The 49,627-nt window shown below is 73.5% G+C and carries 40 protein-coding genes and 1 riboswitch; of the genes, 19 read left to right on the top strand and 21 right to left on the bottom strand.

Annotation, left to right across the window (positions count from 1 at the left end):
* Positions 1 to 285: 285 nt before the first annotated feature.
* Both AXW62_RS20865 and AXW62_RS46705 read left to right on the top strand, forming a co-directional pair.
* Complete coding sequence (locus AXW62_RS20865; protein ID WP_060945875.1) at positions 286 to 1,737, top strand: lipase maturation factor family protein; 1,452 nt, start codon at positions 286 to 288, stop codon at positions 1,735 to 1,737.
* Positions 1,738 to 2,059: 322 nt separating this feature from the next.
* Positions 2,060 to 2,185: a hypothetical protein gene (locus tag AXW62_RS46705; RefSeq protein WP_289306013.1), complete on the top strand. Its 126-nt coding sequence runs from the start codon at positions 2,060 to 2,062 to the stop codon at positions 2,183 to 2,185.
* A 109-nt stretch (positions 2,186 to 2,294) separates the two neighbouring features.
* Here the strand turns inward: AXW62_RS46705 and AXW62_RS20860 are convergent, their stop codons facing one another.
* Positions 2,295 to 3,341: a cation diffusion facilitator family transporter gene (locus tag AXW62_RS20860; RefSeq protein WP_060945874.1), complete on the bottom strand. Its 1,047-nt coding sequence runs from the start codon at positions 3,339 to 3,341 to the stop codon at positions 2,295 to 2,297.
* 251 nt (positions 3,342 to 3,592) lie between these two features.
* Between AXW62_RS20860 and AXW62_RS20855 the strand changes: the two genes are divergently transcribed.
* Positions 3,593 to 3,847 carry a hypothetical protein gene (locus AXW62_RS20855; protein WP_037645049.1) on the top strand — a complete coding sequence of 85 codons (255 nt, stop codon included), beginning with the start codon at positions 3,593 to 3,595 and terminating at the stop codon, positions 3,845 to 3,847.
* A 277-nt stretch (positions 3,848 to 4,124) separates the two neighbouring features.
* Here the strand turns inward: AXW62_RS20855 and cobN are convergent, their stop codons facing one another.
* Positions 4,125 to 7,766, bottom strand: coding sequence for a cobaltochelatase subunit CobN (gene cobN / locus AXW62_RS20850; RefSeq protein ID WP_060945873.1), 3,642 nt, complete (start codon positions 7,764 to 7,766; stop codon positions 4,125 to 4,127).
* Positions 7,767 to 7,819: 53 nt separating this feature from the next.
* A riboswitch (cobalamin riboswitch) is annotated at positions 7,820 to 7,905 on the bottom strand.
* 143 nt (positions 7,906 to 8,048) lie between these two features.
* Between cobN and AXW62_RS20845 the strand changes: the two genes are divergently transcribed.
* Genes AXW62_RS20845 through AXW62_RS20835 form a run of 3 tightly spaced genes read left to right on the top strand, consistent with a single transcriptional unit; the run spans position 8,049 to position 11,868 of the window.
* Complete coding sequence (locus tag AXW62_RS20845) at positions 8,049 to 9,725, top strand: ferredoxin-like domain-containing protein (RefSeq protein ID WP_252368670.1); 1,677 nt, start codon at positions 8,049 to 8,051, stop codon at positions 9,723 to 9,725.
* On the top strand, positions 9,722 to 10,372 hold the full coding sequence (locus tag AXW62_RS20840) for a precorrin-8X methylmutase (protein WP_060945871.1): 651 nt from the start codon (positions 9,722 to 9,724) through the stop codon (positions 10,370 to 10,372). Before AXW62_RS20845 ends, AXW62_RS20840 begins: the two co-directional genes overlap by 4 nt.
* Positions 10,369 to 11,868 (top strand): precorrin-2 C(20)-methyltransferase, encoded by a 1,500-nt coding sequence (locus tag AXW62_RS20835; protein ID WP_060945870.1) that lies wholly within the window; start codon positions 10,369 to 10,371, stop codon positions 11,866 to 11,868. Before AXW62_RS20840 ends, AXW62_RS20835 begins: the two co-directional genes overlap by 4 nt.
* Before the next feature lie 9 nt (positions 11,869 to 11,877).
* Here AXW62_RS20835 and AXW62_RS20830 read toward each other — a convergent pair whose 3' ends face one another.
* Entirely contained in the window at positions 11,878 to 12,636 is a 759-nt protein-coding gene (locus tag AXW62_RS20830; RefSeq protein WP_060945869.1) for a cobalt-precorrin-6A reductase, read from the bottom strand.
* Positions 12,637 to 12,689: 53 nt separating this feature from the next.
* On the opposite strand from AXW62_RS20830, the gene AXW62_RS20825 reads away from it, so the two are divergent.
* The gene (locus AXW62_RS20825) at positions 12,690 to 13,838 is read left to right on the top strand and encodes a cobalt-precorrin-5B (C(1))-methyltransferase (RefSeq protein ID WP_060945879.1); all 1,149 of its coding nucleotides are present in this window, start codon (positions 12,690 to 12,692) and stop codon (positions 13,836 to 13,838) included.
* A 447-nt stretch (positions 13,839 to 14,285) separates the two neighbouring features.
* Here AXW62_RS20825 and cobM read toward each other — a convergent pair whose 3' ends face one another.
* The 12 genes from cobM to AXW62_RS44535 form a co-directional block, all read right to left on the bottom strand.
* The gene (gene cobM, locus AXW62_RS20820; protein WP_060945868.1) at positions 14,286 to 15,056 is read right to left on the bottom strand and encodes a precorrin-4 C(11)-methyltransferase; all 771 of its coding nucleotides are present in this window, start codon (positions 15,054 to 15,056) and stop codon (positions 14,286 to 14,288) included.
* Positions 15,053 to 16,357: a precorrin-6y C5,15-methyltransferase (decarboxylating) subunit CbiE gene (cbiE, locus tag AXW62_RS20815; RefSeq protein WP_370682925.1), complete on the bottom strand. Its 1,305-nt coding sequence runs from the start codon at positions 16,355 to 16,357 to the stop codon at positions 15,053 to 15,055. The genes cobM and cbiE overlap by 4 nt, the downstream gene beginning before the upstream one ends.
* 40 nt (positions 16,358 to 16,397) lie before the next feature.
* Positions 16,398 to 17,297 (bottom strand): acyltransferase, encoded by a 900-nt coding sequence (locus AXW62_RS20810; RefSeq protein ID WP_252368669.1) that lies wholly within the window; start codon positions 17,295 to 17,297, stop codon positions 16,398 to 16,400.
* Positions 17,298 to 17,509: 212 nt separating this feature from the next.
* Entirely contained in the window at positions 17,510 to 18,247 is a 738-nt protein-coding gene (locus AXW62_RS20805; protein WP_060945867.1) for a (2Fe-2S)-binding protein, read from the bottom strand.
* On the bottom strand, positions 18,240 to 19,238 hold the full coding sequence (meaB, locus tag AXW62_RS20800) for a methylmalonyl Co-A mutase-associated GTPase MeaB (RefSeq protein WP_030825358.1): 999 nt from the start codon (positions 19,236 to 19,238) through the stop codon (positions 18,240 to 18,242). The genes AXW62_RS20805 and meaB overlap by 8 nt, the downstream gene beginning before the upstream one ends.
* Positions 19,238 to 21,466, bottom strand: a complete 2,229-nt coding sequence (gene scpA / locus AXW62_RS20795; protein ID WP_060945877.1) for a methylmalonyl-CoA mutase — start codon at positions 21,464 to 21,466, stop codon at positions 19,238 to 19,240. The genes meaB and scpA overlap by 1 nt, the downstream gene beginning before the upstream one ends.
* Positions 21,466 to 23,349 carry a methylmalonyl-CoA mutase small subunit gene (mutA, locus tag AXW62_RS20790; RefSeq protein ID WP_060945866.1) on the bottom strand — a complete coding sequence of 628 codons (1,884 nt, stop codon included), beginning with the start codon at positions 23,347 to 23,349 and terminating at the stop codon, positions 21,466 to 21,468. Before mutA ends, scpA begins: the two co-directional genes overlap by 1 nt.
* A 348-nt stretch (positions 23,350 to 23,697) precedes the next feature.
* Positions 23,698 to 24,927 carry a cytochrome P450 family protein gene (locus AXW62_RS20785; protein ID WP_060945865.1) on the bottom strand — a complete coding sequence of 410 codons (1,230 nt, stop codon included), beginning with the start codon at positions 24,925 to 24,927 and terminating at the stop codon, positions 23,698 to 23,700.
* A gap of 190 nt (positions 24,928 to 25,117) precedes the next feature.
* Positions 25,118 to 26,302 carry an MAB_1171c family putative transporter gene (locus AXW62_RS20780; protein ID WP_060945864.1) on the bottom strand — a complete coding sequence of 395 codons (1,185 nt, stop codon included), beginning with the start codon at positions 26,300 to 26,302 and terminating at the stop codon, positions 25,118 to 25,120.
* On the bottom strand, positions 26,295 to 27,002 hold the full coding sequence (locus tag AXW62_RS20775) for an ImmA/IrrE family metallo-endopeptidase (protein ID WP_079115714.1): 708 nt from the start codon (positions 27,000 to 27,002) through the stop codon (positions 26,295 to 26,297). Before AXW62_RS20775 ends, AXW62_RS20780 begins: the two co-directional genes overlap by 8 nt.
* On the bottom strand, positions 26,989 to 27,549 hold the full coding sequence (locus AXW62_RS20770; protein WP_060945863.1) for a helix-turn-helix domain-containing protein: 561 nt from the start codon (positions 27,547 to 27,549) through the stop codon (positions 26,989 to 26,991). Before AXW62_RS20770 ends, AXW62_RS20775 begins: the two co-directional genes overlap by 14 nt.
* Positions 27,550 to 27,870: 321 nt before the next feature.
* Entirely contained in the window at positions 27,871 to 28,041 is a 171-nt protein-coding gene (locus tag AXW62_RS44535) for a hypothetical protein (protein WP_164502436.1), read from the bottom strand.
* A gap of 793 nt (positions 28,042 to 28,834) precedes the next feature.
* On the opposite strand from AXW62_RS44535, the gene AXW62_RS20765 reads away from it, so the two are divergent.
* Both AXW62_RS20765 and AXW62_RS20760 read left to right on the top strand, forming a co-directional pair.
* On the top strand, positions 28,835 to 30,394 hold the full coding sequence (locus AXW62_RS20765) for a bifunctional phosphatase PAP2/diacylglycerol kinase family protein (RefSeq protein ID WP_060945862.1): 1,560 nt from the start codon (positions 28,835 to 28,837) through the stop codon (positions 30,392 to 30,394).
* Positions 30,395 to 30,491: 97 nt separating this feature from the next.
* Positions 30,492 to 31,745, top strand: a complete 1,254-nt coding sequence (locus AXW62_RS20760) for a DMT family transporter (RefSeq protein WP_060945861.1) — start codon at positions 30,492 to 30,494, stop codon at positions 31,743 to 31,745.
* A 42-nt stretch (positions 31,746 to 31,787) separates the two neighbouring features.
* On the opposite strand, the gene AXW62_RS20755 is transcribed toward AXW62_RS20760, so the two are convergent.
* Complete coding sequence (locus AXW62_RS20755; protein WP_107406322.1) at positions 31,788 to 32,792, bottom strand: imine reductase family protein; 1,005 nt, start codon at positions 32,790 to 32,792, stop codon at positions 31,788 to 31,790.
* Between AXW62_RS20755 and AXW62_RS20750 the strand changes: the two genes are divergently transcribed.
* Positions 32,791 to 33,129, top strand: a complete 339-nt coding sequence (locus tag AXW62_RS20750; RefSeq protein WP_060945859.1) for a winged helix-turn-helix transcriptional regulator — start codon at positions 32,791 to 32,793, stop codon at positions 33,127 to 33,129. The two genes, AXW62_RS20755 and AXW62_RS20750, sit on opposite strands and share 2 nt — an antisense overlap.
* 68 nt (positions 33,130 to 33,197) lie before the next feature.
* Here the strand turns inward: AXW62_RS20750 and AXW62_RS20745 are convergent, their stop codons facing one another.
* Positions 33,198 to 34,037: a LamG domain-containing protein gene (locus AXW62_RS20745; protein ID WP_060945876.1), complete on the bottom strand. Its 840-nt coding sequence runs from the start codon at positions 34,035 to 34,037 to the stop codon at positions 33,198 to 33,200.
* Positions 34,038 to 34,211: 174 nt separating this feature from the next.
* Here AXW62_RS20745 and AXW62_RS20740 point away from each other — a divergent pair, with 174 nt between their 5' ends.
* Positions 34,212 to 35,552, top strand: coding sequence for an MFS transporter (locus AXW62_RS20740; protein WP_060945858.1), 1,341 nt, complete (start codon positions 34,212 to 34,214; stop codon positions 35,550 to 35,552).
* 16 nt (positions 35,553 to 35,568) lie between these two features.
* On the opposite strand, the gene AXW62_RS20735 is transcribed toward AXW62_RS20740, so the two are convergent.
* Positions 35,569 to 36,036 (bottom strand): ATP-binding protein, encoded by a 468-nt coding sequence (locus tag AXW62_RS20735; RefSeq protein ID WP_030825326.1) that lies wholly within the window; start codon positions 36,034 to 36,036, stop codon positions 35,569 to 35,571.
* A gap of 222 nt (positions 36,037 to 36,258) precedes the next feature.
* Here AXW62_RS20735 and AXW62_RS20730 point away from each other — a divergent pair, with 222 nt between their 5' ends.
* From AXW62_RS20730 to AXW62_RS20720, 3 genes are read left to right on the top strand one after another with little or no spacing between them, the layout of a single operon-like run.
* Entirely contained in the window at positions 36,259 to 37,116 is an 858-nt protein-coding gene (locus AXW62_RS20730) for a Sco1979 family transcriptional regulator (RefSeq protein WP_030825323.1), read from the top strand.
* A gap of 29 nt (positions 37,117 to 37,145) precedes the next feature.
* Positions 37,146 to 37,418, top strand: coding sequence for a DUF397 domain-containing protein (locus AXW62_RS20725; RefSeq protein WP_258407306.1), 273 nt, complete (start codon positions 37,146 to 37,148; stop codon positions 37,416 to 37,418).
* Positions 37,415 to 38,233 carry an SAM-dependent methyltransferase gene (locus AXW62_RS20720; protein WP_060945857.1) on the top strand — a complete coding sequence of 273 codons (819 nt, stop codon included), beginning with the start codon at positions 37,415 to 37,417 and terminating at the stop codon, positions 38,231 to 38,233. The genes AXW62_RS20725 and AXW62_RS20720 overlap by 4 nt, the downstream gene beginning before the upstream one ends.
* A 158-nt stretch (positions 38,234 to 38,391) precedes the next feature.
* On the opposite strand, the gene AXW62_RS20715 is transcribed toward AXW62_RS20720, so the two are convergent.
* Positions 38,392 to 39,804 carry a sensor histidine kinase gene (locus tag AXW62_RS20715; protein WP_060945856.1) on the bottom strand — a complete coding sequence of 471 codons (1,413 nt, stop codon included), beginning with the start codon at positions 39,802 to 39,804 and terminating at the stop codon, positions 38,392 to 38,394.
* Positions 39,804 to 40,508: a response regulator transcription factor gene (locus AXW62_RS20710; RefSeq protein WP_060945855.1), complete on the bottom strand. Its 705-nt coding sequence runs from the start codon at positions 40,506 to 40,508 to the stop codon at positions 39,804 to 39,806. Before AXW62_RS20710 ends, AXW62_RS20715 begins: the two co-directional genes overlap by 1 nt.
* A gap of 175 nt (positions 40,509 to 40,683) precedes the next feature.
* Here AXW62_RS20710 and AXW62_RS20705 point away from each other — a divergent pair, with 175 nt between their 5' ends.
* On the top strand, positions 40,684 to 41,946 hold the full coding sequence (locus tag AXW62_RS20705) for a glycosyltransferase family 4 protein (protein WP_060945854.1): 1,263 nt from the start codon (positions 40,684 to 40,686) through the stop codon (positions 41,944 to 41,946).
* Between the two features lie 24 nt (positions 41,947 to 41,970).
* Here AXW62_RS20705 and AXW62_RS20700 read toward each other — a convergent pair whose 3' ends face one another.
* On the bottom strand, positions 41,971 to 43,449 hold the full coding sequence (locus AXW62_RS20700; RefSeq protein WP_060945853.1) for an SDR family NAD(P)-dependent oxidoreductase: 1,479 nt from the start codon (positions 43,447 to 43,449) through the stop codon (positions 41,971 to 41,973).
* An 827-nt stretch (positions 43,450 to 44,276) separates the two neighbouring features.
* Here AXW62_RS20700 and AXW62_RS20695 point away from each other — a divergent pair.
* From AXW62_RS20695 to AXW62_RS20680, 4 genes are all read left to right on the top strand, one after another.
* A complete protein-coding gene (locus AXW62_RS20695; protein ID WP_060945852.1) occupies positions 44,277 to 45,635 on the top strand; it encodes a type I glutamate--ammonia ligase in 1,359 nt (452 codons plus the stop codon).
* Between the two features lie 2 nt (positions 45,636 to 45,637).
* Positions 45,638 to 46,807, top strand: coding sequence for an amidohydrolase family protein (locus tag AXW62_RS20690; protein WP_060945851.1), 1,170 nt, complete (start codon positions 45,638 to 45,640; stop codon positions 46,805 to 46,807).
* 290 nt (positions 46,808 to 47,097) lie between these two features.
* The gene (locus AXW62_RS20685; protein WP_060945850.1) at positions 47,098 to 47,889 is read left to right on the top strand and encodes an SDR family NAD(P)-dependent oxidoreductase; all 792 of its coding nucleotides are present in this window, start codon (positions 47,098 to 47,100) and stop codon (positions 47,887 to 47,889) included.
* 299 nt (positions 47,890 to 48,188) lie between these two features.
* Positions 48,189 to 49,253, top strand: coding sequence for a zinc-dependent alcohol dehydrogenase family protein (locus AXW62_RS20680; protein WP_060945849.1), 1,065 nt, complete (start codon positions 48,189 to 48,191; stop codon positions 49,251 to 49,253).
* Positions 49,254 to 49,627: the final 374 nt, after the last annotated feature.

Genomic DNA, 49,627 nt, shown 5'->3' with positions numbered 1-49,627 from the left:
CGGCCGAGGAGCGGTCCGGTACGGCGGCCGCCCGCTGACCCGTGCGCCGCGGGCGGCTCACCCACCGAGTGGCCGAGGGGGCGGCCGCGGTCACGCCCCAGGACTCCAGCAGCCGCCGCAGCGCCGCCTCGACGGCGGACCGCCGGGCCGGGATCGTGGACCGAGTGGTGAACCCCCTACCGAATGAACTCCGTCCGCCGTGCGACCCGGCGCATGGTGGGCACCCGTGGTAGGTGGTACGGATACACGCAGGCCCACGGCAGACAGGCCCAGGGAGCGGCCCCCATGGAGTGGTTCACCTCATCCGACTACTGGCTGAGCCGACTGGTCTTCCAACGGGGCCTGGCCGCCGTCTACCTGATCGCCTTTCTGGTGGCCGCCCGGCAGGGCCGGGCCCTGCTCGGCGAGCGGGGGCTGACCCCGGTGCCGCGTTTCCTCGCCCGGGTGCCGTTCCGGCGGTCGCCCAGCCTGTTCCATCTGCACTACTCGGACCGGTTCTTCGTCTGCTGCGCCTGGCTGGGGGCCGCGCTGTCGGCCGCGCTGCTGGTGGGGGCCGCGGACCGGGTGCCGACGGCGGCCGCGATGGCGGCGTGGCTGGTGCTGTGGCTGCTGTACCTGTCGATCGTCAACGTGGGGCAGGTGTGGTACGGCTTCGGCTGGGAGTCACTGCTGCTGGAGTCGGGGTTCCTCGCCGTCTTCCTGGGCAACGAGCGCACCGGGCCGCCCGTTCTCATCCTGTGGCTGCTGCGCTGGCTGCTGTTCCGGGTGGAGTTCGGCGCCGGGCTGATCAAAATCCGTGGGGACCGCTGCTGGCGGGATCTGACCTGCCTCTACTACCACCATGAAACCCAGCCGATGCCGGGGCCGCTGAGCTGGTTCTTCCACCATCTGCCGAAACCGCTGCACCGGGCGGAGGTGGCGGCCAACCATGTGGCGCAGCTGATCGTGCCGGTCCTGCTGTTCACCCCGCAGCCGGTCGCGAGCGTGGCCGCGGGGATCGTCGTGGTCACCCAGCTGTGGCTGGTGGCCTCCGGGAACTTCTCCTGGCTCAACTGGCTGACGATCCTGCTGGCGCTCCCGGCGGTCGACGGGCTCCGCGCCGCCGAGGTGCTGGGGCTGCCCCGGCCGCCGGACCTCCCCGCTGCGCCGGTCTGGTACGAGGTGGTGGTGTCGGCCGCCACCGCGCTGGTGCTGGTGCTCAGCTACTGGCCGGCCCGTAACCTGCTGTCCGGCCGCCAGCTGATGAACTACTCGTTCAATCCGCTGCACCTGGTCAACACCTACGGGGCCTTCGGCAGCGTCAACCGCAGCCGGCAGGAGGTGGTGATCCAGGGCACGGACGATCCGGTCCTCACGCCGGACACGGTCTGGAAGGACTACGAGTTCCGGGGCAAACCGGGCGATGTGCGCCGGATGCCGCGCCAGTACGCCCCGTACCACCTGCGACTGGACTGGATGATGTGGTTCGCGGGAATCTCACCGGCCTACGCCGGATCCTGGTTCACCCCGTTGATCGGCAAGCTGCTGGTCAACGACCGGGCGACGGTGAAGCTGCTGCGGGCCACCCCCTTCCCGAAGGCCCCGCCGACCCATCTGCGCGCCCGGCTGTACCTCTACCGCTTCACCACTCCCCAGGAGCGGCGGGCCACCGGGGCCTGGTGGCACCGGACCCTGCTGAGCGAGTACCTGCCACCGGTCAGGCTCGAGGAGACGGATCAGCCGGGGCGCCGGGTCTGACGCACGGGACACGCCGACGCGCGGGAGACCGCTTGACGCGCGGGGAAGCCCGAGGCTCGAGGCACGCCGCCGCGCGGAGCACACCCGACACGTAGGGCATCCCGCCACGCGGGGCACCCCGCCGCACCGGGCACACCCAACACGCGAGACACACCCGACACACAGGGCACCGCGCCACGCGGGACACACCCCAAGAGCTCGCCATCCGTTCATCTGCGTCACACCTGGAGTCCCCCGGGTCCTCACCGGGACCGTCCACCCTCTTCGATGGAAGCGGATGCCTGGCTTCCGTATCGAGTTCCCCCAGTGAGGTACCACCCCCATGGCCGAGATCCTGACGACCGTACTGGCCAAGCTGGCCCGTATCGCCCTCGAAGCGCTGGTCGCCCACGTCACCAAGAAGGTCCTGACCGCCGCCTTCACCCCGGGCGCCCCGGCCGCCGCCTGAGACCGCCGCCGCCCGAGACCGCCACCGGCCGAGACCGCCGTCGGCCGGGACGGCCGCTGCCCGAGACGCCTCCCGGCGGGCCCACGCACCGCGCCGCCGGCCGCGCCCCTCAGTGGTCCCGCGGCGCGGCCCGGTGCACCGGGCCGTGGGCGGTCAGGCAGTGCTCCCCATCCGTCCGCCCCCTGGGGGCGAGGTCGCCCAGATGGTCGACCTGGAGCGTGGTGTGGGTGATCCCGTACTCGGCGCGCAGCACGGCCTCCAGGCCCTCCCGGACCGCATGGCAGTCGCCTTCCGCCGCGACCAGGACGTGGGCGGAGAGCGAGACCTCGCCCGAGGTGATCTGCCAGACGTGCAGATCGTGCACCTCGGCCACCTGCCCGTGGGCGACCAGCCGACCGCCCACCTCGTCGGGCTCGACGCCAGCGGGGGCGGCCTCCAGCAGCACCCGGCCGGAGGCCCGCAGCAGGTCCACACCCGCCTTGATCATGAGGACGACCACCACCAGACCGGCGATCGCGTCGGCCCGGGCGAAGCCCGTCGTCAGCACCACCAGTCCGGCGACGGCGGTGGCGATGAAGGCGTAGAGGTCGTTGAGCACGTGCTGGAAGGCGCCCTCGACATTGAGCGAGGAGCGGTTCGCCTTCGACATGCACCACGCGGCGGCGAGGTTCACCACCACCCCGGCCAGCGCCGTGGTCAGCACCAGACCACCGGTCACCTCGGGCGGATCGATCAGCCGCGCCACTCCCTCATAGCCGAGATAGGCGCCGAGCAGCAGCAGGGAAAGGCCATTGGCCTGGGCGGAAAGAATTTCCGACCGCTTGAGCCCATAGGTGTATCCACCACGTGCGGGCCGCGCCGAGAGCCGGATGGCTATGAGGGCGAGAACGATCGAGGCGGCGTCGGTGAGCATATGGGCCGCGTCGGACAGCAGCGCCACCGACCGGGCGATGATCCCGACGACGACCTCGACCACCATGAAGCCGCTGATCAGCGCGAGGGCGATGGACAGCCACCGGCGGTCGGCGTTCTCCGCCACCCCGTGCGCGTGGCCGCCGCGCCCAGGTCCGCCGTGCCCCTCGCCGGGTCCGTGCGCATGAGCTCCCACCCGCTCCTCCTCGAATCGTCTTCGGGACAGCGCAATTGAAGCAGCCATGGGGGGAATCACCAAAGGCTGCAATGGAGACGGTTATCAAGAGACTTTTGGTGAATGACTTTTATGAATGCGGCAACGCTTTTCATTTTCGGACTACGAAAAAGCTGATCGCCCCCGGCGACCGGCCCGGCCGTCCGGACGGGCCGCCCGGGAGTCGCTGACATGTGCGACACCACGCCGATGCGGGTGAGACCGGTGGGCGGGAGGTGACCCGGCGGAGCGGGGCGCGTTGTCCGAATATGACGACGACGATGCGACGCCGTTCTCTCTCGCAGCCGAGCAGAGCGCTGGACCGGAGCACCGAAGGCGACGGAACGGTTCATCAGACCGTTCACACATCCACATCCGTCCCCATCTACGCGGCGCTGGTCGAGCGCTGGACGTCCGCGGGGCGCGCGGTGCCCGGCCGCTACGACCGCGAGTGGGCCGAACTGGTCAGCTGTCCCCCCTGGCCGGACCGGGTCCACGCGGCCGCCCGGCCCGCCACGAGGTCCTCCGCCGGCTGAGCCGGAGCCCGAAGGTGGCCCGGTCCGCCCGGGCCGGGCCACACCGACCCCGGGCGAGGGCCGGAACGGGCCGGGCGTGACCGCACCGGTCCGGCCTGGTCACGGCCCGGTCCGGACCATGACCAGGCCGGACCGGACAGGCGGCCGGGGCGCTGCCCGGCCCGCGTCAGTCCCGCGCCCCGGCCCGCGTCAGGACCGCGTCAATGCCGCGCCCGGCCCACGTCAGTTCCGCGCCCCGGCCCGTGTCAGGCCCGCGTCCGGCCCGTACGACGGCGGCTCAGTCGTCCCCGCCTTCCAGGCCGCCCTCCGTCTCCAGGTACAGCTCCCGCACCCGCTCCAGCACCTCCGGGTCGGGCTCGGCCCACAGTCCGCGGCTCTCGGCCTCCAGCAGCCGCTCGGCCATGCCGTGCAGCGCCCAGGGGTTGGCCTCCTCCAGGAAGGAGCGGTTCTCCGGGTCGAGCAGATAGGTCTGGGCGAGCTTGTCGTACATCCAGTCGGCGACCACGCCCGTGGTGGCGTCGTAGCCGAAGAGGTAGTCGACCGTCGCGGCCAGCTCGAAGGCGCCCTTGTAGCCGTGGCGGCGCATCGCCTCGATCCAGCGCGGATTGACCACCCGGGCGCGGAAGACCCGTGAGGTCTCCTCGTGGAGGGTGCGGGTGCGGACCGTCTCGGGGCGGGTGGAGTCGCCGATGTACGCGGCGGGCGCGGTGCCCTTCAGGGCGCGCACGGTGGCCACCATGCCGCCGTGGTACTGGAAGTAGTCGTCGGAGTCGGCGATGTCGTGTTCGCGGGTGTCGGTGTTCTTGGCCGCGACCGCGATCCGGCGGTAGGCGCTCTCCATCTCGGCCCGCGCCGGCCGCCCCTCCAGCCCACGGCCGTAGGCGTAGCCGCCCCAGACCGTGTAGACCTCGGCGAGGTCGGCGTCGGTGCGCCAGTCCCGGCTGTCGATGAGCTGGAGCAGTCCGGCGCCGTACGTACCGGGCCGGGAGCCGAAGATCCGGGTGGTGGCGCGGCGCTCGTCACCGTGTTCGGCCAGATCAGCGCGGGTGTGCGCCCGTACGTAGTTGTCCTCGTCGGACTCGTCGAGGGAGGCGGCGAGCCGTACGGCGTCGTCGAGCAGCCCGACGACGTGGGGGAAGGCGTCCCGGAAGAACCCGCTGATGCGCAGGGTCACGTCCACGCGCGGACGGCCCAGCTGGTCGAGCGGTACGGGTTCGAGTCCCGTTACTCGTCGCGAGGCGTCGTCCCACACCGGGCGGACGCCCAGCAGCGCGAGCGCCTCGGCCACGTCGTCCCCGGAGGTGCGCATCGCGCTGGTCCCCCACAGCGACAGGCCGACGGACTTCGGCCACTGGCCGTCGTTGTCGGCACGGTAGCGCTCCAGGAGCGAGTCGGCGAGCGCCTGGCCGGTCTCCCAGGCCAGCCGGCTGGGCACCGCCTTGGGGTCGACGGAGTAGAAGTTACGGCCGGTCGGCAGGACGTTGACCAGTCCGCGCAGCGGCGAGCCGGACGGCCCCGCGGGGACGAACCCGCCGGCCAGGGCGTGGACGGCGTGCTCGATCTCGTCCGTCGTGGCGGCCAGCCGGGGGACCACCTCGCGGGCGGCGAAGTCGAGGATCGCGGCGACGGCGGGGCGCTGCTCCTCGGCCAGCGTGAGCACGGCCTTCTCGACCGCCTCCGGGGCCCATTCGGCGTCCTCCATCGCCTGGACCAGCGCGCGGGCCCGCTCCTCGGCCTCGTCCGCGCCGGTGCGGGTGGCGGCCGACTCGTCCAGGCCGAGCGCCTCGCGCAGCCCGGGGAGCGCGGACGTGCCGCCCCAGATCTGGCGGGCGCGGAGGATGGCCAGCACCAGGTTGACCCGTTCGGGACCGGTCGGGGCGGTGCCCAGGACGTGCAGGCCGTCGCGGATCTGGGCGTCCTTGACCTCGCACAGCCAGCCGTCGACGTGCAGCAGGAAGTCGTCGAAGCCGTCGTCGTCCGGCCGCTCCTCCAGGCCCAGGTCGTGGTCGAGCCGGGCGGCCTGGATGAGGGTCCAGATCTGGGCCCGGATGGCGGGGAGCTTGGCCGGGTCCATCGAGGAGATGGCGGCGTACTCGTCCAGCAGCTGCTCCAGCCGCGCGATGTCCCCGTAGGAGTCGGCGCGGGCCATCGGCGGGACGAGGTGGTCGACGAGGGTGGCGTGGGCGCGGCGCTTGGCCTGGGTGCCCTCGCCCGGGTCGTTGACCAGGAAGGGGTAGATCAGCGGCAGATCGCCGAGCGCGGCGTCGGGGCCGCAGGCGGCGGACAGTCCGGCGTTCTTCCCCGGCAGCCATTCCAGGTTGCCGTGTTTGCCCAGGTGGACCATGGCGTCGGCGCCGAAGCCGCCGTCGGCGCGGGGGGTGGCGATCCAGCGGTAGGCGGCCAGGTAGTGGTGCGAGGGCGGCAGATCCGGGTCGTGGTAGATGGCGATGGGGTTCTCGCCGAAGCCGCGCGGCGGCTGGATGACGACCAGGAGGTTGCCGCGGCGCAGCGCGGCCAGCACGATCTCGCCCTCGGGGTCGCGGCTGGTGTCGACGAACATCTCCCCCGGCGGCGGGCCCCAGTGCTCCTCGACCGCCTCGCGCAGCTCGCTCGGCAGCGTGGCGTACCAGCGGCGGTAGTCGGCGGCCGGGATGCGGACGGGGTTGCGGGCCAGCTGCTCCTCGGTGAGCCACTCCTGGTCATGGCCGCCCGCCTCGATGAGGGCGTAGATCAACTCGTCGCCGTCGCCGGACACCAGGCCCGGGAGCGCGTCCGGCCCGTCCTCGGGCCCGAGGTCGTAGCCTGAAGCGCGCAGCCGGCGCAGCAGGGCGATGGCGCTCGCGGGGGTGTCAAGGCCGACGGCGTTGCCGATCCGGGAGTGTTTGGTGGGGTAGGCGGAGAGGACGAGCGCCAGGCGCTTGTCGGCGGCGGGCACATGGCGGAGCCGGGCGTGTCGTACCGCGATCCCGGCGACACGCGCGGCGCGCTCGGGGTCGGCGACATAGACCGGCAGACCGTCCTCGTCGACCTCCTTGAACGAGAACGGCACGGTGATGAGCCGCCCGTCGAACTCGGGGACGGCGACCTGGGTCGCGGCGTCCAGCGGCGACAGCCCCTCGTCGTTCTCCTCCCACGCGGCGCGCGGTGAGGTCAGGCACAGCGCCTGGAGCACGGGCACGTCGAGCGCGGCGAGCGCGCCCGCGTCCCACGCCTCGTCGTCGCCGCCCGCGGACGCCTCGGCGGGGCGGGTGCCACCGGCCGCGAGGACGGTGGTGACGACGGCGTCGGCCGCGCCGAGGGCCTGGATGAGCTCGGGTTCGGGGGCGCGCAGAGAGGCGACGAACAGCGGCAGCGGACGGCCCCCGGCGTCCTCCACGGCCCGGCACAGGGCCTCGACGAAGGCGGTGTTGCCGCTCATGTGGTGGGCGCGGTAGTAGAGCACCGCGATGGTCGGGCGGGTGGCGCCGTCGGGGTCGGCCGCGCGGGCGGCGCGCTCCAGCGGGCCCCAGGTGGGCGCGGGCGCGGGGGGTTCGAAGCCGTGACCGGTGAGGAGCACGGTGTCGGAGAGGAACCGGGCCAGCTGGGCCAGGTTGGCGGGCCCGCCGTGGGCGAGGTAGGCGTGGGCCTCGGCGGCGATGCCGACGGGGACCGTGGACGCCTCCATGAGCTGGGCGTCGGGCGCCTGTTCACCGGTCAGGACGACGACGGGGAGGTCGCCCGCCAGCAGGATGTCGAGCCCCTCCTGCCAGGCGCGGAGGCCACCGAGGAGCCGTACGACGACGAGTTCGGCGCCCTCCAGGAGGCCGGGCAGGTCGTCGAGGGCGAGGCGGGCCGGGTTGGCGAGGCGGTACGGCACCGGGCCCGTGGCGGCACGGGCGCTGAGCAGGTCGGTGTCGGACGTCGACAGCAGCAGAATCATGCGGCGGCATGCCTTCCTCGGGGTCCGCGCCCCGGGCGGGTTGAAGACGGCGGTAGTTCCTGGCTCGCCCGGCCGCTGCCGCGGGGCAGCCGCCGCGCTCACAGTGGCGGGACCGCGCCGGATTTCCACCGGCTTCCTACCGTGAACGCCGTCTTGTGCGTCCGGCGGGCCGGGACCGACCCGCCGCTGAGCATAGTAAGCGTTGCCGGCCTGGCACGGGGCGGTGACATCCGGCCCGGCCGGGGCGGTGGGCCGGACCGGATCGTCGGTATGCTCGCCGCCATGCCCCTCCCCCCGACAACCACCCCATCAGGGGACGAACCCCCCATACGCGGACGCGACGACGCCTGTCCCGGCGCGCTGCGGCTGCACCCGGCGGACGACGGTTCGCTCGCGCGGATCCGGGTGCCGGGCGGCTTGCTGACGGCCCGTCAGGCGACCGTGGTGGGGCGGGTGGCCGAGGAGCTGGGCGACGGCCGGCTGGACATCACCTCACGGGGCAACCTGCAGGTACGCGGCCTTGAGGCGGGGTGCGGCGCGGAGCTGGCGGCCCGGCTGCGGACGGCCGGACTGCTGCCCTCGGACCGCCATGACCGGGTGCGCAACGTCGTGGCGTCGCCACTGTCCGGCCTGGACGGCGAGGGGTACGCCGATGTCACCGGGTGGGTACGGGAGTTGGACGCCGTGCTGTGCGGCGGCACACCGGCGGAGCACGGGGAATTGTCGGGCTTGTCGGGCAGGTTTCTGTTCGCGCTGGACGATGGGCGTGGTGATGTGGCCACCCTGGGCGCGGATGTGACATTGATCGCAACGCCCGACGGCGGAGCCCTGCTGCGGATGGCCGCTACGGCGTGTCGCGCCGCTGGCGCGGGCGCTGACCGGTGCGTCGTCGCCGACGACGTGGCGCAGCGGGGTGCGGGAAGGGGCGGCGACACACCGCGGGCAGTGCTGTGGGTGCGGGGCGGGGACGCGCCGCGTGCGGCCGCGCTGGCCGCCGCCGAGTTCCTGACGAGGGTGCGGGAAAGCGGCACACGGGCCTGGCGGGTACGGGAGCTGCCCGCGCAACACGCCGTGACCACCGAAGGCGTGGCGGCCCGGCTCGCCGCCGCGGGCATCGACGCGGTGCCTCGGCCGGACGCGCCGGGCCCGAAGACCCCGCAACCGCCGCCCGCGCCGGGGCTGGTGACCGGGCCGGAGGGGCGCCACGCGGTGTCGGTGGCCGTACCGCTCGGCCGGGCCGACGCGGACCAGTGGCGGTTGCTCACCGCGCTCGCCTCCCGGAGCGGGGCGGACGAGCTGCGTATGACACCCTGGCGCGGCGTGGTGCTCCCCGGGCTGTCCCCGGACGGCGCCCGCGACGCCTGCTCCGCGCTGTCCGAGGCGGGACTGGTGACCGCGCCGGACTCACCGTGGCTCGGGGTCGGCGCGTGCACGGGACGGCCGGGCTGCGCCAAGTCCCTGGCGGATGTGCGGGCCGACACGGCGCGCATGGTCGCGGATACGGAGCGGGCGGCCGGGGGTACGGCGTGGGGGGCCGCGGGTGCGGCACGCAGGGCCGGGGACACGGCACGGGGGGCCGCGGGTGCGGCACGCAGGGCCGGGGACACGGCACGGGGGGCCGCGGGTGCGGGACGGGTGGCCGGGGACACGGCGCCCGGCGACGACCGGGACGAGCCCGGCCCCGGTACCGGCACCGGCCCCGACCCCGGACTCGTCCCCGAACCAGGCCCCGAACCAGGCCCAGGCCCCGGTACCGCTCCCCTGCCGGTGTACGTCTCCGGCTGTGAACGGCGCTGCGGTCACCCCGGGGGCCGCTGGGTGGACGCGCTGGCGACCGGCGACGCGGGCTACCGGATCGCCGTACGGGGTGCGAGGAGAGACACGCCGGAGGCGGACAGCGTGGATGTGACAACAGAGCAGTTGGCCGGCGCCGTGGCGGCGGCCCGCGGAACGACATGATCGAGGACACCGTGTTCGACTACGAGAAGGACGGAGCGGCCATCTACCGCGCCTCCTTTGCCACCATCCGTGCCGAGGCCGACCTCGGCGGGCTGCCCGCCGACGTCAGCCAGGTCGCGGTGCGGATGATCCACGCCTGCGGCATGGTCGACCTGGTCAAGGACCTCGCGTACACGACCGAGGTGGTCTCCCGGGCCCGCGCCGCGCTGCGGGCCGGCGCGCCCGTGCTCTGTGACGCGCGCATGGTGGCCAGCGGGGTCACCCGCAAGCGGCTGCCCGCCGACAACGAGGTGATCTGCACGCTTTCGGACCCGGCCGTACCGGAGTTGGCACGCCGCATGGGCACCACGCGCAGCGCCGCCGCGCTGGAGCTGTGGCGGGACCGGCTCGAAGGGGCGGTGGTGGCGGTCGGCAACGCCCCGACCGCCCTGTTCCGGCTGCTGGAGATGATCGAGGAAGGCGGGGCGGACGGACCGCGCCCGGCCGCCGTGATCGGCGTGCCGGTGGGCTTCATCGGCGCCGCAGAGTCCAAGGAGGCGCTGGCCGGACATCCGGCCGCGCTCGACCACCTGGTGGTGCACGGCCGGCGCGGCGGCAGCGCCATCGCCGCGGCCGCGATCAACGCGATAGCGAGCGAGGAAGAGTGAGCGAGCAGCAGACGGGCCGGCTCTACGGTGTGGGGCTCGGCCCCGGCGACCCCTCCCTGATGACCGTACGCGCCGTGGAGGTCATCGCCCAGGCCGATGTCGTCGCGTACCACAGCGCCCGGCACGGCCGCAGCATCGCGCGGTCGATCGCCGAGCGGCATCTGCGGCCCGACCACATCGAGGAACCGCTGGTCTACCCGGTCACCACCGAGTCCACCGACCATCCCGGCGGTTACCGGGGCGCGATGGAGGAGTTCTACACGGAGGCGGCGGCACGGCTCGCCGCGCATCTGGACGCGGGGCGCACGGTCGCGGTGCTCGCGGAGGGCGATCCGCTCTTCTACGGCTCGTACATGCACATGCACAAGCGGCTCGCCGACCGCTACCCCACCGAGGTCGTCCCCGGTGTCACCTCGGTCAGCGCCGCGGCCGCCCGGCTCGGCGTACCGCTGGTGGAGGGCGAGGAGGTGCTGACGGTCCTCCCCGGCACCCTGCCGGAGGAGGAGTTGACGGCCCGTCTGGCGACGGCGGACGCGGCGGCGGTGATGAAGCTCGGCCGGACCTTCCCGACGGTGCGGCGGGCGCTGGAGCGGTCGGGGCGGCTCGCGGACGCGCGCTATGTGGAGCGCGCCACGATGGACGCGGAGCGGACCGCCCGGCTGGCCGAGGTCGACCCCGAGTCGGTGCCGTACTTCTCGATGGCGGTGCTGCCCAGCCGCGTGGACGCGCCACGCGGGGGATCCGGCCCGGGCGAGGTCGTCGTCGTCGGCCTCGGCCCGGCGGGTCCGCTGTGGCTCACCCCCGAGGCACGGGCCGAACTGTCGGCCGCCGACGACCTCGTCGGCTACACCACCTATCTGGACCGGGTGCCGGTACGCCCGGGCCAGCCGCGCCACGCCTCCGACAACAAGGTCGAGGCCGTACGCGCCGAGTTCGCCCTCGACCTGGCCCGCCGGGGCCGGCGCGTCGCCGTCGTCTCCTCGGGCGACCCGGGCGTGTTCGCGATGGCCACCGCCGTCCTGGAGGCCGCCTCCGAGGACCCCTACCGCGAGGTCCCGGTGCGGATCGTCCCCGGGATGACGGCGGCCCACGCCGCCGCCGCCCGGGCCGGCGCCCCGCTCGGCCACGACTACGCGGTGGTCTCCCTCTCCGACCGGCTCAAGCCCTGGGAGGTCATCGCCGAGCGCCTGCGCGCCGCCGCGGCGGCCGACCTGGTGCTCGCCCTGTACAACCCCGGTTCGCGCAGCCGCGTCTGGCAGGTGGGCAAGGCCCGCGAACTCCTGCTGGAACACCGCGCCCCGGACACCCCGGTGGTACTCGGCCGCGACATCGGAGGCCCCGCGGAACGGGTGCGGATCGTCCGCCTGGCCGACCTCGACCCGGCCGAGGTCGACATGCGCACCATCCTCCTGGTGGGTTCCTCCCAGACCCGCACGGTCCGCCGCGGCGACGGCACCGAGATCGTCTGGACCCCGCGCCGCTACCCGGAGGGCTGACCGCCGGGCTCACACCAGGGTGGTCCGCAGCCAGGCGGCGGCTTCGGCGGGGGTTTCGGCCACCGGGACGCCCGCGGGTGCGGGTGGGCGGCGGATGAGGACGACAGGGATGCCGGCGGCGCGGGCGGCGGTGAGTTTGGGGGCGGTGGCGTGGGCGCCGCTGTCCTTGGTGACCAGCACCTCGACGCGGTGCCGGCGCAGCAGCTCCGCCTCTCCCTCGAGGGTGAACGGGCCGCGGTCCAGGATCACCTCCATCCGGGGCGGGACCGGCGGCTCGGGGGCGTCGACCGAGCGGACCAGGAACCACTGCTCGGTCAGGTGGGCGAAGGCGGCCAGGCCCATCCGTCCCGTGGTGAGGAAGATCCGCTCCCCCAGGTCCGGCAGCAGCCGCGCGGCCTCGGCCAGCGAGCCGACGTCCTGCCAGCGGTCGCCCGGACCGGGTACCCAGCCGGGGCGGCGCAGGGCGAGCAGGGGAACATGGACGTCGGCGGCCGCACGGGCCGCATGGGAACTGATCGTGTCGGCGAAAGGATGGGTGGCGTCGATGAGCGCGTCCACCTGGTGCTCACGGAGCCAGCGGGCCATGCCCTCGGCGCCCCCGAACCCGCCGATCCGCACCTGCCCCACGGGCAGCCGCGGGGCGGCGACCCGGCCCGCGAGGGAGCTGGTCACGCGCAGGGCGGGGTCGTCGGCGAGGTCCTCGGCGAGGCGGCGCGCCTCGGTGGTGCCGCCGAGGATGAGCACATGGCGCGCCGGAGCGCTGGTCATCGGGTGCCTTTCGTCGTCCGTGCGCCCGTCATCGTATGTCCGGCGGCCGGTCCATGGCTGAGGCGGGGACGGAGACCAAGGCGGCCGGGGGCCGGGGCGCGCAGCTGGAGCGGTCGGGGCTGCGGCCCGGCTGGACCACCGGAGCGTGTGCGACCGCCGCGGCGACGGCCGCGTACACCGCGCTGCTGAGTGCGGAGTTCCCCGATCCGGTGACCATCGAACTGCCCAGGGGGCAGCGGCCCGCCTTCGCGCTCGCGGCGGAGGAGCTGGTGGCGGGCCGGGCCATGGCCGCGGTCGTCAAGGACGCGGGCGACGACCCGGACGTGACCCACGGCGCGCTGGTCAGGGCCACGGTACGGGCCCTGCCGGCCGGCCGCGGAGTGGTCTTCCGGGCCGGTCCTGGTGTCGGCACGGTGACCCGGCCCGGACTGCCCCTCCCGGTGGGCGAACCCGCCATCAACCCCGTGCCGCGCCGGATGATGCGCGACCACATCGCCTCGGTCGCGGCCCGGCACGGCGGAACCGGTGATGTCGAGATCGAGATCTCGGTGGACCACGGCGAGGAGATCGCCCGCTCCACCTGGAATCCGCGTCTGGGCATCCTCGGCGGGCTGTCCATCCTCGGCACGACGGGCATCGTGGTGCCCTACTCCTGCTCGGCGTGGATCGACAGCATCCGGCGCGGCGTGGACGTCGCACGGGCGGCGGGGCGTACGCATGTGGCGGGCTGTACCGGCTCGACGTCCGAGAAGGTGGCGGTGGCCGTGCACGGGCTGCCGCAGGACGCGCTGCTGGACATGGGTGACTTCGCGGGGGCGGTGCTGAAGTATCTGCGCCGCCACCCGGTGGACCGGCTGACGGTCGCCGGGGGCTTCGCCAAGCTCTCCAAACTGGCCGCCGGACATCTGGACCTGCACTCCTCACGGTCCCAGGTGGACAAGGGCTTCCTCGCGGAACTGGCCCGCCGCGGCGGGGCGGACGAGGAGCTGGCGGAGGCGGTGGCACGGGCCAACACCGGGCTGGAGACGGTGCAGTTGTGCTCCGCCCGTGGCGTACCGCTCGGCGATCTGGTCGCGGCGGCGGCCCGCGACACGGCGCTCGGGGTACTGCGCGGGGCGCCGGTGGCGGTGGACGTGCTCTGCATCGACCGCGCGGGCACGATCGTGGGCCGCGCGGACGTCAGGGGCCCGCGGGACCTCTGACGCCCGGTGCGGCGCGTCTGCCGACCGCCGCACCGGGGGCATCACCTCGCGGGCCCACCGGCCCGCCGAGAGTCGGACAGGCCGCAGGAGCCCGCCCAGGCGCCGCACCAGCCACACGGCCCACCCAGGCGTCGCACGGCCCACCCCGACACCGCACGGGCCACCCGGACCTCCCACCCGCCGGACGGGACGCCCCCACAGACCGCCAACACGCCGGACGGGGCACATCCACGGCCGCCCACCCGCCGATGGGACACGCCCACGGCCGCCCACCCGCCGGACGGCCACACGGACCGCCCAGGCAGCTCACCAGCCGCACCGGCCCGCCCAGAGCCAGGCCAGGCCCCACGACTTCACTCAAGCGCCGGACGGGCCACCCGGCGCACCCCGACACCACACCAGCCACACCGGCCCGCGACAGAGCCAGGCCAGGCCGCACCAGCTCGCTCAGGCGCCGGGCGGGTCGCAGGGCTCGTGGGGGCGTTCGCGGGCCGGGGAGTAGAGGTGGCTGTCGCGGAACTGTTCCGCCCCGAGGGTGCGGCCCACCATGATGACCGCCGTCCGCACCACGCCCGCCGCCTTCACCTGCGCCGCGATGTCGTCCAGCGTGCCGCGCAGCACCAGTTCGTCGGGGCGGCTGGCCATGGCGACCACGGCCGCCGGGCAGTCGGCGCCGTAGTGCGGGAGGAGTTCGGCGACGACGCGGTCCACATAGCGGGCGGCGAGATGCAGCACCAGCAGGGCGCGGCTGCGGCCGAGCGTGGCCAGGTCCTCGCCCTCGGGCATGGGCGTGGCCTGCTGCGCGACGCGGGTGAGGACGACGGTCTGGCCGACGGTCGGCACGGTCAGCTCACGCTTCAGCGCCGCGGCTGCGGCGGCGAAGGCCGGGACGCCCGGAACCACCTCGTACGGAATTCCGGCCGCGTCGAGGCGGCGCATCTGCTCGGCGACGGCGCTGAAGACCGACGGATCGCCGGAGTGGAGGCGGGCCACGTCATGGCCCGCCTCGTGGGCGGCGACCAGTTCGGCGGTGATCTGGTCGAGGTCGAGCCGCGCGGTGTCGACGAGGCGGGCGCCCGGCGGGCATTCGGCGAGCAGTTCCCGCGGCACCAGGCTGCCCGCGTACAGGCACACCTGGCAGCGGGCCAGGGTCCGGGCGCCGCGCACCGTGATCAGGTCGGCGGCCCCGGGGCCCGCGCCGATGAAGTACACCGTCATCGTGTCTCTCCTTGAGCGGCTTCGACGGATCCCGCGGGATCGGCGGCGTACGCGCCAGGGCCTTGGGAATCGAGGGGTTTGGTGGCGGCCCACTGGGTGACCGGCATCGCCTGCCGCCAGCCGGTGAAGGTCCCGACCGGGGTGGCGTGGGACACGGCGAGGCGGACCAGGTCGCCGCCGTGGCGGCGGTACCAGTCGGCGAGCAGCGCCTCGGACTCCAGGGTCACGGTGTTGGCGACGATCCTGCCGCCCGGCGGCAGTGCGCTCCAGCACGCCTCCAGCACTCCGGGAGCGGTCAGGCCGCCCCCGATGAACACCGCGTCGGGGGTGGGCAGTCCGGCCAGGGCGCCCGGGGCGGCGCCGGTGACGACGGTCACCCCGGGCACACCGAGCGCGGCGGCGTTGCGGCGGACGCGCTCGGCGCGCACCGGGTCACGTTCGACCGAGACCGCCCGGCAGGTGCGGTGGGCGCGTGTCCACTCCACGGCGATCGAGCCGGAGCCGCCGCCGACGTCCCACAGCAGCTCCCCGGGGGCGGGAGCGAGCACGGCCAGCGTGGCTGCCCGCACATGGCGCTTGGTCAGCTGGCCGTCGTGGTCGTACGCCGTGTCGGGCAGTCCGGGGGTGAGGGACAGCCGCCGGGCGCCGTCCGCCGGGGCGCAGTCCACGGCGATGACGTTGAGGGGGTCGCCCGGCGGATGCGGCCACGCCTCGGCCGTGCCCTCCACACAGCGTTCCCGCTCGCTCCCCAGCTGCTCCAGCACCCGCATCCGGCTCGGGCCGAAGCCGCGCTCCCCGAGCAACCCGGCCACCTCGGCGGGGGTGTCCGCGCCCGCGCTGAGCACGAGGAGTCGCCGTCCGGGGTACAGCTCACGGGTCAGGGTGGCGGACGGGCGGCCGACGAGGCTGACCACCTCGGTCTCCTCCAGCGCCCAGCCGAGCCGCGCACAGGCCAGGGAGACGGACGACGGATGGGGCAGCACCCGCAGCCGCTCGGCGCCCAGCAGCTCGGCCAGTGTCCGGCCGATGCCGAAGAACATGGGGTCACCGCTGGCCAGTACGCAGACCCGCCGCCCGGTGTGCGCGGCGAACAGCCCGGGGACGGCCGGGCGCAGCGGCGAGGGCCAGGGCACCCGTTCGCCCTCGCACTCCGGTGGCAGCAGGCCCAGATGGCGCCGTCCGCCGATGACCACCTCGGCCGTGCGCAACGCCTCGCGGCCCACGGGACCGAGCCCGTCCCAGCCGTCGGCGCCGATGCCGATGACGGTCACGCGGGGAGGCGGCGGGCTCACGGTGGTCACCTCGGGGGTCGGGAACAGTCCCGGAAACTCTACTGATCTGCTACGACGCCCCGGCCCCCGGCTCCCGTTCCAGCCCCCGCTCCCGTTCCAGCCCCGGCTCCCCCTTCTGCTCCGGTTCCTGTCCCGGCTCCGGTTCCCGTGCCCGCTCCGGTTCCCGTCCCCGCTCGCGTTCCTCCTGGTGCTGCCGTCCCTGCTCCCTCTCCTGCTCCCGTTCCAGCCGCGCCAGCGCGAGCAGTTGCTGGGCGGTCATGTCCTCGGGGATCGGCACCGGCGCCGGGGTGCGCAGCGGTGGCTGCCAGCCCTCGTCCGGGGCCCAGCGCCGTATGATCCGGGCCGGTGCCCCGGCCACTACGGCGTGGTCGGGCACCTCGCCCCGGACGACCGCGCCCGCCGCGACCACCACGTTGCGGCCCAGTCGCGCCCCCGGCAGGATCACCGCGCCCGCGCCCAGCCAGCTGCCGGGGCCGATGCGGACGGGTACGGAGCGCGGCCACTGCCGGCCGATGGGCTGGTCCGGATCGTCGTAGGAGTGGTTGTCGCTGGTCACATAGACGTACGGACCGCAGAACACGTCGTCGCCGAACTCCACGGGCACGGAGGCGATCACATGGCTGCCACGGCCCAGTACCACGCCGTTGCCGATCCGCAGCACGGGGTCGGGGCCGAGGTCCGCACCGGGCATCATGCCTGCGGTGAGGGTCACCTGCTCGCCGATGACGCAGTGCTCGCCGAGTTCGATCCAGGGCTCGCCGAAGACAGTGCCCTGGGGGAACGCCAGCCGGGTGCCGACGCCGATACGGCCGAAGCGGTACGGTCCGGGCCGCTCGGCCGTCACCGCGCCGGCCCGCTGCACGGCGCGCCATCCGCGGTGGACCAGACGGGAGGTGACGCGCCCGCAGCGCCCCCGCCAGGATGAGAACAGGTTCTCGTTCTTCGGCATTCGCCCACCGTATCGGCCCAGCGGGAGCCCCGTCCCGCGCACCCCGGTGTCCCATGCGCTCTGCGCGGCCCCCGGCGCATCCTCCCGTCTCGCACCTCTAACCGCGCCCCCGGCGCATCCTCCCGTCCCGCACCTCTGACCGCGCCCCCAGCACCGCGCCCCCCCCCAACACCGCGTCCCCAGCACCCGCCCCTCGCGCCCCTCCCACCCGCCTAACCGCGCCCCGGCGCCCCGTGCAGGACGCAGTCGCCGCACAACCCGCCGCCCGGCACCCGGTAGTAGAGACAGCAGGTGCGGCGCCGGTAGCCGAGCGGCGCGGAGGTCAGGGTGCCGGTGTCGCGCAGTGGCGGGTGGGCGAGCTGGGCACGCGCCAGTTCGGTGGCCCGGTCCGCCGCCCCGGGGAGGCCATGCGCCCGGCACCAGTCGTGCAGCACCCGCAGCGAACCGGCCAGCGCCGAGGCGGCGTTGCCCCACAGCAGCCGCTCGGAGACCCGGTACGCCCGCCCGATGGCGTGGTGCAGCGGCATCAGGTGGGCGAACGCGGCGGTGCCCACCTGACCGGCGAGTCCGCCCGGTTCGGCCATCACCGACGGCACGCCGGGCCACCACAGATCGTCGGGGGCGGCGCGCCCGGGGTTCCACCACAGCCGGTCGGGGCGCAGGTGGGGCACCTCGCCGGAGAGGGCCGCCGGGCCGAGCGCGAGCGACCACACCCGGGCGGCGAGCCCCTGGAAGGCGAGCGAGGCCGCGACCCTCGGCTCCTCGGTGCGCAAGGAAGCGGCGACCGCCTCGACGCGGGCGCGCAGCACCGGCCCGGCACCGCCCTCGCCGGTCAGCCGGTACGCCTCGCCGATCCGCGCGTAGCCCTCCTCGCGCGGATCGCCGGTGCCGGTGCGCAGCGCGAAGAACGGCCCGATCCGCGCCGCGTCCGGCAGTGGCGCGTCAGGCACCGTCGGCCGGCGTTCCGAACGCCTCCAGGAGCCGGTCCGCCGCCAGTGTGGCCGTCAGGGTGCCGTCGCGGACCTGCTGTTCCAGCTCGGGCCCGAGCCGCCGCACCTCGGGGTGGGCGTGCAGCCGGGCGAGCAGCTGGTCGCGCACCATCGACCAGGTCCAGTCGACCTGCTGGTCGCGCCGCTTGGCGCTCAGCGCGCCCGTGGCCTCCAGCACCCGGCGGTGCTGCTCCAGGCGTTCCCACACCACGTCGAGCCCGGTGGACTCGCGTGCGCTGCAGGTGAGCACCGGCGGGTTCCACGGCGCGTCCGGGGGCTGCAACAGCCGCAGGGCGCCCGCCAGTTCACGGGCCGCCGACTTGGCGTCCCGCGCGTGGGGGCCGTCCGCCTTGTTGATGGCGACCACGTCGGCAAGCTCCAGAACGCCCTTCTTGATGCCCTGGAGCTGATCGCCGGTGCGGGCCAGCGAGAGCAGCAGGAAGGAGTCGACCATGTTGGCCACCGCGGTCTCGGACTGGCCCACGCCCACGGTCTCCACCAGCAGCACGTCGTACCCCGCGGCCTCCATGACGACCATGGACTCGCGGGTGGCCCGGGCGACCCCGCCCAGCGTCCCGGCGCTGGGCGAGGGCCGTACGAACGCGTGGGGATCGACCGCCAGCCGCTCCATCCGGGTCTTGTCGCCCAGGATGGAGCCGCCGGTGCGGGTCGACGAGGGGTCCACGGCGAGGACCGCGACCTTGTGGCCGGCCCCGGTGAGCATGGTGCCCAGCGCGTCGATGAAGGTGGACTTGCCCACCCCGGGCACCCCGCTGATGCCGATCCGCCGCGCCCCGCCGGTGTGCGGCAGCAGTTCGATCAGCAGCCGCTGGGCGAGGTCGCGGTGGGCGGGCCGGGTGGACTCGACAAGGGTGATGGCACGGGCGATGTACGCGCGGGTGCCGTCGAGCACGCCCTTGGCGTACTCGTCGATGTCGATCGTCCGCGGCATTACAGCTCGTGGCCGAGGTCGGCGGCCAGCTTCTCCACCAGGTCGTGGGCGGCGTCCGGGATGACCGTGCCCGGCAGGAAGACGGCGGCGGCGCCGGCCTCGTGCAGGGTCTGGACGTCCTGCGGCGGGATGACCCCGCCGACCACGATGGTGATGTCCTCGCGCCCCGCCTCGGCCAGCTGCTCGCGCAGCGCGGGCACCAGCGTGAGGTGGCCGGCCGCCAGCGACGACACGCCGACGATGTGCACATCGGCCTCCACCGCCTGCCGCGCGACCTCCTCCGGGGTCTGGAACAGGGGGCCGACGTCGACGTCGAAGCCCAGGTCGGCGAAGGCGGTGGCGATCACCTTCTGGCCGCGGTCGTGCCCGTCCTGCCCCATCTTGGCGACCAGGATGCGGGGGCGGCGGCCCTCCTCGCGCTCGAACGCCTCGACCAGCGCCCGGGTGCGGTCCACGCCGGACGCCGGTCCGGCCTCGTCTCGGTACACACCGGAGATCGTACGGATCTGCCCGGAGTGACGGCCATAGACCTTCTCCAGCGCGTCGGAGATCTCCCCCACGGTGGCCTTGGCGCGGGCCGCGTCCACCGCGAGCGCCAGCAGGTTGCCGGTGAGGCCCTGGCCAGGGCCGGACTCGGCGGCGCGGGTCAGGGCGCGCAGCGCGTCCTGGCAGGCCGCCTCGTCGCGCTCGGCGCGCAGCCGCCGCAGCTTCTCGATCTGCTGGGCGCGCACCGAGGAGTTGTCGACCTTGAGGACCTCGATCTGCTCGTCGGAGTCGACGCGGTACTTGTTGACGCCGATCACCGGCTGGCGGCCGGAGTCGATGCGCGCCTGGGTGCGGGCCGCGGCCTCCTCCACGCGCAGCTTGGGGATGCCCGCGTCGATGGCCTTGGCCATGCCGCCGGCCGCCTCGACCTCCTCGATGTGCTGCCAGGCCCGCCGCGCCAGGTCGTACGTCAGCTTCTCGACGTACGCGCTGCCGCCCCACGGGTCGATGACCCGGGTGGTGCCCGACTCCTGTTGCAGCAGGATCTGGGTGTTGCGGGCGATCCGGGCGGAGAAGTCGGTGGGCAGCGCGAGCGCCTCGTCCAGGGCGTTGGTGTGCAGCGACTGGGTGTGGCCCTGGGTGGCGGCCATGGCCTCCACGCAGGTGCGCGCCACGTTGTTGTAGACGTCCTGGGCGGTCAGCGACCAGCCGGAGGTCTGCGAATGGGTGCGCAGACTGAGCGACTTGGGGTTCTTCGGGTCGAACTGCTTCACCAGCTTGGCCCACAGCAGCCGCGCCGCCCGCAGCTTGGCGATCTCCATGAAGAAGTTCATGCCGATCGCCCAGAAGAAGGACAGCCGGGGTGCGAAGGCGTCCACGTCCATGCCGGCGTCCAGCCCGGCCCGCAGGTACTCCACACCGTCGGCGAGGGTGTAGGCCAGCTCCAGATCGGCCGTGGCACCCGCTTCCTGGATGTGGTAACCGGAGATGGAGATGGAGTTGTAGCGCGGCATCCGCTGCGAGGTGAAGGCGAAGATGTCGGAGATGATCCGCATCGACGGCTGCGGCGGATAGATGTAGGTGTTGCGGACCATGAACTCCTTGAGGATGTCGTTCTGAATGGTCCCGGCCAGCTTCTCGGGCGGTACGCCCTGTTCCTCGGCGGCCACGATGTAGAGCGCGAGCACGGGCAGCACCGCGCCGTTCATCGTCATCGACACGCTCATCCGGTCCAGCGGGATGCCGTCGAAGAGCTGCCGCATGTCGTAGATGGAGTCGATGGCCACGCCCGCCATGCCGACGTCACCGGTGACCCGGGGGTGGTCGCTGTCGTAGCCCCGGTGGGTGGGCAGGTCGAAGGCGACCGACAGGCCCTTCTGGCCGGCCGCGAGGTTGCGGCGGTAGAAGGCGTTGGACTCCTCGGCGGTGGAGAAGCCCGCGTACTGCCGGATGGTCCAGGGCTGGTTGACGTACATCGTCGGGTACGGGCCGCGCAGATAGGGCGCGGCGCCGGGGTAGGTGCCCAGGAAGTCGACGCCCTTAAGGTCCGCGGCGGTGTAGAGCGGTTTGACCCCGATGCCCTCGGGGGTGTCCCACACCAGGTCCTCCACGCCCTTGCCGACGCTGTTCTGCAGCGCGGCGGCCCAGTCGTCGGGGCCGGGCACCGGGCCTTCGGCCGGACCGTCCAGATCGACCGCCGAGAAGTCCGGGATCCTCCCCGGCTCCGCCGGAGCGCCCGCCATCACGCCACCCCCATGGTGTCCAGAGCCGAGGAGAGCACCTCGACCGCGTCGCAGCCCGCGAAGACGTATCCGTCCACGCCGGCCCGCTCGTACTCATCCTGTCGGGCACCTGGCCGGCCGGCCAGGTAGACCCGTGTGGCCCCGGCGGCCTTCAGCCGCCCGGCCACGGCGGCCGCCTGCTCCGCGTAGAGCTTGTCGCTGGAGCACAGGCAGGCCACCCGGGCGCCGCTCGCGGCGAACGCCTCGGCGACCGTCTCCTCGGTCACGGTGACCGGTTCGTGCACCGCCTCGATCCCGCCCGCCTGGAAGAGGTTGACGGCGAAGGAGGCGCGGGCGGTGTGCGCGGCGGCGGGGCCCAGCGCGGCCAGGAAGATCCTGGGCCGGGCGCCCTCGGCCGCCAGATGGGCGTCGGCGCGGGTGCGCAGCGCCTCGTACGCCTCGTCGCGGCGCACCCTCGGCAGTCCGCCGCCGGGCGGCTCGGGCGCGGGCTCGCGCTCCAGGGGCCGCTCGGCGAGGTTCGGGAACTCGCTGACGCCGGTGATCGGCTCCGTGCGGCGGGCGAGGTCGCGGGTGCGGCGCTGCCAGGTCTCGGCGAACCGGTCGCGCACCAGCCCGGCGGCGAGGGCCGCGGCCATGCCTCCGGCGCGCTCGATCTCCTGGAACCAGGCCCAGGCGGCGCGGGCGACATCGTCGGTGAGCTTCTCGACGTACCAGGAGCCGCCGGCCGGGTCGATCACCCGGGCCAGGTGCGACTCCTCCAGCAGGATCGTGGAGGTGTTGCGGGCGATGCGCCGGGCGAAGTCGTCGGGGAGGCCGATGGCGCTGTCGAAGGGCAGCACGGTGACCGCGTCCGCGCCGCCGACGCCCGCCGCGAGGGTGGCCACGGTGGTGCGGAGCATGTTCACCCACGGATCGCGCCGGGTCATCATCACCGGGGAGGTCACCGCGTGCTGGCGCTGGGCGCCCGCCTCCGACGGCGCGCCGCACGCCTGTACCACGCGCGCCCACAGGCGCCGGGCGGCCCGGAGCTTGGCGATGGTGAGGAACTGGTCGGCGGTGGCCGCGTAGCGGAACTCCATTTGGGCGCAGGCGGCTTCGACGCTCAGCCCGGCCTCGGTGAGGGTGCGCAGATACGCCACCGCGGCGGCGAGGGAAGTGCCCAGCTCCTGGGCCGCCCCGGCACCGGCCTCGTGGTACGGCAGCGCGTCCACGGCGAAGGTCCGTACGCCCGGGTGGTCACGGTCGCAGCTCAGCGCCAGGTCGGCCGCGGCGGCCAGGTGCCCGGCCAGGCCGTCGTCGCGTCCGGTGCGGGCCACCAGCCCCAGGGGGTCCGCGCCGAGGTTGCCGAGCGCGGCGCCCGGCGGCACCTCGCGCTCGGCGTAGAGCCGCAGCAGCGCGCGGGCGGCGTCCTCGAATGCGGCGCCCGCGTCGAGGGCGACGGGGGCGAGGTCGAGATAGACCCCCTTGAGCGCCTCGGGCAGGGCGTCCACGGGCACCCCGGCCGCGCCGACCGCGAGCCAGACCGACCCGGCGCCGTTCTCCAGGTCGGCGAGGACCGCCTGGTTGGTGCGGACCGGATCGGGGTGGGTGTGGCGCTGCCGCACGTCCCACCCGGAGAGAGCGGAGCCCTCGGCCCGGCCGCCGCGCACGAAGGGTGCGAAGCCCGGGAATCCGGCGTCCTGGGGGGCGTCCTCGGCGGTGTAGAGCGGGTGGACGGTGATCCCGTCCTCGAGCGCGGTCGCGAGGGCCTCTTCGGCTTCGGCACCCACGGCGTCCGAGGTGCCGGTTTTACGCAGCACGCCTTCGACGAGGTGGCGCCATTGGTCTCGCGTCACTTCAGGGAAATCGTCGGCTAGGGAAAGCCCGTCGGGCAGGACCGTCATAGGAGGAGGCTAATGGGGTCCTCTGAAGCCGGAGCAGAGGCTGAGGCTGTGAGCTTACTTACGGACCCGGGATGCCGCTTCCGTCCGTTTACCTCCCATTGAGCCCGGTGAGTCTAGGGATCTTGGGGGTTGCGCCAGGGGCGGCAGGGGCCGGTGGGGCGGATGTGCCCGGTGGGGGCGGTGGGACGGGCGCCGGACCCGCTCCGCGGACGGCCCCGGAGACCGAGCGGACCCGGGACACACAGCGGCCCGCCCGGTGCGACGGGGGATGCACACCGGGCGGGCTCGAGGACCTTTGTACCCCATCAGCACGGGGTCACGCATCAAAAACGTTGTCCACTCCCCGGTTCACCATGCGACGGGGAGCGAGATCAGGCCACGTGCGCGGATCGACGGCCGCCATCGCAGCTCCTCCCTCGGGACGTCCAGCCGCAGCCCCGGGAAACGCTGAAGCAGCGCGGCCAGAGCGGTTTCCGTCTCCATCCGGGCGAGGGGCGCGCCGAGGCAGTAGTGGATGCCGTGACCGAGCGCAAGGTGACCGGACCGGCCAAGATGTGGATTGAATGCGTCCGGATCCTGGAAGTGGGCCGGGTCACGGTGTGCGGAGGCCACCGAGAGCAGCACGGTCTCCCCGGCGGGGACGGTCACTCCGCCGATCTCGATGTCCTCCAGGGGGAAGCGGCGGATCGCCAGCGGCGCCGGTCCCTCGTACCGCGCCAGCTCGTCGAAGGCGGCCGGCAGACCGCTCGGATCCTCGCGCAGCTCCTGGAGGGCCGCGGGGTGGTCGAGCAGGGTGAGCACCGAGTTGGCGATGAGGTGGACAGTGTTCTCGTAGCCGGCGAGGAGGATGAGGAAGGCGAGCGAGGTCAGTTCGTCCTCGGTGAGCCCGTCGTCGCCGTCGCCGGGCTCGTCGTCACGGACCCGGATCAGGTCGGACAGCAGATCGTCGCCGGGCTCGGCGCGCTTCTTCGCGATCAGTCCGGTGTAGAAGCGGAGCATGCTGCCGACCGCTTCCTTCGCCGCCCGCGGCCGCGCCGGGTCGGGGGTGATCAGGGCGTCGCTCCAGGCCCGGAAGTCGCGCCGGTCACCCTGCGGAACGCCGAGCAGATCACAGATGACGATGATGGGCAACTGCCCGGCGTAGGCGGCCAGGAGGTCCGCGCGGCCGTCGGACTCGATGGCGTCGAGCAGTTCGTCGGCGATCCGCCGGACCGGTCCGCGCATCCGCTCCACCCGGCCGGGGGTGAACGCCTTGACCACCAGCCGGCGCACCCGGGTGTGGTCCGGCGGGTCCATGTTGAGCAGGTTGGCGTCCAGGGCGGGCGGCAGGGAGAAGCCGCTGAAGCTGCCCGGGGCGGCGTGACGCTTGTCGAGGGCCAGGCGCGGATCGGCGAAGAGCCGCCGTACGTCCTCGTAGCGGGTCACCAGCCAGGCGGGGCGTCCGTCGGTGCCGGCGATCCGATGGACCGGGCCGGCCTCGCGGAGCGCGGCCAGCGCCGGGTAGAGGTCCTCGATCATCGGGGCGGTGTCGACCGGCACGGGGGCGTCCGCTCCGGCGGCGTTCGCGGTGTTCTGCATGGATCCCGACTCTAGGCGGTGGTGTCCCCGGGGCCTGGACGGGCGGAACATTCCGGCCCGTCCGGGCGATGTGACGTGGCTGTGCGTGGTGGCCGGGAGGCGGCGCCGGGACTGAATCTCCCCGGCGCCGCCTGTGCCACGGGCGGCCCCGACCCCCGTCCAGGGCCACCTCGTCTGTGATCCCCCCCGTTCACCGCCGCTCGGCGGCGGTCTCCTCCCTCAGTACCGCCAGCACCTCGTCCACCAGCGGCTGGTGGTAGACGTCGGCGACCCGGGCCAGATGCTCGTGCTCCTCCACCACTTCGGCCCCCGTCGTCATCACCACGCTGTCCGCCGCGGACCGCGGCACACGTCCGTCTGCTCGGTTCAGCAAACCGCGTCTGAGCGCCGCCGCTTCCGCTACGGCAGCAAGTTGCCAATCGTCGAGTCGGGCCGCGCCGCCCTTGACACGGGCGATCTCCAGGACGCGGGCCTCCACATGACGCCGGATGCCGCGCTGCACGTCGCGGATCTCCGCCATCTGACGGTTGGCCCGCCACTCCAGGTCCGCGAAGGGCCACCAGCCGGTCCAGCGGGAGTGCCCCATGGACACCTCGGGGGCCTGCGCGGTGACCTCGCGCCACAGCGGCCGCAGCCGCCGGAAGCGCCGCCAGGCGGAGGCCCGGGGCCCCACGGCGGGGATCGCGAACCCGGCCAGCACCAGGAGCGCCGCGACAGAGGCGGTCAGCGGGGCCACACCGTTGGAGAGCCAGTACAGCTCACGGCCCGCCCAGGAGAAAACAAAACCGATCAGCTTGCAGGCGCAGTACGCCAGTCCCAGCCAGCATCCGGCGGCGAGCACCCGCAGCCCCCGGGCCAGCCATGAGCCGCCCAGGCTGGCCGCATAGCGCGGGCACAGGACGCCGAGACCCGCCAGACCGGCCCCGAAAATGGCCAGATAGAGCACCAGGAAGAGGACCACTCCGGGGGCGTCGGCGTAGGCGGTGCTGAAGTCGCGGGGGTGCTCCACGGCGTCCGGGCGGCCGACCGCGAAGCCGACGACCGCCACGGTCCACGCCACGGCCACGGCGGCGACCACCGCGCCGGACCGCTTCGCCGACCCCGTCCAGCGCAGCAGCAGCACCAGGGCGCCGGTGGCGAACACCACGACGGAGGAGTAGAGGAAGACCATGGCGAGGTTGGCGACGCCCACCAGGCCGTCGAACCAGCGGTAGACGCTGGGCGCGGAGAGCAGGAACACGTTCGCCACGGCCGCGGTCATCACACAGGCCAGGCCCAGATCGGCGTTGGCACGGTCGCGGAACCAGGCACGGGCCTTGTATCCGGCCATCGTCCAGGCGGCGGCACCGAAACACAGATACACAAGGTCAAACACCGGTGTCACCGCCCCGTTCACCGGGTAAGCCGCCGTCGGCGCGGCCGGTGGTGCCGGTGCTGCCGGTGCTGCCTACGGTGCCGGTGCTGCCGGTGCGCACATGGCGCAGTGCCGGGCCGAGGGCCGCGGCGAGTTCGGCCGCCCGGCCCTGGAGCGGCAGCCCGTGGTCCGGCGAGGCCGGCACCACATGCTCCATCAGCAGCGTGCCCAGCACCTCGGTCTCGCGCTCGGCGAGGTTGTCGTAGCAGTGGTGGCGGGCGAAGTCCGGGGTCATCCCCAGCCGGCGCATTGCGGTGGTCACGTCGACCGACGGCGTCCACATCCGCAGCGCGTCCTCGGTGACCGCCGGGTCCTGCTCGTGCCCGAGCAGCAAATGGCCGATTTCATGCAGCACGATATGGATCTGGTGCCAGGGGGACGTCCTGACCTCGTAGAAGATCCAGTAGTCCTCGTCGGTGGAGGCGGTCATGCCCGAGACCACACCCCCCAGGCTCATCGCCACCATGTGGACGGGGCGGCCGACGCGGCGGGCGACGATGTCGCACAGTCCGGGCAGGTCGGTCGAGGCGGGCACCCCGAGTTCCTTGATGAGCTGCTTGCACCGTCGCCGCATCCGGCCCACTCGCATACCCGTACCACCCTCGTATCCGGTCCGCCGCCAGGTGGAGAACAGCTGCTCCGCCGGGTCACCGCCGGCCATGTGTCGCCCCGCCGTCCGGCTCGCCCGAACCGTCCGCCTCCCCGGCGCCGTCCGGACCGGGCTCGGGCGGTTTGGGCGGTTCCGGCGGCTCGGGCGGTTCCGGCGGAAGGTTCATCTGCCGCCGGAACTGGGAGATGATCGTGGTGAGGCTGTCCTGGACCTCGGGCGGGAGGCCCACGGAGCGCAGCGCGATGCTGCGGACCCGCTTGTCGCGCATCGCGACGAGGAACCGTACCTCCTCCTCGACCCGCTCGGCCTGCGAGGGCGACAGATCCCCCAGCAGATAACCGACGGGTACGGCGAAGAACTTGGCGAGCGCCCGCAGCACGTCCGGGCTGGGATTGGTGCGCTTGCCGTTGCGCAGCATCGAAAGATACTGCTCGGTCAGGCTCACCCCGCCGTACTCGTCGCTGCCGCTGATCTCCTCGGCGACATGTGCGTTGGTGTACGGCGCGCCCGGCGGGTGCATGGTGGTGAACAGGTAGTTGAGCCGCTTCGCCAGCGGGCTGCCGGCGGCGTCCGGTGACCTGTCGGCACCCACTGCCATCTGCGCCCCCTCACGGCTGCACCCGGGCTCGAACATCCTCACGGCTGGTTAAGGCGGACGACGCCGCGCGATGCATCCTGTCATGTCCGTCGCGAGGCGACCAGCCCTTCGCGAGCCGACCGGCCCAGGCCCGGGCCGCGGGGGCGGGCGACTCGGCGAGCCCGGGGCGGGCGACTTAACTACCAGTTGGTAATCGGACCGGGAGAGTGATCCACAGGTCGAGGGAGGCGACCGCCCGACGGCCCGGATGTCCGCTTGCTGCCAGCGTCCGGGACACCGGAACCCGGTCTTCCGTCACTCTCGGCGCATGCGCCGGGGCCTTCAGTCCACGCTCTGGAGGATGTGCGGTTCGGCGAGGTCGTCCTCGTAACCGGCGAGGCGGATCGGCGCGGCACGCGCCCACGCCTCCAGACTGCCCACCTCCGTGGCCTGCGTGAACCGCCCGCTGTTATCGGCGTGCGCGTCGTCGCTCTGTGTTTGTTCGGGGGTCACCGCAGACTCCCTCGTGTCGGCTGAACCGGATCTGTCGTCAGGTTAACCAGCACCCGAACGCTCCGCGCGCCGATTCTCATGGAGTGGACAACGGAGAGCCGACGGGACCGCGTTCCACTCCCGTTGATGACGGGCGGACACCCGTGCTGAGCTGGGACGCACGAGCCCCACCGAACTCGTCTCAATGGGTGGAACGGGGCGGTCCACGGCGCGGTCGGGACGGCCCCCGGCGCGAAGGGCCAGGGGCCCGGCGCGGTCGGGACGATCCCGGCGCGAAGGGCCAGGGGCCCGGCCGGAGACTGGTGCCCGGAGCGCATCCGGGGCGGCGCGGATGCGCCCGCACGGCCCGGTCGGCGGCCCGGTCGGGGGCCCGACCGGGGGACCCGGTCGCGGGCCCGGTTCACGGGACGCGGTCGGCGGCCCGGTCGCGAGACCCGCTCGGCGCCCCGGTCACGGGGCCCGGTCACGGGACGCGGTCGGCGACCCGGACGTGGGACCCGGTCGGCGGCCCGGTCATAGGACCCGGCCGTCACCGGCCCGGTCGCGTGACCGGCTCGGCGGCCCGGTCGCGGGACGCGGCCACGGGACCCGGTCGGCAACCCGGACGCGAGACCCGCTCGGCGACCCGGACGCGGGACGCGGTCGGCGCCCCGGCCGCAGGACCCGGTCGGCGCCCCGGCCGCAGGACCCGGTCACGGGCCCCGCTCGCCGACCCGGCCGCAGGACCCGGTCACCGGACCCGGTCGCGCGCCGATCAGGCGTGCCGGCCCGGGTTCCGGGATACCCATCACGCATGAGACGCATCAGTGACTTCGACCGCCGGCTGTTCGCACGGGTCGCGGCCAGCCGGCTCCGCGGCGCCCATCCGCTGCTGCCCCGGCTCAGCCGGGCGGCCGACCACGGCCGGCTCTGGTTCGGCACGGCCGGAGTCCTCGCGACGGTCGGCGGCCGCACCGCGCGGCGGGCCGCGCTGCGCGGGGTCGGCTCGCTCGCCGCCGCCTCGCTCGTGTCGAACGTCGTGGTCAAGTGGACCGTGGAACGTCAGCGCCCGGTGCTGGACGCGGTGCCCCTGGTGCGCCGGCTGCGCCGGCAGCCGTGGACCAGTTCCTTCCCCTCCGGGCACTCGGCGTCCGCCGCCGCGTTCGTCACCGGGGTGGCCCTGGAGTCCTCGCGGTACGGCCTGCTGATCGCCCCGCTCGCCGCCGCGGTGGCCGCCTCCCGGGTGTACGTGGGCGTGCACTACCCCAGCGATGTGCTGGCCGGTGTCGCGCTCGGCGTCGGCGCGGCCGTGCTGACCTGCCGCTACTGGCCGCCGCGCCCCGAAGTCCCGGCGCAGGCCCGGCCGCGCATCTCGGCGCCCGCCCTGCCCAAGGGCGAGGGACTGGTGGTCCTGGTCAACCAGCGGGCCGGCACGGCCACTCCAGCCGGCGGTTTCACGGTCGCAGAGCAGCTGCGGGTGCTGCTGCCCGCCGCGGAGATCCTGGAGTGCGGGCCCGACGACGACTTCATGGACCGGCTCCAGCAGGCCGCCCTGCGCGCCGCGGAGCGAGCCGGGGCGCTGGGCATCTGCGGCGGGGACGGCAGCGTCAACGCGGCGGCGACGATCGCGGCCGAACGCGGGCTGCCGCTCGCCGTGTTCCCCGGCGGCACCCTCGACCACTTCGCGCTGGACGTCGGCGTACCGGCCTTCGAGGACACCGCGCACGCCGTGACCGAGGGGGACGCCGTGGCGGTGGACCTCGGCCGTGCCACCCCGCTCGCCGGAGGCGGCGAGACGAGCCAGTTCGTCAACACCTTCAGCCTCGGCGTCTACCCGGAGCTGGTGCGGATCCGGGAGAGCCTGGAGGGCCGGCTCGGCAAGTGGCCCGCGGCCGCCGTCGCGCTCGCCCGGGTGCTGCGCACCGCGAGCCCCATGGAGATCCGGGTCAACGGGCAGCCCCGGCGGCTGTGGATGCTGTTCGTCGGCAACGGCGTGTACTCCCCCGAGGGTTTCGCGCCCGCCTACCGCCAGCAGCTCGACGACGGGCTGCTCGACGTGCGGGCGATCGACGGCGAGGAGCGGCTGGCCCGTACCCGGCTGCTGATCTCGGCGCTCACCGGCACCCTCGGGCGGTCACATGTCTACACGACGCGTCGCATGCCCCAACTCCGCCTGTCGGGCCTGCACGACGTGGACTGCCGCGCCTATGACGGAGAGGTGGCTTCCGACCCCGCGCAGGAACTGCTCATCGACAAGTGGCCGGGGGCGCTGACCGTCTACCGCCCCGCCGAACCGCAGAACGAACTGCTCCAACGGGCCCGTACGGCCGCCGCGAAGGCACCCCATCGGTGGAGGTCCCTACTACGCAAGTAGTACGCGGAAGTCTGTGCTCAAGGACGACGACGGGGGAACCTCCCACCGTCAAGGATGAGGGCATGGACGACGACCGATCGGCCCAGGAGGCCGCGACGTGACCTCCCTCGCGCTGTCTGTGCTGCTGGCCCTGGCCTCCGCGGTCTGCTACGCCGCCGGAGCCATACTCCAGGAGCATGTCGCGGCAACGACGCCGCGCCTCGCGTCCGCCCCGCTGCGGCGCGGGAGTTGGTGGGCCGCGGTGACCCTCAACGGGGCGGGCGCGGCCCTCCATGTCATCGCCCTGGCCTACGGCCCGCTGAGCGTGGTGCAACCCCTGGGGGCCCTGACGATCGTCTTCGCCCTGCCGATGGCGGCCGTGTTCGTGCGCCGGCCGGTCGGCGCGTCCGGCTGGCGGGGCGCGCTGCTGGCGACGGTGGGGCTGGCCGGGCTGCTCTCGCTGACCGGTTCCTCGCGGGCCCAGGCGCTGACCGAGCGGCAGGGCCTCTGGCTGATCGTGGTCACGGTCGCCGGGATCGTGGTGCTGGCGGGGGCGGCCCGCCTGCTGCGGGCACCCGGTATCCGCAGTGTGCTGCTGGCGACGGCCGCGGGGGCGGCCTTCGGTGTCTCGTCGGTGTTCACCAAGAACGTGGCCGTGGAGTGGACGTGGGACGCGTGGCAGGACGCCCTGCCCGGCCTGGTCATGATCGGGCTGCTGGCCTCGAGCGGGGTTCTGCTGTCCCAGGCGTCGTACCGGGGCGCCGGGCTGGCCTCGCCGCTGGCGACGGCGACCGTCGTCAACCCGGTCGTCGCCACCGCCGTCGGACTCGCCGCGCTGGGCGAGCACTTCCGGCACGGCACACCCGGAACTCTGCTCGCCCTGCTGGCGGCCCTCGTCGCGAGCACCGGTCTGGTCATGCTGACGGTGCACAACGTCGAGGCGGAGGCCGCGGCCACGGCCACGGCCGGAGCCGAGGCCGCGGCGAAGGCCGGGACCGGTGCCGGTGCCGGTGTCGGTGACGAAGCGGCCACCGGGGCCGGGCCCGCCGCGCGGGCCGAGGCCGCCGCCACGGCGGTCGAGGGGCCGGACGCCCCGGGACACGACGGGCGCGCTGCCGCCGTCGGCGGTGGCAGTGGCGGACCGGAGATTCCGGAGGGGCCCGGCGGGCCCGGTCGGCACGAGGCACACCAGGGACACGAGGGACACGAGGGACACGAGGGACACCAGGGGCCGGGCAGCCTCGACGGGCCCCCCGCGCCCGGCCGTTCGCTCCGGCTCCCCCGTCCGATTCCCCATCAGCCCACCGCCGGAGACGACCCCGGCCCCCGGTTGCCCGACTGCGGCGAGGCCGTTCTCCAGCATCACGTCTAGCCGCTCGGGCCGGTGCTGTCCGGGCCGCAAGCCCCCGGGCCGTTACGCGGTGAGCAGTTCCACCAGCCCCGTGAGGTCCTCATGGCCGTGGCCATCGGCCACCCGGCGGGCCATGAGCGCGCCGATCGGGGCGATCAGTTCGGGGCTGATGCCCTGGTCCCGCGCGGAGCCGGTGAAGTTGCCGAACGCGGCGGACTGCATGGCGATGGTCGAGACCACTCCGGTGGCGTGGTCGCCGGAGTCGATCCGCTGGGCGTAGCCGTCCACGGCCCCGGACATGGCGGTCAGCCAGCGCCCCAGCAGCGGGGCGACGTCCCCCGCCGCGACGCCGTCCGACCGCACCAGGGCGTAGGCGTGCAGCACGCCCGAGAACATCCCGTACATCGCGCTGAGCAGAGCGAGGTCGTACAGCGGGGCACGCCCGTGGTCCTCGCCGAGGTGGTGGCTCTCGCCGAAGAGGTCCAGCACGGACCGGTGGGCGGCGAAGGCGGCGGGTGAGCCGCTGTAGAGGAGGAAGGCGGCGGGTGTCCCGATCATCGGCGGGACGGCCATGATGCCGCCGTCGATGTACTCGGCGCCGTGTCCGGCCGCCCGTGCGGCGAGGTCGCGGGCCTGCCGTGGAGTGCCGTTGGTGAGGTTGACGACGGTCCGTCCGGCCAGGGCCTCCCCGAGGGGGCCCAGCACCTGGCGGACGGAGTCGTAGTCCAGCAGGCAGACCACCACCAGACGGCTCGCCGCGACGGCCTCGCCGGCCGTGGCCGCGGTCAGCGCGCCCTCGGCGGCGAGCGCCTCGGCCTTGGCGGCCGTACGGTTCCACACCGTCGTCCGGTGTCCGCCCTCCAGCAGGGCGCGGGCCAGCGCGGTGCCCATGTCGCCGAGTCCGAGAACGGTTACGGGGGTCTTGCTCATGTCATGTGCTCCCGTTGCTCCATACCGCTTGTTCGTATCGTCCCGGCGCGCCGATCTCAGATTCCCCGCCCGGCGGTAGTGTGGGCAAGTACGCACAAAAAAGTGCGTACTTACCGCGAGGTAAGGGGGACGGGTCATGCGGAAGCGGCCGTACGTATGCGGTCTGGACGCGGCTCTGGACGTCATCGACGGCAAATGGAAGGTGCTGATCATCTGGGCGCTCAATCATCAGCGGTGCCGTTTCGGGGAATTGCGTCGGCTGGTTCCGGGCATCAGTGAGAAGGTGCTGGTTCAGCAGCTCAGGGAGTTGGAGGCGGACGGAATCGTGCACCGGGAGATATACGACGTGGTGCCGCCGAAGGTGGAGTATTCGCTGACCGGGCTGGGCGGCGAACTGAATACGGCGCTGGGCCCGCTGGGCGCGTGGGGCAAGCGGCGGATGGCGGTGCTGGAGGAGGCGGGGCGGCACGGCTGACTCCGGCCGGAGAGAACATGGTCCGCGGCCTCACCCGTGGCCCACGGCCCCCTTCCGGCCGGGCTCGCTCAGGACGTGCGGTTCCGGCCCACGTACACGTTCCGGGCCCGGTAATAGGTGTCACCGCCGGGGCCCGAGGAACCCGAGGAACCCTCCATCTGGAGGTTGATGATGAGCCAGAGCGGTGTGCCGACGAAACCGGCCCCTCGGTGGACCGCTTTCCAGGTGCCGTCGAGATAGTAGTGAATGTCGACGTCGCTGCCGTTCACCTTGGTGATCCAGGCGCGATAGGTGTGCCAGTTGCCCGGTGCGGAGACTCCGACAACGGTGCTCGATACATCCGATGAGGTGCGGAAGGTATTGAACCAGTTGTTGGAGTTCCCCTTGAATTCCAGGATGTCGCTCTCCGGCGGCCAGCTGTTGACTCCGGTGAGCCAGAAGGCGGGCCAGGTCCCGGGGGCGCTGGGCGCCTGGAATTCGCCCTTCACCTCGTAGTCGGGGAACTGATCGGTCACCACGATCCGGTTCTTGGCGTGCACCGCGCCGGAGTGGTAGCGGATCGGCAGGTGCGGGGAGGAGGAGCTGGTGCCCTCGTCCCAGGTGATCCGGGTCGCCTTCAGGGTGAGCACCCCCGAGGCGAGCGTGATGTGGTTGTGGTCGCTCGCGCTGCCGTACATCCGGGCGCTGCCGTTGTGGTCCGAGCCCCAGGGGTAGAGGTAGTTCCACTCCGATGCGAAGGCGCCGTAGCTTCCGAAGGAGCCGTTGATCACGTCTTCCCAGGCCGCCGCCGACGCCGCCGGGGCCGCGCTCGCCGGGCGGGACCGGCCGGCCAGGGCGGCCGCACCGCCCAGGGCCACGGCCCCGCCGAGGAATTTCCTGCGTCCGTACGACTCGCTCCGTGCCGACATGCCGTTCACGGCCGCCTCCCGAAGTTCGAAACTTCGAACACAAGCCAACAGGGGCCATCACCATCCCAACGCCCCCGTACGACGTCAATCGCCGCCGTCGCACGTCCACGTATTTTCCAACCGGCCCTCCGCGGGGTAGGGGTGGGGAGATCACCCCGCTCACTAGGAGACCCCGTGACCGACAGCGCTCCCCCGAGCCGAGCACGCACCCCGTGGCGGGCCGTGCTCGGCGGCTCGATCGGAAATCTCGTCGAGTGGTTCGACTGGTTCGTCTACGCCAGCTTCGCCACCTACTTCGCCGGAGCCTTCTTCCCCAAGGGCAACGACACCGCCCAACTCCTCAACACCGCCGGGATCTTCGCGGTCGGCTTCTTCATGCGTCCCGTCGGCGGCTGGCTGCTGGGCCGGTTCGCCGACCGGCGCGGCCGCAAGGCGGCGCTCACCCTGACGGTGACGCTGATGTCGGTCAGCGCGCTGCTCATCGCCATCGCCCCGACCTATGACCAGGTCGGCTACTTCGGCGCGGCCGTGCTGCTGGTGGCGCGGCTGCTGCAGGGCCTGTCGGTGGGCGGTGAGTACGCGGCCAGCGCCACCTATCTCACCGAGGCGTCCCGGCCCGGCCGCCGCGGCTTCGTCTCCAGCTTCCAGTACGTGTCGATGACGATGGGTCAGCTGATCGGCCTGGGCCTGCAGATCCTGCTGCAGCACACCATGTCCGATGACGCCCTGCACTCCTACGGCTGGCGGATCCCGTTCGTCGTCGGCGCCGTGGCCGCGGCCGTGGTCTTCTGGCTGCGCCGCAACCTGCTGGAGACCGAGGTCTACGCCGAGGAGGACGCCCGCCAGGACCAGGAGCGGGGAACGCTCGGCGAGCTGCTGCGCCACCGCAAGGAGGCGGCGCTGGTGATCGCGCTGACCATGGGCGGCACGGTCGCGTACTACACCTACACCACCTATCTCACCAAGTACCTGTCGAACACGGCCGGGATGAGCAAGTCCGACGCGTCACTGGTCAGCTTCTGTGCCCTGTTCCTGTTCATGCTGTTGCAGCCGCTGGCCGGATCGCTCTCGGACCGGATCGGGCGCCGTCCGCTGCTGATCACTTTCGGGTTCGGCTCGATGCTGGGCACCGTCCCCATCATGACCGCGCTGTCGCACGCCGACTCCTTCGCCGGGGCGCTGCTGCTCTCACTCGCGGCGCTGGTCATCGTCACCGGTTACACCTCGATCAACGCCGTGGTGAAGGCCGAGCTGTTCCCCACCCATGTCCGGGCGCTCGGCGTCGCCCTGCCGTACGCGCTGGCCAACGCGCTGTTCGGGGGCACCGCGGAGTATGTGGCGCTGTGGTTCAAGAAGGGCGGTGCGGAGTCCGGGTTCTACTGGTACGTCTCGGCGTGTGCCGCCGTCTCGCTCATCGTCTACCTCACCATGCGGGAGACCCGCGACGCCGCCCTCTCCCGGGACCGCGCCGACGGCCCGGCCGCCTCGGGGAAGCAGCAGAGGACAGCGGTGTGACGGGCCGGGTCCGGCGTCAACGGCCGACGACGACGCTCATCTGAGCCCAGACGACCCGTCCGCCGTTCACGCCCGGCCGGTCCCCCCACGCGTCGACCAGGGCGCGGACCAGGGCGAGTCCGCGTCCGCTCTCGTCCTCCAGACCGGCCACCCGCGGCGTGGGAACGGCCGGTCCGCCGCCCTGGTCGGCGACCTCGACGTACAGCATGCGCCGCTCATGCGCGCGCAGCACACAGAGGATCTGCTCGCTTCCGGTGTGCACCAGGGCGTTGGTGAACAGCTCGGACATCACCAGCTCGGCGGCGTCGCAGACGTCCTCCTGGAAACCCCACTCGGGCACCCGCGAACGCACCCGGTGCCGGGCGATGGCGACCGACGTCCCTCTGGCGGGCAGCTGGAACCTCTCCTGACGGAGGGCGGAGTCAACGCTCCCGGCGCTCAGGTGGTGGGCCATCGTCGAGCGTTGACGCAATGCCACGGCCATGTGCCTTCCGTCCGTCTACCTGTGGGCGTGAATGCCGTACGTGAATGCCGCAAGTGCGCGACACAGCAGTCACGTTGGACTGGTCACACCCGTCACTATCGTTGCTGCAAGCATCAGTTGGCAAGGCGCGATCTGCAAAATGCAGAATAGCCAGAGCACTCTGTTCCCCTCACCTCGCACGTGGCACACTGATCCTGAAAAGACCGTCCCAGGAGGTACGACGTGGGTGAAGCGCGATCTGCCCCGACCGTCGGGCAGATGGTCCTCGGCATGCGGCTGCGGGACCTTCGCGAGAAAGCCGGCGTCAGCTACGACCAGGCCGCCAGGGCGCTGCACGTCAACCAGACGACGGTGCGCAGGATGGAGAAGGCCGAGGTCGGCCTGAAACTCCCCTACGTCGAGAAGCTGCTGCAGACCTATGGCGCCGACCAGGAGGAGATCGACTCCTTCCTCGCGCTCGCCGAGGAGGCCAACCGGCCCGGCTGGTGGCACCGGTTCCGCGATGTGCTGCCGGACTGGTTCAGTCTGTATGTGAGCCTGGAGGGCGCGGCGAGCCGCATCCGCGCCTACGAACCGCACTTCATCCCCGGGCTGCTGCAGACCGAGGAATACGCCCGCACGCTGCTCTCCATCGGCTTCCCCAACGGGTCCGACCGGGAGCTGGACCGCCGGGTGGCACTGCGAATGGAGCGCCAGGAGCTGCTCAACCGGCCGGACGGGCCGCATCTGTGGGTCGTGATGGACGAGACGGTGCTGCGTCTGTCCATCGGGAGTCCCCAGGTGATGCGCGCCCAGATCGACCACCTGATCGAGGCCGTTCAGAAACCCAACGTCACCCTTCAGGTGGTGCCGTTCTCCGCCGGCCCCCACCCGGGCATGGGCGGCCCCTTCCAGCTTTTCCGGTTCAAGATCCCGGAACTGCCGGACATCGTCTACGCCGAGGGCCTGACCGGCGCCGGCTACCTCGACCAACGCTCCGATGTGGTCGCGTACTTGGAGGCCCTTGACCGCATGGGCACCCAGGCCACACCGGCGCGGCGCACGGAGAGCTTTCTCCGTGGGATTCGCAAGGAGCTCTGACTGTGGATCAGGTACATGTGTACAACGGCATGCCGGCCAAACATCTGGGGACCGAAGGCTGGGCCAAGCCGTGGAGCGGTCCCAATGGCGGTGCCTGCGTGGAGGCCCTGAGGCTGAACGACGGGCGGGTCGCCCTGCGCCAGTCGACCGACCCAGACGGCCCTGCCCTGATCTACACGCACCATGAAATGGAGAGGTTCATCCAGGGCGCCAAGGCCGGCGCCGCGGACTTCCTTCTCTCACGTCCAGATCCGAACCTGACCACTTCGGCGGGTACCGCACCGGAACGGAGGGCCGCGTGACCGACTACGGACTCGCCCCCGGCCAGATCGACACCACCAAGCCGCACCCGGCTCGGATGTACGACTTCTACCTCAACGGCAAGGACCACTACGAGGCCGACGCGGAGGCCGCCGGCAAGGTGCTGGAGGTCTATCCGACCGTCCGGCTCAACGCCACCATCAACCGGGGCTTCATCCACCGCGCCACCCGCTGGCTGGCCAGGGAGGCGGGGATCCGGCAGTTCCTCGACATCGGCACCGGCATCCCCACCGAGCCCAACCTCCACCAGGTCGCCCAGAGCGTCGCCCCCGAGGCCCGGGTGGTCTACACCGACAACGACCCCATCGTGCTGGCCTACGCCCAGGCGCTGCTCAACGGCACCCCCGAGGGCCGTACGGCCTATGTCGAGGCGGATGTGCGCGACCCCCAGCGGATCATGAGCGCCGCGGAGCTGCACGAGACGCTGGATCTGGACCAGCCGGTGGCGGTCTCCGTGAACGCGCTCTTCCACTTCATCCCGGAGGAGGACAAGCCGTACGAGATCATCCGCGAGCTGATGGCGCCCCTGGCCCCGGGCAGCTACCTGATGCTGACGCACTCCACCCATGACTTCTCCGAGGAGACCTGGCGGAAGGTCATCCAGGTCTACGCGGAGAGCGGGATCTCCTTCACCACGCGGTCCAAGAGCGAGGTCGCGGGCTTCTTCGACGGTCTGGAGCTGGTCGACCCGGGCGTGTCCGAGCCGCACCTCTGGAAGCCGGACGCCAGGGACCACCCGGAGAAGATCCGCAGCGCGGACATCAACATGTGGGCCGGGGTGGCGCGGAAGCCCTGAGCCCGGGGCATGGCCTCCTGGGCCTGGGGCACGGACCCCTGGGCCTGGGGCACGGCCCCCTGGACCCGGGACATGGACCCCTGGACCCGGGCACGGGCCCTGAGCCCGGGGAGCGGATCCTGAGCCCGGGGCACGGGCGCTGGGCGCGCGGTGCGGTGTCACCGCGCGTCGGTGCCGTCGCCGACCGTGAAGCCCAGGATCGCGCCCCCGCCCGGCCTCGGCCGGGCGAAGACGGTGCCGCCGTGCGCGAGGGCCACCTCGCGCACGATGGCCAGGCCCAGCCCCGAACCGGGCAGGCTGCGCGCTCCGGGCGCGCGGTAGAAGCGGTCGAAGACCCGCTCGCGGTCCTCCTCGGCGATCCCCGGCCCCCGGTCGAGGACCTCCACCCGGCGGCCGCTGATCACCACCTCGACGGGCCCGGTGCCGTCCCGGTCGAACTTGGCGGCGTTCTCCACCAGATTGGAGACCGCCCGCTGGAGGGTGGCCGGGCGGCCGGTCAGGCGGGTGTCGCCGTCGGCCCGTAGGGTGATCTCCCGGCCGGTCCGGCGCCGGGCGAGGTTCACGGCGGTGGTGGCCACCTCCGTCAGCGAGACCTCCGTACGGGGTTCGTCGTCCCGCTGCCCGGCCGCCAGGTCCACCAGCTCGTTCACCAGATCGGTCAGCTCCCGGGTCTCCCCCGCCAAATCGGCCAGCAGCTCCTCGCGGGCGGGCCCCGGCAGCTCCTCGAAGCGGCGCAGCAGCGAGATGTTGGTGCGCAGCGAGGTCAGCGGGGTGCGCAGTTCGTGCCCGGCGTCCTGGACCAGCCGCCGCTGGTCGTCCTTGGACCGCGCGAGCTGTCCGAGCATGCCGTCGAACGCCCGGCCGAGGCGGCCCACCTCGTCGTCCCCGGCGACCGGCACCGCCACCTCCATCCGGCCCGTGGCGGCCACGCTCTCGGCGACCCGGGTCAGCCGCACCAGGCGCCGGGTGATCCGCCCGGCCAGCCACCAGCCGGCCAGCCCGGCGGCCAGGATGACGGCGACCACGAACAGCGCGGTGCGCTTCTGGAGCTCCCGCAGCAGATCCTCGGTGTCGCTGATCTGCTGGGCCACCTGGACCGCGCCATTGGCGTCGCCCACGGCCACGGTGGCCATCCGGTACTGCTCCCCGCCGATGTCGATCTCGCGCCGTACGAGGGTGCCCGCCGTCCGGGAGGCGGCGGTCGTCCGGTCCTCGCCGGCCACCGGCAGCGGGGGCTTGCCCGCGTCGTAGACCGCGCCGTGGCCGTTGATCACCTGGACGTCCATCCGGCTGATCCGGCGCAGGTCGTCCCGCAGGTCGTAGGGGACGGGCACGGCGGACTCGGCGGGGTGCTGCCGCAGGATCACCTTCTCGCCGCGCACCTGGCCGCGCAGATCGCGGACGACGCCGTCGAACGCCGACCGCTGGTCCACCCGCACCAGCCCGGCCGCCGCGTCATAGCTGAGGCCGCCGACCAGGAGCGTGACCGCGGAGGCCACCGCCGCGAAGGAGAGCGCGAAGGTGATCCGCAGGCTGGGCCGCCCACGGCGGAGCGGCCAGAACCGCACCATCACTCCTCCCGCAGGGTGTAGCCGACCCCGCGCACCGTGTGGATCAGCGGGACGCGCCCCTCCGGATCCACCTTGCGGCGCAGATAGCCGATGTAGACGGCGAGGTTCTTCGATCCCGGCCCGAAGTCGTAGCCCCAGATCCGGGAGTAGATGGTGGCGTGGTCCAGGACGATGCCGGCGTTGCGCGCCAGCAGCTCCAGCAGATCGAATTCGGTGCGGGTCAGCTCCAGCTCCGTACCGCCGCGCCAGACCCTGCGCGCCGAGGGGTCCAGGCGCAGGTCCGCGACCTCCAGCACCCCGCCGGCGGCGAGTTCCTCCGGTGCGGCGGGTGCCACGGGGGCGGCGCGCCGGAGCAGTGCGCGCAGCCGGGCGAAGACCTCCTCGACCTCGAAGGGCTTGGCCACATAGTCGTCCGCGCCGGCGTCCAGCCCCTCGATCCGGTCGGCGGTCTCGACCCGCGCGGTCAGCATGAGGATGGGGGTGCGGTCCCCCTCGGCGCGCAGCACCCGGCACACCTGCAGCCCGTCCACGCCCGGCATCATCACGTCCAGGACGATCACGTCCGGCGGCTCGCGGTGGACGGCCGCCAGCGCCTCCACGCCGTCGGGCACGGCGGTGACGCGGTACCCCTCCAGCGTCAGGGCGCGGGTCAGCGCCTGGCGGATGGCACGGTCGTCCTCGGCGAGCAGCACGGTGTTGGTCACACCCCGAGTCTGCCAAGGCCACAGCGGTGCCCGTGCCGGGCGGGGGTCCTGAGCGGGGCTTCTTACCCCGCTCTCACCTTCCTCACGCGGCGGGCTTACCGGGCCCGGACAAGGTGTCGGCTAGCTCCTGGGGGAAACCCGCCCCGGGGACGCAACCGGCCGGAGAAAAGAGCGCATGAAGATCGCATTCCTGCTGCACAACGCCTACGGGATCGGCGGAACGATCCGAACGACGATGAACCTCGCCGCAGCGCTCGCGGACCGCCATGACGTGGAGATCGTCTCGATGATGCGGCACCGCGAGACACCGCGCTTCGCCCTGGACCCCCGGGTCCGGCTGATCCCCCTGGTGGACACGCGCCCGGAGGGCGGCGACACCGAGGACCCGCTGTTCCACCAGGCCAGCCGGGACTTCCCGGCCGCCGAGAAGCGTTTCCACCAGTACAACCGGCTGATCGACACCAGGGTCGCGGAGTATCTGCGGGGCTGCGCCGCCGATGTGATCATCGGCACCCGGCCGGGGGTCAATGTCTATCTCTCCCGCTTCGCCCCGCGGCGTGCGCTGCGCATCGCCCAGGAGCATCTGCGGTACGAGGCGCACAGCAAGAAGCTGCGGGCCCAGCTGGCCCCGCACTACCGCGCGCTGGACGCCGTCGTCACCACCACGGAGGCGGACGCCGCGGTCTACCGCGCGAGGATGCCGATGCCGGGGGTGCGGACCCTGGCGATACCCAACAGCGTCCCCGAGCCGGCCGTCGCCCCCTCCGAGGGCACCGCGCCGGTGATCGCGGCGGCCGGGCGGCTGGTCCCCGGCAAGCGCTTCGACCTGCTGATCGACGCCTTCGCGGAGGTCGCGGCGGAGTACCCGGACTGGCGGCTGCGGATCTACGGCGGGGGCGCGGAGAAGGAACGGCTCGCGGAGCGGATCGAGCGGCTGGGCCTGTCCGGGAGCGCGAAGCTGATGGGGTCCCGCTCGCCCATCGAGGCGGAGTTCGCGAAGGCGTCGCTGGTCGCGGTGGCCTCGGACGCCGAGTCGTTCGGGATGACGATCGTGGAGGCCATGCGCTGCGGGGTGCCGGTGGTGAGCACCGACTGCCCGCTCGGCCCCGGCGAGATCATCCGGGACGGGGTCACCGGACGGCTGGTCCCCACCGGTGACAAGCGGGCGCTGGCGGGCGCGCTGATGGACCTGATCGCCGACGCCCCGGGGCGGCGGGCGATGGGCGCGGCCGCACTGGAGAGCTCCCGGGCCTACGACCCCGCGCCGATCGCCCGGCGGTACGACCAGCTCTTCGCGGAGCTGGAGGCGAACCGGTTCGCGCGCTCCTGGGAACGCGGCCGGGCCACCGTCCGGCGCCGCCTGGGGCGCCTGGCCCGCCGTTTCGGTGTCTCCCCCGTCCGCCGGGCCCCGGCGGCGAGCGGGAAGGCGAGCGCATGAGCCCGTACCGGGCCGCCCGGCGGCCTACCAGGACGTCGGGGCGTAGTCCTTCAGGAAGCAGCCGAAGAGGTCCTCACCGCGCTCGCCCCTGACGATCGGGTCGTAGACCCGTGCCGCGCCGTCCACCAGGTCGAGGGGGGCGTGGAAGCCCTCGGCCGCCAGCCGCATCTTGTCCGGATGCGGGCGCTCGTCGGTGATCCATCCGGTGTCGACGCTCGTCATCAGGATGGCGTCGGTCTCGAACATCTCCCGTGCGCTGGTGCGGGTCAGCATGTTCAGCGCGGCCTTGGCCATGTTGGTGTGCGGATGGCCCGCGCCCTTGTAGCCGCGGCCGAACTTGCCCTCCATGGCGGACACGTTCACCACGTACTTGCGCCGGGCGGGCGAGGCGGCCATCGCCGGGCGCAACCGGCTCACCAGGATGAACGGCGCCGTCTCGTTGCACAGCTGGACCTCGAGCATCTCGACCGGGTCGACCTCGTGGACCCGCTGCACCCAGGTGTTGGTCGGGTCCAGGTCCGGTACCAGCCCGCCCGCGTCGATCGCGGTCCCGGCCGCGATCCGGGCCGGTGAGGCGGAGCCGCGTTCAAGGGCGAGGGCGGTGAGGTCCTGGGGGGTGAGCGCGCCGTCCCGTGACCCGCGCGGCGCCGGCAGGGCCGCCTGGGCGCCGCTGCCGAAGGCGCCCAGGACCAGGGACTCGGGCAGTTCCCCGGCGGGGAGCGGCGCGGACTCGCCCGCTATCAGCTCCGCGTACGCCTGGGGCGTGCGGCGGACGGTCTGCGCGGCGTTGTTGATCAGTATGTCCAGCGGGCCGGCCGCGCTCACCGCGTCGGTCAGCGCGATCACCTGGGCGGGGTCCCGCAGGTCGATGCCGACGACCTTGAGCCGGTGCAGCCACTCCCCGCTGTCCGGCATGGCCGTGAAGCGGCGGATGGCATCGTTCGGGAAGCGGGTGGTGACGGTGGTGTGGGCGCCGTCGCGCAGCAGCCGCAGCGCGATGTACATGCCGATCTTCGCCCGGCCGCCGGTGAGCAGCGCGCGGCGCCCGGTGAGGTCGGTCCGCGCGTCGCGGCGGGCCCGGTTCTCGGCGGCGCAGTCGCGGCACAGCTGGTGGTAGAAGGCGTCGACCTCGACATACCGGGTCTTGCAGACGTAGCAGGAGCGGGGGCGCTCCAGGATGCCCGCGATCTGGGTGGTGACGGAGCTGGTGAGCGCGCGGCCCAGCGTCTCGTCGTCGATCCGGTCGGCGGCGCCGGTGGCGGTGGCCTCGGTCACGGCCTTGTCATGGGCGGTCTTCGCGGCCCGCCGCTCCTGGCGCCTGCGCTGCTTCACGCTGCGGTAGATCCCGGAGGTGGCCCGGCGGACCGTGATCGCGTCGGGGTGGTCGATCGGCAGCCGGTCGAGCTCCGCGAGGACGCTCAGACAGGTCGCCAGCCGCTCCGGGTCGATGCCCGGCTCCCCGGCCATCGCCTGCTCGGCCCGGCCTTCGTCAGTCACCGTCATCGCCGCTGCCGCTTTCTGGTTCGCCTGTTCCCCTGGACAACGGCGAAACTTTACGGAAGCCGGGGCGTATGCGCCAAACCGCGGCGGCCCCGGCCCCCCGCGGCCCCGAGGTGCGCGTGGCCGCCCGGCCCGCGGTGGCGCGTGGCCGCCCGGTCCACGGTGGCGCGTCCGCTCCGCGCGGGCGCCCCGTGTCCGTGAGCGCCCGGGGAGGGGGTGGCGCGCTCTGGGCGTGGTGCTGCGGCGGGAGCGGCGCGGAGCCGGACGGTGCCGAGCCGGACGGTGCGGAACCGGACGACGCGAAGCCGGGCGACGCGAAGCCGGACGACACGGAACCGGACGGTGCGGACGGTGTTCGAGGCGGGCCTGGAGCGGCGGCCTCCGGATGCCTTCGGCCGCGCTCCCGGGGGGGCGCGGCCATGAGCCCGGTGCGCCGGGTCTCTCCTCCGGTCGGTGAGGGTGCGGCGAACGCCATGCGCACGACAATCTGGCCACGCCCGCGCCATGCCGGGGCACAACGGCGGAACGATCTGAGCCCGCCGGTGCGGTGGGTCCGGCCGCCCCCGCCGCCGCCCGGCCGTCCCGCACGGCAACGCACGGCGTCACCGGACGCCCCGGACACTCACACCGGCCGCCCGACTGGCCGAAACCAGTCGCCCCCGGCGGTCGGGCGGGGCGGTCCGGCCCCCTCGACGTCCCGGCCGGTCGTGTCAACCTCCGACCGGCATAAGCCACCGTCACACCCCTTGTGTGAGCAGGGACAAGGCGTCACCACAAGACCGTCCTCAGGCAATAGTCTCGGCGTACAGGCCGTGGCTGAGGAGGCACCCATGGGGACCGTCGATCGCGAGCAGGCATACGCACGGGCGCGGCAGGAAGCCGAGCGGCTCACCGCGAACGGCATCCGGGGCATCGCCCTGACCTGGGTGGACAACGCCGGTCTGACCCGGGTGAAGTCCGTGCCCACCGCGCGGCTGCCGCAGGCCGCGCGGCGCGGGGTCGGCATGTCCCCCGTCTTCGACGTCTATCTCGTGGACGACTCCATGACCGCCAGCCGCCACGTCGGCGGCCCCGACGGGGACCTGCGGCTCTTCCCCGACCTGAACCGGCTCACCCCGCTGGCCGCGCAGCACGGCTGGGCCTGGGCCCCGGTCGACCGGTACGACCAGAGCGGCCGGGCGCACCCCGTCTGCCAGCGGCTGTTCGCCCGGCGGATGACCGAGCGGGCCCGGGAGCGGGGCCTGACCGTACGCATGGGGTTCGAGACCGAGTGGGCCGTCACCACGGGCGATCCGGACCAGGACCCCCCGCGCTACCCCACTACGGGCCCCGCGTACGGCATGGCGCGCGTGGCCGGCCTCTCCGACTACCTCGCCGAGCTGCTGGGCGCGCTGGACGCGCAGCACACCGAGGTCCACCAGCTCCATCCGGAGTACTCCCCCGGGCAGTTCGAGGTGTCCCTGGCGCCCGCGGATCCGGTCGGCGCCGCCGATCTCGCCGTGCTGGCGCGGGAGACGATCCGGGCCTGCTCCGCACGTGCCGGGCTCAACCCGGTGTTCGGCCCGGTGGTGGAGGCGGGCCGGGTCGGGAACGGCGCCCACCTCCATCTGAGCCTGTGGCAGGGGGACCGCGATCTGTGCCGGGACGGCGACGGGCCGCACGGCATGACCGCGACGGCCGAGGCGTTCCTCGCCGGGGTGCTGCGCACCCTGCCCGCCCTGCTCGCCGTCACCGCCCCCTCCCCCGCGAGCTATCTGCGGCTGGAACCCTCCCGCTGGGCCGGGGCGTACCAGTGCTGGGGGCTGGAGAACCGCGAGGCCGCGGTGCGCTTCATCACCGGCGCACCGGACGACCTCGGGGCGGCCAACGCCGAGGTCAAGTGCGTGGACCCGGCGGCCAACCCCTATCTGGTGGTGGGGGCGGTCATCGCCGCGGGCCTGGGCGGGCTGGACTCCGGGCTCACCCTGCCCCCACCCGTCTCCGGCGATCCCGCGGTCGAGGGGCGCGAACGGCGGCTGCCCACCTCGCTGCTGACGGCGCTGGAGCACTTCGAGGACGCGACGGTGCTGCGCGAGGCGCTGGGCGATCCGCTCTTCGAGTCCATCGCCGCGGTGCGCCGGGCGGAGGCCGCCCTGTTCGAGAAGGCGTCGCCACAGGAGATCGCCGTCGCGACCCGGGGGCGGTACTGACGATGGAGGCCGCCGAGCAGACGGATCCGACCGAGCCGCCGCTGCCGCCCCTGGTGGACCACCACTGCCACGGGGTGGTCCGCTCCGAGCTGGGCTCGGCCGCGTTCGAGGCGTTCCTGACCGAATCCGATGCCCCCGCCGCGCTCGGCACCACCTACTTCGACAGCCAGCTGGGGTTCGCGGTGCGCCGCTGGTGCCCGCCGCTGCTGGGGCTCGAACCGCACTGCCCGCCCGCCCCCTACCTCGCCCGGCGGCGCGAGCTGGGCGCGCGGGAGGTGACCCGGCGGCTGCTGAGCGCCACCGGGATCACCGAGTTCCTGGTGGACACCGGGCTGCCGGGCAATCTGACCACCCCCCAGGAGCTGGCCGTCGCGGCCGGCGGCACCGCCCATGAGATCGTGCGTCTGGAGCAGCTCGCGGAGCGGGTCGCCGACACCTCGCTGACCGCCGACGACTTCCTGGCCGGGGTGTCGGACGGGATCCGGGAGGCGGCCCGTACCGCGTCCGGTTTCAAGTCGGTGGCCGCCTACCGCTACGGCCTGGACTTCGAGCCCGATCCGCCGGGCCCCGGCGCCGTCCACGCCGCCGCCGAGCGCTGGCTCACCCGGCGCGGGCAGGGCGGCACCGCCGCCGCCCGGGTCACCGACCCCGTTCTGCTGCGCCATCTGCTGTGGTCGGCGGCGTACACCGGGCTGCCGCTGCAGCTGCACACCGGATTCGGCGACCCCGATCTGCGGCTGGACCGCTGCGATCCGCTCGCGCTCACCGACTTCATCCGCGCCGTGCGCCCCACGGGCTGCACGCTGATCCTGCTGCACGGCTATCCGTACCACCGTGGCGCCGCGTATCTGGCTGCCGTCTTCCCGCACGTCTACGCCGATGTGGGGCTGGCCCTGTCGCACACCGGGGCGCGCGCCGGGGCCGTGCTGGCCGAGGTGCTGGAGCTGGCCCCGTTCGGCAAGGTGCTCTTCTCGACCGACGCCTACGGACTGCCCGAGCTGTACGTGGTGGGGGCGCGGCTGTTCCGGGAGGCGCTGGCCGGGCTGCTGACCCACTGGGTCGCGGAGGGCGCCTGGTCGCGCCGTGACGCCCGCCGCGTGGCGGCGCAGCTGGGCGCGGACAACGCCCGCCGCGTCTACGGCCTGGGCGGCCCGGCCCCCCGCGACCGTTAGGCCCCGTCCGCAGACGCCGCAGACACCGTGGACGCCGCAGACACCGTGGACGCCGCAGACGCCGCAGACGCCGTGGACGCCGTGGACGGCTGGGCGGCTGGGCGGCGGCCCGCGCGAGCCCGGCAGGCGGCGGCCCGGAACGCGGCAGTCGGCAGGAGGGCCGGGCGACACACCGCCGCGGGCCGCCGCGGGCCGTCGCGTGCGGCGCGGGGGCGGGGGCCGTGCCCGGGGCGGAGCGCGTCCGCAGTACCGTGCCCGGAACGTACTCGACCGTAACCGGAGGAGATCGCATGCGGATCGGCGGCACCACCGTCCTGCTCACCGGGGCCACCGGCGGCATCGGGCAGACACTGGCCCGCGCGCTCGCCGCCAAGGGCGCCAAGCTGCTGCTCACCGGGCGCCGTGAGGAGGTGCTGCGGCCGCTGGCCGAGCGGCTGGGCGGCCGGGCGATCGTCGCCGATCTGGCCGAACGGTCCGATCTGGAACGCCTGGTGGAGGAGGCGGCGGAGGCCCGGATCCTCATCGCCAACGCCGCGCTGCCCTCCAGCGGCCCGGTCCTGGACTACCGGCCCGAGGAGCTGGACCGCGCCGTGGACGTCAATCTGCGCGCACCGATGCTGCTGTCCCGGCTGATGGCACCGCGCATGGTGGAGTCGGGGTCCGGCCACCTGGTGATGATCGGCTCGCTGTCCGGCCGTACGGCCTCCCCCGGCGCCGCGCTCTACAACGCGGCCAAGTTCGGGCTGCGCGGTTTCACCCTCGGGCTGCGACAGGACCTGCACGGCACCGGGGTGGGGGTCTCGCTGGTGCAGCCCGGATTCGTAGGCGACGCGGGGATGTTCGCCGAATCGGGCGCGTCCACCCCCGCCGGGGTCCGCACGATCTCCAGCCGGCGGGTGGCGGCCGCGACCGTCCGGGCGATCGAGCGCAACCGGGCCGAGGTGAACGTGGCCCCGCTGGAGCTGCGGCTGGGCAGCGCCCTCGGCGGGCTGTTCCCGAGCCTGGCCGAGCGGGCCCAGCGCGGTGCGGGCGCCGCCACGACGTCCCGTCAGCTCGCCGAGGGACAGCGCGACAAGCGATAGCGCCGTGCCCGGTGCGCGGGCGGTGCACGCGGGCACACCGGCTGCCCACGGGGCCGCCGTCGCGCGGCACCAGCCGAGGCCCAGAACCGCCCTCGTCGGGCACCGGCCGAGACGCACAACCACCCTCGCGAGGCAGGGCCGAGACGCAGAACCACCCTCCTCTGGCACAGCCGGGACGCGGAACCACCGTCGGTGGGTGCCCTCCGCGCGGGCTGATACCGGCCGGTTCTGGTGTAGGTTCTAGGGCCCGCCCGGACGTGCGGGCCAAGGGGGGTGTGTTCGAGCGAGGGAGCGGGTCCATGCGTGCTGTGGTGTTCGACGACTTCGGGCGCCGGCCCGAGGTCCGGAGCGTCCAGGACCCCGCTCCCTCCCCGCGCGGCGCGGTGATCCGGGTCGAGGCGACCGGGCTGTGCCGCAGCGACTGGCACGGCTGGATGGGGCACGACCCGGACATCCGGCTGCCGCACGTACCCGGCCACGAGCTGGCCGGGGTGCTCGAGGAGGTCGGCTCCGACGTCCTCAACTGGCGGCCGGGGCAGCGGGTGACCGTGCCGTTCGTCTGCGCCTGCGGGCGCTGCCCCGCCTGTGCGGAGGGCGCCCAGCAGGTGTGCGAGCGGCAGACCCAGCCGGGGTTCACCCACTGGGGCTCGTTCGCCGAGTACGTCGGGATCGAGAACGCCGATGTGAACCTGGTCGGGATACGGAACGAGCTGTCGTTCACCACGGCCGCCGGCCTGGGCTGCCGCTTCGCGACCGCCTTCCGCGCCGTCGTCTCCGTGGGCCGGGTCGCCCCGGGCGAGTGGGTCGCGGTGCACGGCTGCGGCGGGGTGGGGCTGTCGGCCGTGATGATCGCGGCGGCGGCCGGGGCCCGGGTGGTGGCGGTGGACATCTCACCGCGGGCGCTCGCCCTGGCCGCCCGGTTCGGCGCGGCGGTGTGCGTGGACGCGGCGTCCACGCTGGGCTCGGTGGCGGAGGCGGTCGCGGACGCGACGGGCGGCGGCGCCCATGTCTCGCTCGACGCGCTGGGCTCGCCGCGGACCTGCGCGGCGTCCGTCAAGAGCCTGCGCCGCCACGGCCGCCACGTCCAGGTCGGACTGCTGCCGCCGTCCGCCGGGACCCCCATGGTCCCGATGGACCGGGTGATCGCCCTGGAGCTGCGGCTGCTGGGCAGCCACGGCATGGCCGCCCACGCCTACGGTCCGATGATGGACATGGTCGAGGCCGGTTCGCTGCGGCCGGATCTGCTGGTCACCGACGTCATCGGGCTCGACGAGGTTCCGGAGGCGCTGTCCACGATGGCGTCGGGGGCCAGGGGCGGGGTCACGGTCATCGAACCGCACCGCCCGCCCCGGGCCGGGAGCTGACGGCCCGTTCCCGCACGGAATCCGGGCCCCCGGTCGACCCCGGTCATGCCGGTGCCGCCGCGAGGCGTACGCCATCGGCCGGGCCGCCGCCCGGATCGATCGCCCACTTGGGCGCGGTGGCCGCCCCGGGCGGGGATGGGGAGCGGGCGGTCGGCTACCGCTGGAGCCCGGGGTGAGGAAACCCGGGAGCCGCGGGCCCGGTCGACGAGGCGATGGCGGCGACAGCCCGCCGGACGCCGGCCCGCCGCGCGAGGGGAGGACGCCGGGCGTTTCCCTCCCGCCCCGGCCTTACCCCCCGCCTTACCCCCCCGGCTTCGGGGGCCGGGGCCCCGGCCGTCCGCGGGACCGGGACGGGCCAGGTCGGGCGGGGCGGG

The organism is Streptomyces hygroscopicus subsp. hygroscopicus (genome assembly GCF_001553455.1).
Lineage (GTDB): Bacteria > Actinomycetota > Actinomycetes > Streptomycetales > Streptomycetaceae > Streptomyces > Streptomyces hygroscopicus.
This window is presented reverse-complemented; position numbering and strand designations above follow the sequence as displayed.

Excerpts from the sequence above, each read along its gene's own strand:
- scpA (WP_060945877.1), bottom strand. The coding sequence starts at position 21,466 with ATGGCGGGCGCTCCGGCGGAGCCGGGGAGGATCCCGGACTTCTCGGCG.
- AXW62_RS20695 (WP_060945852.1), top strand. The coding sequence starts at position 44,277 with ATGGGGACCGTCGATCGCGAGCAGGCATACGCACGGGCGCGGCAGGAA.
- AXW62_RS20860 (WP_060945874.1), bottom strand. The coding sequence starts at position 3,341 with ATGGCTGCTTCAATTGCGCTGTCCCGAAGACGATTCGAGGAGGAGCGG.
- AXW62_RS20865 (WP_060945875.1), top strand. The coding sequence starts at position 286 with ATGGAGTGGTTCACCTCATCCGACTACTGGCTGAGCCGACTGGTCTTC.
- AXW62_RS20785 (WP_060945865.1), bottom strand. The coding sequence starts at position 24,927 with ATGCAGAACACCGCGAACGCCGCCGGAGCGGACGCCCCCGTGCCGGTC.
- AXW62_RS20830 (WP_060945869.1), bottom strand. The coding sequence starts at position 12,636 with ATGACCAGCGCTCCGGCGCGCCATGTGCTCATCCTCGGCGGCACCACC.
- AXW62_RS20680 (WP_060945849.1), top strand. The coding sequence starts at position 48,189 with ATGCGTGCTGTGGTGTTCGACGACTTCGGGCGCCGGCCCGAGGTCCGG.
- AXW62_RS20825 (WP_060945879.1), top strand. The coding sequence starts at position 12,690 with ATGGCTGAGGCGGGGACGGAGACCAAGGCGGCCGGGGGCCGGGGCGCG.
- AXW62_RS20770 (WP_060945863.1), bottom strand. The coding sequence starts at position 27,549 with ATGGCAGTGGGTGCCGACAGGTCACCGGACGCCGCCGGCAGCCCGCTG.
- AXW62_RS20840 (WP_060945871.1), top strand. The coding sequence starts at position 9,722 with ATGATCGAGGACACCGTGTTCGACTACGAGAAGGACGGAGCGGCCATC.
- AXW62_RS20775 (WP_079115714.1), bottom strand. The coding sequence starts at position 27,002 with ATGGCCGGCGGTGACCCGGCGGAGCAGCTGTTCTCCACCTGGCGGCGG.
- AXW62_RS20715 (WP_060945856.1), bottom strand. The coding sequence starts at position 39,804 with ATGGTGCGGTTCTGGCCGCTCCGCCGTGGGCGGCCCAGCCTGCGGATC.
- AXW62_RS20690 (WP_060945851.1), top strand. The coding sequence starts at position 45,638 with ATGGAGGCCGCCGAGCAGACGGATCCGACCGAGCCGCCGCTGCCGCCC.
- cobN (WP_060945873.1), bottom strand. The coding sequence starts at position 7,766 with ATGATTCTGCTGCTGTCGACGTCCGACACCGACCTGCTCAGCGCCCGT.
- AXW62_RS20845 (WP_252368670.1), top strand. The coding sequence starts at position 8,049 with ATGCCCCTCCCCCCGACAACCACCCCATCAGGGGACGAACCCCCCATA.
- AXW62_RS20700 (WP_060945853.1), bottom strand. The coding sequence starts at position 43,449 with ATGACGGTGACTGACGAAGGCCGGGCCGAGCAGGCGATGGCCGGGGAG.
- meaB (WP_030825358.1), bottom strand. The coding sequence starts at position 19,238 with ATGCCGCGGACGATCGACATCGACGAGTACGCCAAGGGCGTGCTCGAC.
- AXW62_RS20745 (WP_060945876.1), bottom strand. The coding sequence starts at position 34,037 with ATGTCGGCACGGAGCGAGTCGTACGGACGCAGGAAATTCCTCGGCGGG.
- AXW62_RS20750 (WP_060945859.1), top strand. The coding sequence starts at position 32,791 with ATGCGGAAGCGGCCGTACGTATGCGGTCTGGACGCGGCTCTGGACGTC.
- AXW62_RS20735 (WP_030825326.1), bottom strand. The coding sequence starts at position 36,036 with ATGGCCGTGGCATTGCGTCAACGCTCGACGATGGCCCACCACCTGAGC.
- AXW62_RS20705 (WP_060945854.1), top strand. The coding sequence starts at position 40,684 with ATGAAGATCGCATTCCTGCTGCACAACGCCTACGGGATCGGCGGAACG.
- mutA (WP_060945866.1), bottom strand. The coding sequence starts at position 23,349 with ATGACGGTCCTGCCCGACGGGCTTTCCCTAGCCGACGATTTCCCTGAA.
- AXW62_RS20765 (WP_060945862.1), top strand. The coding sequence starts at position 28,835 with ATGAGACGCATCAGTGACTTCGACCGCCGGCTGTTCGCACGGGTCGCG.
- AXW62_RS20755 (WP_107406322.1), bottom strand. The coding sequence starts at position 32,792 with ATGACCCGTCCCCCTTACCTCGCGGTAAGTACGCACTTTTTTGTGCGT.
- AXW62_RS20855 (WP_037645049.1), top strand. The coding sequence starts at position 3,593 with ATGCGACGCCGTTCTCTCTCGCAGCCGAGCAGAGCGCTGGACCGGAGC.
- AXW62_RS46705 (WP_289306013.1), top strand. The coding sequence starts at position 2,060 with ATGGCCGAGATCCTGACGACCGTACTGGCCAAGCTGGCCCGTATCGCC.
- AXW62_RS20810 (WP_252368669.1), bottom strand. The coding sequence starts at position 17,297 with ATGCCGAAGAACGAGAACCTGTTCTCATCCTGGCGGGGGCGCTGCGGG.
- AXW62_RS20685 (WP_060945850.1), top strand. The coding sequence starts at position 47,098 with ATGCGGATCGGCGGCACCACCGTCCTGCTCACCGGGGCCACCGGCGGC.
- AXW62_RS20725 (WP_258407306.1), top strand. The coding sequence starts at position 37,146 with ATGCCGGCCAAACATCTGGGGACCGAAGGCTGGGCCAAGCCGTGGAGC.
- cobM (WP_060945868.1), bottom strand. The coding sequence starts at position 15,056 with ATGACGGTGTACTTCATCGGCGCGGGCCCCGGGGCCGCCGACCTGATC.